Source organism: Streptomyces sp. NPDC041814 (assembly GCF_055590565.1).
In genome coordinates, this window is record NZ_JBVJAM010000009.1 from 217,387 (window position 1) to 267,304 (window position 49,918).

The window sequence follows — 49,918 nt, forward strand, 5'->3', positions numbered from 1 at the left end:
GACCCGTCCGCCCACGCCTCGCAGTCGCCCGCCCGGACCGGCACCGACGGCATACCCGGCGCCGACGACCCCTCACCGGACGGCACCCCCGCGCACGAGGACGCGAACGTGCTCACCGACCAGCTCAACGGCATCACGCTGCCCATCCCGGACGGCTGGGAGCGGCCGGAGCGGACCTCGGGCCAGCTCCTCACGATGCGCACCAAGGACTCGTACGACTGCCCCGGCGCGTCCTCCTCGTACTGCTACCCCGGCACCGTCACCACCCGGACCCCTGGCGGCACCGACGCCACCACACCCGAGGCCCTCGCCAAGGAGGACATCGCCGAGGCCGCCGACCGCGCCTACGAGGAGGACCTCGTCGGACGGCGCACCCACGGCGGCATCACCGCGCACCGGCAGACCGCCGCGGGCGAGGTCACCGTCGCCGGCCGCACCGGTTACTACATCCGCTGGAAGGTCACCACCGCCGAGGGCCCCGGCGGCTACGTGCAGTCGCTCGCCTTCCCGTCACCTGTCGGCAGCGAGTCACCCGTCATCGTCCGGTACGCCTTCGACGCGGGACCCGACGGGCCGCCCCTGGCCCTCATGGACACCCTCACGAAGGGCATCCGCCCCATCGGAGGCACGGCCACGGACGGCGGCGTCGGCAGCTCCGTCGAACACACGCCCTAGAGGAACGTACGGCCCTCACCCCGGTACGTCGGAACCGTCGCCGTCACCCGGTCGCCCTCGATCAGGTGCAGCGCGTCGAACCGCTCGCACAGCTCACCGGCCTTCGCGTGCCGGAACCACACCTTGTCACCGATCAGCAGGTCATCGGCCGGTGCGCCCAGCAGCGGGGTCTGCACCTCGCCGGGGCCCTCCTGCGGGTCGTAGCGCAGCCCCTCCGGGAGATACGGGACCGGCAGCCGGTCCGCCCCGGCCGCGCCCGACGCCGGATAGCCGCCGCCGAGCACCGTCACCACGCCGACACCCGGCCGCCGGACCACGGGCTGCGCGAACAGGGCCGCCGGGCGGGCCGTGAACGAGGTGTAGTTGTCGAACAGGCGCGGCACGTACAGCCCCGAACCGGCGGCGATCTCCGTCACCGCGGCCTCCGCCGCCGTGTGCTGCACGCTGCCCGTGCCGCCGCCGTTCACGAACTCCAGGTCCGGCGCCACCGCCCGGACCGCCCGCACCACCTCGGCCCGCCGGGCCGCCAGCTCCTTGCGGGCCGTGGCCTGCATCAGCCGGACCGCCCGGGACCGCAGCGGACGCCCCGCCACCGAGTCCCCGACGCCCGCGATGTGCCCCTCGTACGCCATCAGCCCGGTCAGCCGGAAACCGGGGCGCCGCACCACCGACCTGGCCAGGTCGGCCAGCTGGGCGGGGGAGCGCAGCGGCGAGCGCAGGGCCCCGATCCGGACCCGGCCGCCGAGCATCCGCAGCGAGGTGTCCAGCTCCAGGCAGACCCGGATCTCCTGGGTGCCGCCCGCCCGCGCCGCGTCGATCAGGTCCAGCTGGGCGTGGTCGTCCACCATCACCGTGACGGCGGCGGCCAGCTTCGGATCGGCGGCCAGTTCCGCGTAGGCCGGGCGGTCGGCGGAGGGGTACGCCAGCAGCACGTCGTCGAACCCGGCGCGGGCCAGCCACAGCGACTCGGCGAGCGTGAACGACATGATCCCGGCGAACCCGGGCCGCGCCAGCACCCGCTCCAGCAGGGCCCGGCAGCGTACCGACTTGCTCGCCACCCGGACCGGCTTGCCCGCCGCCCGGCGGACGAGATCGTCCGCGTTGGCGTCGAACGCTTCCAGATCCACGACGGCCAGCGGAGCGTCGAGATGGGCGGTGGCCCGGTCGTAACGGGCCCGGTCAGTGGCTCGGGCAGTCATGGCCGCAGCTTGCCAGACGGTTCTACCGCTGGGTAGGGGGAAGATCCGTGCAGATCCGCCGGTGCGCGGACCGCCCGCTCCCGCCCGGGTCACCCCAGCCCGTAGAGTGACGCCCACGCGGCGAACGGGGTCCCGCCCACGCGGGCGGAGGGACGCGCGGTACGGAACGGACCAGGGGGGCGGATGAGCACCGAAGCACGGCGCGCCCCCGTCCCGCCCCGCCCGACGACACCGCCCCACCCCGCCGCACCGGCGTACGAACCCGCACCGCCCCCCGCCGACCGGCCGCCCCCCGGTCCACCGGCCCGACCCCGCCGCGCCGTGGCCGCCGGAGTCTGCGGAGTCCTGGGGCTCGGACTGATCATCGGGGCCGCCGCCGGCAGCCGGCTCGCCGACGGGCCCGACGACGACCCCGCCGCCCGCAGCGCCTACACCGTGGGCCGGGAAGCCTGGCACAGCATCCCCGTGGACACCCTCTTCCCCCGCACCCTTAAGGGCGACGGCACCGGGCCCGGCGGCGCCGACCGGGTCTGGACCAGGCTCGCCGTGGCCCCCGACAGCGGCTGCGCCGACACCCTCGACCCGCTGCTCGCCAAGACGCTGCGCACGGTCGGCTGCGCCCACGTGCTGCGCGCCACCTACGCCGACGCGACCGCCAGCAGCGTCACCACCGTCGGGCTCGCCTTCACCGAGGCCGACACCGACGCGATGCGGGCCCTCGGAGCCCGGTTCGCCGACCAGCACCTCGACCGCCGCACGGACCTGCTGCCCCGCACCTACCCCGTGAAGGACAGCCCCGCCGCCTCCTTCGGCGCCCGGCAGCGCGCCAGCTGGTCCGTCCACGTACTGACCGAGATCCCGGTCGTCGCCTTCGCCGTGACCGGATTCGCCGACGGACGGGTGAGCACCCCGCCCCAGCCCGCCGACCGGGCCATGGCCAACGGCGCCACGACCCCCGCCGCGCAGGCCGGACTCGGCCACGAGGCCAAGGGCCTGTCCGACGGAGTCGAGCGCGCGCTGCGCACCCACGTGGCCGACCTCACGGAGCAGCCGCGATGAAACACCCCCTGGCCGCCCTCTGCGCGGCCACCGCCCTCGTCCTGCTCCCCGCGACCCCCGCCGGGGCCGACACCATCCGGGCCCAGCAGTGGGGCCTGGCCGCACTGCACACCGACCGGGCCTGGGAGACCACGCGCGGCAAGGGCGTCACCGTCGCCGTGGTCGACACCGGCGTCGACGGCAGCCTGCCCGACCTCACTGGCCAGGTCCTGCCCGGCAAGGACCTCATCGGCTTCGGCGCCGGGCGCGGCGACAAGGCATGGGCCAGGCACGGCACCGCCATGGCCGGGATCATCGCGGGCCGGGGCCACGGCAGCGGACGCGCCGACGGCGTCCTCGGCATCGCGCCCGAGGCCAGGATCCTCCCGGTCCGCGTCATCCTCGAAGCGAGCGACCCGGACCGCGCCGAGGCCCGCAGGACCCGGGGCACCGCCCTCGCCGACGGCATCCGCTGGGCCGCCGACCACGGCGCCGACGTCATCAACCTCTCCCTCGGCGACGACAGCGAGTCCGCGCACCCCGAGCCCGGCGAGGACGCCGCCGTCCAGTACGCGCTGAAGAAGGGCGCCGTCGTCGTCGCCTCGGCCGGCAACGGAGGCGAGAAGGGCGACCACATCTCGTACCCCGCCGCCTACCCCGGGGTGATCGCCGTCGCGGCCGTGGACCGGTACGGCACCCACGCCTCGTTCTCCACCCGCCGCTGGTACGCCACCGTGAGCGCCCCCGGCGACGACATCGTCGTACCGGCGCCCGACCACAAGTACTACGTGGAGTGGGGCACGTCCGCCGCCGCCGCGTTCGTCTCCGGCGCGGTGGCCCTCGTGAAGTCCGCGCACCCCGGGCTCACACCCGCGCAGATCAGGAAGCTGCTCACCGACACCGCGCGCGACGCCCCCGCAGGCGGCCGCGACGACGCACGCGGCCACGGGATCGTCGACCCGGCGGCGGCCATCGAGGCGGGCGACGGCCTGCGCTCCGCCGACGCGCGCGGCGGCTCCGCCCCGGCGGGCTACCGCAAGCGGTACTTCGGCGCCGGGCCCACGCCCGAGCCCGAGGAAGACGGACCTGCCGGATGGCTCGCCCCGGCGGCCGGGGGCCTCGGCGTGCTCCTGCTGGCGGCGGGCGTGCTGCTGTGGCGCGGCCGGTCCCCGTTCACCCGGAACCGCTGACCGGGCGCCACCGGCCAGGCACTACGCTCGCCCTGTGGCGCAGAAGAACATCCCGGACCCCGGTTTCTCCGACGACGACGGCACCGCCGACCCCGCCCTGGCCTCGGCGCTCGCCGCCTGGGCCGCGGACCGGACCGCGGTCGCGCCGGTCCTCGAAGCGCTGAAGGGCGCCCGGCTCCTGGTCCCCGTCGTGGCCGTGCTCGGCGAGGTGGAGGAGGACGAGCGGGGGCTCCGGCGCGAGAAGACGAGCGACATGGCGGTGCCCACCCTGCAGGCCGGTGACCGCCGCGCCCTGCCCGCCTTCACCTCCACCGCGTCACTGGCCCGCTGGGATCCGCAGGCCCGCCCCGTCGCCGTCCCCCTGCACCAGGCGCTGCAGGCCGCCGCGCACGAGAAGGCGGACACGGTGGTGCTCGACCTCGCGGGGCCGGTGGCCTTCGAGCTGACCGGGGCCGCTCTGCGCGCCCTCGCCGAGGGCCGTACCAGCGCGGATCCGCTGGACGACCCCGCGGTCACCGCCGCCGTCCGCGCCGCGGTCGCCGCCGAGCCCGCCGTGCTCCGCGCCCACCTCGGCCCCGGCAGCGCCGACGGCACCCTCGCCCTGGTCCTCGCCCCTGAGGCCGACCCGGCCGAGGCGGCGGGCCGGGTGGCCCGTGCGCTCGCGGCCGACGAGGTCCTGCGCGCGCGGCTGGTCCGGGGCCTGGACCTCGCACTGCTCCCGGCCGGGGCGCATACGCCGGGTGAGCCGCTGTTCACGCGCTGAGCGCCCGTACGGCTCACCGCGCGCGGAGCCGCACCTCGTCGGAGAATTGCGAAGAAACGGGACGATCTTCGCGAGGTGGTTGTATGCAGACGCGGACAGCCGTGTCGGAGTTCCTCGGCACCCTGCTGCTGGTCTTCTTCGGCGTCGGCTCGGCGGTGCTGTGCACCGAGTTCATCGGGATCGTGGGCATCGCCCTGTCCTTCGGCTTCGTGCTGCTCGCACTCGCCTACGCCCTCGGCCCGGTCTCCGGCTGTCACATCAACCCGGCGGTCACGCTGGGCATGCTGACCGCCCGGCGGATCGACGTGCGCACGGCCGTGACGTACTGGATCGCCCAGTTCGTCGGCGGCATCGCGGGTGCGGCGCTGCTGTTCCTGCTGGCCAAGCAGGTGCCTGGAGTGAAGACGAGCGGGCACTTCGGCAGCAACGGCTACGGCGACCGCTCCGACGTGCACATCAACATCGGCGGCGCCTTCCTCGCCGAGGTGGTGCTCACCTTCCTGCTGGTCTTCGTGGTCCTCGCGGTGACCCACAAGGTCGCGGTCGTCGGCTTCGACGGGCTGCCCATCGGCATCTCCCTCGCGGTGATCCACCTGGTCGGCATCCCGCTCACCGGCACCTCGGTCAACCCGGCGCGGAGCCTCGGCCCGGCCCTGTTCGCGGGCGGTGCGGCCCTCTCCCAGCTGTGGCTCTTTATCGTGGCCCCCCTGGCCGGCGGCATCCTCGCGGCGCTCGCCCACCGGCTGACCCACCCCTCCATGCGCGGCGGGGAGACGGCCGCGGAGGTCTGATCCGCGCCCGCGCAGCGAAGAGCCCCCGCCGGGAGGACCGGCGGGGGCTCGTGCACGTACGGGAACGGGGCGGCGGCTCAGCCGAAGACCGGGCCGGTGTACTTCTCGCCCGGGCCGTGGCCCGGCTCGTCCGGGACGACGGATGCCTCGCGGAAGGCCAGCTGGAGGGACTTCAGGCCGTCGCGCAGCGGGGCGGCGTGGAAGGAGCTGATCTCGGTGGTGCTCGCGTCCAGCAGGCCGGCCAGTGCGTGGACCAGCTTGCGGGCCTCGTCCAGGTCCTTGTGCGCGTCGCCGTCCTCGGTCAGGCCGAGCTTCACGGCGGCGGCGCTCATCAGGTTGACGGCGACCGTCACGATCACCTCGACGGCGGGTACCTCCGCGATGTCGCGGGCCATCTCGTCGAAGCCGGGGGAATCACTGCTGGGGGTCGCGTCACTCATGCGCCTTACGATAGGCCCACGGCATCGGCCCCCGTTCTGCGGGAGCCGATGAGACACGTGGTTAGCGCACCACTCGGCGAGATGCTAACCTTGTGTAACGACCGGTCGGACAGCTATGTGCCCGGCCCACAAGTGGAGGCTCCGTTCTCCCACCTGGCCACCCTCAGGGTGGCGGGTCACCGGTCAGGCGGTCCCCATCGTTCCGTACGGACGATGGAACCGCCCGATGCGCCCCGCGGTTCACCGTGGCGGTGTTCCGGTTTTCCAGGAGCCCCGCCTGTGTCCCGTCCGGGGCATTTTTGTTGCTCCGATGCGGTTGGTCTGTCTGAAACAGACGTTACGCGGCTGTCCGCCAGGCGGTCGCGTGGTGCTACCGAGGAGGATCCATCAGCGCCGAGCCCCGCATCAACGACCGGATTCGCGTGCCCGAGGTGCGACTTGTCGGTCCCAGCGGCGAGCAGGTCGGAATTGTGCCGCTTGCCAAGGCCCTGGAACTCGCACAGGAGTACGACCTCGACCTGGTCGAGGTGGCGGCAACCGCCCGTCCGCCCGTGTGCAAGCTCATGGACTACGGGAAGTTCAAGTACGAGTCGGCCATGAAGGCCCGTGAGGCGCGCAAGAACCAGGCGCACACGGTCATCAAGGAGATGAAGCTCCGGCCGAAGATCGACCCGCACGACTATGACACCAAGAAGGGTCACGTCGTCCGGTTCCTCAAGCAGGGCGACAAGGTCAAGATCACGATCATGTTCCGCGGTCGTGAGCAGTCCCGCCCCGAGCTGGGCTTCCGACTGCTCCAGCGGCTCGCTTCGGACGTGGAGGAACTCGGCTTCATCGAGTCCAACCCGAAGCAGGACGGCCGGAACATGATCATGGTTCTGGGCCCGCACAAGAAGAAGACCGAAGCCATGGCCGAGGCCCGCGAGGCCCAGGCCGCCCGCAAGGCGGAGCGTCAGGGGAACAACTCCGGCGCCGAGTCCGCGGAGAAGGCCCCCGAGGCTCCGGCCGAGGCGGCGCCCGAGGCCGAGGCAGAGACACCTTCCGAGGCGTGACCGCAGGGGGTGCCACCCAGGCACCCCCGGGTCCCCCCGGAACCCCCATCAAGATCTGACGCCCCTGCAGTCCGGTGCCCGCACCGAGAGGGGCGCCACTGACGAGGAGAGAACGGCGCGATGCCGAAGAACAAGACGCACAGCGGTGCCAGCAAGCGCTTCAAGATCACCGGCTCCGGCAAGGTGCTGCGCGAGAGGGCCGGCAAGCGCCACCTGCTCGAGCACAAGTCGTCCAAGAAGACCCGCTCGCTGACCGGCACGGTCGTCGTGGCTCCGGCCGACGCCAAGAAGATCAAGAAGCTTCTCGGCAAGTGAGGCCGTAGTCCCCGGTGAGCCCGGGGACGCGCCCTCGATCCGACCGGGACCAATTCGTTTCCGGGCCGTGTGAGTACGACCACGGCCCCGCTACAAGGAGTTAACAAGTGGCACGCGTCAAGCGGGCAGTAAACGCCCACAAGAAGCGCCGGGCGATCCTCGAGCAGGCCAGCGGTTACCGCGGTCAGCGTTCGCGCCTGTACCGCAAGGCCAAGGAGCAGGTCACCCACTCCCTGGTCTACAACTACAACGACCGCAAGAAGCGCAAGGGCGACTTCCGTCAGCTCTGGATCCAGCGCATCAACGCGGCTGCCCGCCAGAACGGCATGACGTACAACCGCCTCATCCAGGGTCTGAAGGCCGCCAACATCGAGGTGGACCGCAAGATCCTGGCCGAGCTCGCGGTCAACGACGCCAACGCGTTCGCCGCCCTCGTCGAGGCCGCGCAGAAGGCCCTCCCGAGCGACGTCAACGCCCCGAAGGCCGCCTGACCCAGGCCGCACTTCCTGGTTTGAGCCGGACCCGCAGGCGCTCGCCGTCTGCGGGTCCGGTGCGTTGCACCCCCGTCTCCACCTGTCACGACCCGCACCTTCGTACGCAGAGAGGCTCGCCGCCGATCATGGGCATCCCCGAACTGATCTCCCCGCGTTCGCCGCGGGTCGCCGCCGCCCGGCGGCTGGCCAGGCGCAACTTCCGCGGCAAGGAGCGCAGGTTCATCGCCGAGGGGCCGCAGGCCGTGCGCGAGGCCGCCGAGCACCGGGGCGACGACGGCGAACCCACCCTGGTCGAGCTCTTCGCCACCGTCGAGGCCGCCGACCGCTACGCCGCCATCATCGACGCCGCCCACGCGGCCGGCGCCCGCGTCCACCTCGCCGGCGCCGACGTGCTGGCCGACGTTTCCCAGACCGTGACGCCGCAGGGCCTCATCGGGGTCTGCCGCTTCCTCGACTCGCCCTTCGACGCGATCCTCGCGGCCCGGCCCAGGCTGGTCGCCGTCCTGGCCCACGTCCGCGACCCCGGCAACGCCGGCACGGTGCTGCGCTGCGCCGACGCGGCGGGTGCCGACGCGGTCGTCCTGACCGACGCCTCCGTCGACCTGTACAACCCCAAGTCGGTGCGCGCCTCGGTCGGTTCGCTCTTCCACCTGCCCGTCGCCGTGGGCGTCCCCGTCGAACAGGCCGTACGCGGACTGCGCGAGGCGGGCGTCCGGATCCTGGCCGCCGACGGCGCGGGCGCGGACGACCTGGACGACGAGCTGGACGCCGGCACCATGGGCGGACCCACCGCCTGGGTCTTCGGCAACGAGGCATGGGGCCTGCCGGAGGAGACCCGCGCCCTGGCCGACGCCGTGGTGCGGGTGCCGATCCACGGCAAGGCGGAGAGCCTCAACCTCGCGACCGCCGCAGCCGTCTGCCTGTACGCCTCCGCGCGCGCCCAGCGCCCCCGCCGCGCCACCGGCTGACCCCGCCGGGCGCCCCCGCTTCGACGGAGAGCCGCCACAGGGTGTCGCTCCGTCACCGACGACTAGTAGGGTGACGGACTCGGGGACCCACTGCACCGGTTCGAGAGGTGGGGTACGGCAATGGCTGTCGGCATGAGCGGACCGCGCGCGGCACACGCGGCCGTCGTGCGCGCCGCCGGTGGACCGGACGGCCCCGCCGTCGCGGACGCCGCGGCGGGCGGCCTCGGGCTGGACCCCGACGACCTGCCCGACGGGCTCGTCGTCGCGGACGGGTCGGGCCGGATCGTCTGCTTCAACGCCGCCGCCGTCCGCATTACCGACGTGCCGGAGTCCGCCGCCCTCGGCCGCCCGGTGGAGCAGGTGCTGCCGCTGGAGGACCTCAAGGGCCGCCGCTGGTGGGAGCTGACCGACCCCTACGGCGGCCTCGCCACCCGGACCGGCCAGCCCGAGCGCAACCTGCTGCTGCCCGGCGGGCGCGAGGTCCTGGTCTCCGCCCGCTATGTGCGCGAGACCCCCACCGGACCCGTCCGCCGCCTGGTCGTCAGCCTGCGCGGCACGGAGGCCCGCCGCCGCACCGAGCGCAGCAACGCCGAACTCATCGCGACCGTCGCCCACGAACTGCGCTCGCCGCTGACCTCGGTCAAGGGCTTCACGGCGACGCTCCTGGCCAAGTGGGAGCGGTTCACCGACGACCAGAAGCGCCTGATGCTGGAGACGGTGTACGCGGACGCCAACCGGGTCACCCGCCTCATCACCGAGCTCTTGGACATCTCCCGGATCGACTCCGGCCGCCTGGAGCTGCGCCGCCAGCCCGTCGACCTGTCCGCCGCCGTCGAGCGCCACGTCCAGGCCCACACCGCGGCGGGCCAGGACCCCGGCCGCTTCCTCGTCCGCACCCTGCAGCCGCTGCCCGCGGTGTGGGCCGACCCGGACAAGGTCGACCAGGTGCTCGGCAACCTGCTGGAAAACGCGGTGCGCCACGGCGAGGGAACTGTCACCATCGATGTGGCACCCGCACCGGCGAAGAGCGACGAGAGGGGAGCGGCCGTCACCGTGAGCGACGAAGGTCCCGGCATCCCCGAGGAGTCGATGAGCCGCGTCTTCACCCGCTTCTGGCGGGGCAGCAAGCGCGGGGGCACGGGCCTGGGCCTCTACATCGTCAAGGGCATCGTCGAGGCCCACGGCGGCACCATCACGGTCGGCCGCGGCCCCGGAGGCGGCGCGGAGTTCCGATTTATGCTGCCCGTGAGCACGCCGGCCTATCTCAGTTAAGGCCCCGAGCGGCCCACGGGCGCCCCACCCGCCCCGCGACCCTTAGACTCGACCCTTGGCACCTTTGCGTCCTCCGGTCTTCGAGCGAGGTCACGGGGGTCCGGGAGTATCCCCCGGTAAGCGCAGCACTCAGCCAATCGGAAGTACGGGAAGAGATGTCGGCACCGAACAAGTCGTACGACCCAGTCGAGGTCGAGGCACTGAAACCGGAAGAGATCGAGCGCATCCGGGACGAGGCGCTCGCCGCCTTCGCCGCCGCGGGTGACCTCGAAGCGCTCGCCCAGGCGAAGACGGCGCACACCGGTGGCACCTCGCCCCTGTCGCTCGCCAACCGCGAGATCGGCGCACTGCCCCCGCAGGCCAAGGCCGAGGCCGGCAAGCGCGTCGGCCAGGCCCGTGCCGCCGTGGGCCGCGCCCTCGCGGCCCGCCAGGCGGAGCTGGAGGCCGAGCGTGACGCCCGCGTCCTGGTCGAGGAGGCGGTGGACGTCACCCTGCCCTACGACCGCACCCCGGCCGGCGCCCGCCACCCGCTGACGACCTTCATGGAGCGCGTCGCCGACGTCTTCGTGGCCATGGGCTACGAGATCGCCGAGGGTCCCGAGGCCGAGGCCGAGTGGTTCAACTTCGACGCCCTCAACTTCGTGCCCGACCACCCGGCCCGGCAGATGCAGGACACCTTCTTCGTCCAGGGCCCCGACGGCGCGAAGAACGACGAGTCCGGCGTTGTGCTGCGTACGCACACCTCCCCGGTCCAGGCCCGCACCCTGCTCGACCGCGAGCCCCCCGTCTACGTCGTCTGCCCCGGCCGCGTCTACCGCACCGACGAGCTCGACGCCACGCACACCCCGGTCTTCCACCAGATCGAGCTGCTCGCCGTGGACGAGGGCCTGACCATGGCCGACCTGAAGGGCACCCTCGACCACATGGTCCAGGCGCTCTTCGGCCCGGACATGAAGACCCGGCTGCGGCCGAACTTCTTCCCGTTCACCGAGCCGTCCGCCGAGATGGACATGGTCTGCTACGTCTGCCGCGGCGCCTCCGTCGGCAACCCGGACCGCCCCTGCCGCACCTGCGGCAGCGAGGGCTGGATCGAGCTCGGCGGCTGCGGCATGGTCAACCCCAAGGTGCTCACGGCCTGCGGCGTCGACCCCCGGAAGTACAGCGGATTCGCCTTCGGGTTCGGCATCGAACGGATGCTGATGTTCCGCCACAACGTCGAAGACATGCGAGACATGGTCGAAGGTGACGTCCGGTTCACCCGGCCCTTCGGGATGGAGATCTGATGCGCGTCCCGCTTTCCTGGCTGCGGGAATACGTCGACCTGCCGGCCACCGAGACCGGCCGTGACGTGCAGGCCAAGCTGGTCGCCGTCGGCCTGGAGGTCGAGACGGTCGAGCAGACCGGCGCCGGCCTCACCGGCCCGCTGGTGGTCGGACAGGTGCTGACCATCGAGGAGCTGGAGGGCTTCAAGAAGCCGATCCGCTTCTGCACGGTCGACGTCGGCACCGCCAACGGCACCGGTGAGCCGCAGGAGATCGTCTGCGGTGCCCGTAACTTCGCCGTCGGCGACAAGGTCGTCGTGGTCCTGCCCGGCGCCGTGCTCCCCGGCGACTTCGCGATCGCCGCCCGCAAGACGTACGGCAAGACGTCGCACGGCATGATCTGCTCCGCCGACGAGCTCGGCATGGGCGACGACGGCACCCACGGCATCATCGTGCTCCCGCCCGAGTACGAGGTGGGCACCGACGCGATCGAGCTCCTGGAGCTCCGCGACGAGGTCCTGGACATCGCCGTCACGCCCGACCGCGGCTACTGCCTGTCCATGCGCGGCGTCGCCCGCGAGGCCGCCATCGCCTACGGCCTGCCGCTGCGCGACCCGGCGCTCCTGGACGTGCCCGCGCCCAACGCGTACGGCTACCCGGTCAAGGTCTCCGACCCGGTCGGCTGCTCCCGCTTCACCGCGCGCACCGTCACCGGACTCCAGCCGGAGGCCCGCACCCCGATCTGGATGCAGCGCCGGCTGCAGAAGGCGGGCATGCGGCCGATCTCGCTCGCCGTCGACATCACCAACTACGTGATGCTCGAACTCGGCCAGCCGCTGCACGCCTACGACCGGACCCGCATCGACGGACCGATCGGCGTCCGCCGCGCCGAGCAGGGCGAGAAGCTCACCACGCTCGACGGTGCGGTCCGCGTGCTGGACTCCGGCGACCTCGTCATCACCGACAACCGCGGCCCCATCGGCCTCGCGGGCGTCATGGGCGGCGCCGACACGGAGATCGCCGACGCCGCCGAGGGCGCGCACACCGCCGAGGTCGTCATCGAGGCCGCGCACTTCGACGCGATCTCGATCGCCCGCACCGCGCGCCGCCACAAGCTGCCGTCCGAGGCGTCCAAGCGCTTCGAGCGCGGCGTCGACCCGCAGGCCGCCGCCGCTGCCGCGCAGCGCACCGTCGACCTGCTGGTCCTCCTCGCCGGCGGCACCGCCGAGGCGGGCGTCACCGAGGTCACCGCCCCGTCCGCGCCCCGCACCATCACCATGCCGGCCGACCATCCCGACAAGGTCGCCGGTGTCGCCTACGGCCGCGAGACCGTCGTCCGCCGCCTCCAGGAAGTCGGCTGCGACGTCTACGGGCAGGACGAGCTGCTGGTCACCACGCCGTCCTGGCGCCCCGACCTCACCGAGCCGAACGACCTGGCCGAAGAGGTCATCCGGCTGGAGGGCTACGAGAACCTGCCCTCCACCCTCCCGACGCCGCCCTCCGGCCGCGGCCTCACCGAGCGCCAGCGGCTGCACCGCCGCGTCGGCCGGGCCCTCGCGGGCGCGGGCTACGTCGAGGCGCTCAACTACCCGTTCATCGGCGAGGCGGTCCTCGACCAGCTCGGTCTGGAGGCGGACGACGCCCGCCGCCGCACCGTCAAGCTCGTCAACCCGCTCTCCGACGAGGAGCCCTCGCTGCGCACCACGCTGCTGCCGGGCCTCCTCGGCGCACTGCGGCGCAACGACGGACGCGGCAGCCACGACCTCGCGCTCTTCGAGACCGGCCTCGTCTTCAGGCCGACCGGCGACGAGACCAAGCCCGTCCGGCTGCCCGTCGACCGGCGCCCGTCGGAGCAGGACATCGCGTCGCTCAACGCCGCGCTGCCGCACCAGCCGCGCCGCGCCGCCGTCGTCCTCGCGGGCGCCCGCGAGCAGGCCGGCTGGTGGGGCGCGGGCCGCCCGGCCGACTGGGCGGACTCCGTCGAGGCCGCGCGTACCCTCGCCCGCGAGGCGGGGGTCGAGGTCACCGTCCGCGCCGACCGGCACGCCCCCTGGCACCCGGGCCGCTGCGCCGCGCTGTACGTGACCGTGGCCGGCGAGGAGACCCTGTTCGGGCACGCGGGCGAGCTGCACCCGCGCGTCATCAAGGAGCTCCACCTGCCCGAGCGCACCTGCGCCATGGAGGTCGACCTCGACATCCTGGAGCAGGCCGTCGACGGCGTCCTGCGGGCCCCGCGGATCTCCACCTTCCCGGTGGCGACCCAGGACGTCGCGCTGGTCGTCGGCCAGGACGTGCCCGCCGCCGACGTGGAGCGCGCGCTCCGCGAGGGCGCGGGCGAACTCCTGGAGTCGCTGCGCCTGTTCGACGTGTTCACGGGCGAGCAGATCGGCGAGGGAAGCAAGTCCCTGGCGTACGCGCTGCGCTTCCGCGCCGCCGACCGCACCCTGACGGTCGACGAGGCGAGCGCCGCGCGCGACGCGGCGGTGGCCCTGGCCGCCGAGCGTACGGGCGCGGTGCTGCGCGGAGCGTAGGACCACCCCGCTGTACGGAGGAGGGGCGCATCCGGCCACCGGATGCGCCCCTCCTGTGTGCTCGCCGTCCGTCCCCGCCGTGGAGTGTCGGGCAGGCCGGCGGAGTGGACTGCGCGGATGCGGGCCGCCCTGCTGTACGAGGGGGAGCAGACGGCCCGTCCGCGCCCTGCGAGGGGAATCATTCAAGCGAGCCCGTGCCCGGCGCGGCAGCGTGCGCGGCGGGACGGTTCGGGCATTCCGTTCACACCCCGTGTGAATCGTGCTCCACTGGGGCGACACGTCATGGCGTGCCGAACCACCGGAGGGGGACATGGGGCCAAGGGAGCCCAACACCGCGCTGGAGGCCCTGATCGAGGAGGCCGGCGTCTCCCGGGCGGGACTGGCCGCCCATGTGAACCGGGCCGGCCGTGCGCGAGGTCTCGGACTGCGGTACGAACACACCGCCGTCGCCCGCTGGCTGAAGGGCCAGCGCCCGCGCGGCCAGGTGCCCGACCTGATCTGCGAGGTGCTGGGAAACCGCCTGCACCGGGCCGTGTCGCTGGACGACATCGGCATGGCGGCCCCTGACGGAGGCCACTCGCCCGTCCAGGGCTCCTCGCTCACCGGCTTCGTGGAACGGGCCACCGCGGTGTGGCGCTGCGACGCCCAGCAGCGCCCGCACGTAGTCGCCGCCCCGGCCGTCAGCGGGACCGGCGCCGTGATGCCCGTCTGGGAGTGGGAGAACCCGCCGGAGGACGCCGATGTGTCGCGGGCCGGGCCGTCCGGGGTCGGTGCGGCCGACCTGGCAACCCTGCGGGCCGCCCGTGACCACTACGAACTGATGTACCGAAAGGCGGGCGGGATCGCGACGCGGGCGCGCGTCGTCGGCTTCCTCAACGCCGGGGCCGCACCGCTGCTGCGCGGCGGCTACAGCGATGCGACGGGCCGTCAGCTGCACCGTGCGACGGGCGCGCTGGTGGCCGTCGCGGGCATCTGCGCCTACGACTCCGACGCGCACGGCCTGGCCCAGCGCTACTTCCACCAGGCGCTGCGACTGGCCAAGGCGAGCGGGGACCGGGCGCTCGGCGGATATGTGATCGCGCTGCTGGTCAACCAGTCCCTCTTCCTCGCCGAGTTCCGCCAGTCAGTGGCCTTCGCCGAGGCGGCCCTGCGCGCGGCCGGGAGCGAGATCACGCCCGCGCTCGCCGCCGACCTGCACGCGATGCAGGCCAAGGCGTACGCCCGGCTCGGGGACCGGAGCAGCGTGCTGGCCTGCATCCGCCGCGCCGAGTCCGAGGCCGCCCGCATCCGGCCGGGCCGGGAACCGGACGAGACCGGCTACGTGCAGCCGGGGCTGGTCGATGTCCAGGTGGCGGAGGCGCTGCTGGGCCTCGGGGACCTGCCGGCGGCCCGGGAGCACGCGGTGGCGGCGGTCCGGACGCCCGCGCACGACAGGGGCCGGGTCCACCGCCTGGCCATGCTCACCACGGTCGAGCTGCGCCGGGGCGAGGCGGACCGGGCGGCGGCCACGGCGGTCGAGATGGCGGACCTGGCCCGGGGCATGGAGTCGCAGCGGCTGCGCGACCGGCTGCGGGCGGTCCGGGCGGACCTGGCCACGAGCGGGAGCGCCGACGCGGAACGGGCCGCCGAACGTGTGGAGGGGGCGCTCCGCGTACCGCTGTGAGCCGAAGTCTGCTGCGATACCGCCACCAGCGATCGAAAGGCGGCAGAACCGTGCAGTGGACGAACCTGAACGAGCAACCCGTGTACGAGAACCCTTGGTTCCGGGTCAACCTGGCCGATGTCGAGCTCCCCGACGGCGGCCGTCTCGACCACTTCGTGATCCGGCTGCGCCCGGTGGCGGCGGCCACCGTAGTCAACGCGGCGAACGAGGTGCTGCTGCTCTGGCGCCACCGCTTCATCACCGACAGCTGGGGCTGGGAGCTGGCGGCGGGCGTGGTCGAGAACGGCGAGTCCCTGCCGGAGGCGGCGGCCCGCGAAATGGAGGAGGAGACCGGCTGGCGCCCCGGCCCCCTCCACCCCCTTCTGACCGTGGAACCGTCCAACGGCCTCACCGACGCCCGGCACCACTTCTACTGGGGCGAGGAGGCGCACTGGACGGGCGAGCCGCACGACGCCTTCGAATCCTCACGCCGCGAGTGGATCCCCCTGAAGCTGATCCCGGACCTGATAGCCCACGGCGAGGTCCCGGCAGCGGGCATGGCGGCGGCCCTGCTGATGCTGCACCACTTACGGCTGGGGTGAGCCGCGCCCCGTGCGTGCGGGGGCCTCCGCGGTCCCCGCACGCACGGGAAACGGTGGGTCTACTTCGGCGGCCATGTGCATTTCTGCGAGACGTCGCACGTGTTCGAGAGGATCCGATCCATGAAGTCCGACCTGGTGGGTCCATACTCCTCGGACATTCCCATTTCGAGTACGCCGACGCTTCCGCCGGGGCCCGGGAAGGCGAGGACCCCGATGAGCTGGTTCCGGGTGCCGTACTCGACTTCCCCCTTGACGAAGAACGCGTTCCTTTTTGCCACCTTCGCCGATCCTGCTGCGATCTCCTCGTACTGTCCCGCCGGGAAATCCTCATGGAGGCGTGACCGGATAGTCTTCCGTGCCACCTCCGAAAGGGGACCTCGATCCGGTGCCGTCATGGTCCGGATGCTCCCCGTGGGGCAAATGAACCCGTTGCAGTTGTACTCGGTTTCGGTGACCCATTCGAGTGCGTCTCCGTCGGACTCAGCTTTTTTCCAGGTGTCCGGAATCGGAAGGTCGAGCCCGGTCTTCTCGTCCGAGACGTAGGTGATTTCTACGGCTCGCGGCGATGGTTCGCCGCTCGATGCCTGAGGGGAGAACGAGGGGAGTCCGAACTTGGCCATGGAAACCACGAAGAAGAGTGCGACCATCGCGCCAATGATCATTGCGCCGACTGCGACAGCGCCCGGGCCGCCACTGCTCGCCGGCTGCCTGATCCCAGACTTTCGTCTTTCGTGTTCTTTGAGGGCACTTTCCACCGCCCATTGGACATCCAGCTCGTCCAGTGGGCGAGGTTTCCTTGGCATGCGCGCATTCCTCCTGGGTCCCTGGCGATTCGAGTGCTGCTTTCGTGCGCCGATGTCGCGTGTCAGCCGAGGAGCGAGGGGCCCACGCCGCCCTTCTTCTCCCGGAGCATCATGCGGACGGCATCCGCAACCGCCTGGAAGTCGGGGTCCTCGCCCTGGTAGACCACTCCGTCCTCGCCGGAATTCCGGAAGTCCGTGGTCTCGCGGTGGGTCAGTCCGGTCACCATGCGGAGCGTCACGCCGCCGGAGACGATGAGCTCGAAGCAGCGCTCGGTCCCCCGGGGGAAAAGGTGCTTCTGCGACTCGCGTGTTTCGATCTCGATACGGTTGCCGGGATCGGGATCGGAGTACGTACGGACGGATACGACGTCCTGGTAGTGCATTTCCATCGTGCTCTCGTGGTTGAGCTGCCCGGTGAAGAAGTCGAGGACGCAGCGGTAGACCGCGATGTGGTAGCGGGTCGTGCAGATGACCATGACCGAGTAGCGGCCGTAGCGCCGTCGGCCGTCCTTGCCGACGGCCGACGAGACCTTCAGGCCCTCGCCGAAGGCCGGACCGTAGACGACGAGGGGCTTCTGCGGATCGCTGGAGTTGAAGGGCGACCAGTCGAGGTCGTCGGGCGCTCCGGTGCGGGCCGGCCTGACGAGGTCGCCGGAGTCCAGTGAGAGGCTGCGCATCGCGCGCTCCCGTACCGCCTCGACGTCCTGTTCCAGCATCCGGTCCATCGCTTCGTCGCTGGGCTTGGGTTCGGCAAGGTCGTACAGGCGTTGGTACTCACGGATGGCTGCCTCGGCTTCGCTCCTTCTCCACTCGGCCTCGGCGATGGCGCCTCGGATCGCTTCCCCCGCCTTCGCCGCGTGCTGACGCGGCGAGACGAAGGCTCGTACCGCAAAGACGAAGGCTCCGATCGCCGAGAAGAAGCCGAGCCAGTACGTGGTGCTGAGAACGCACAGGAGGAGTACGGCCACGCACACGCCCGAACCGATGAGCCGGTGGTCACGAAGCCTGCGGCACTCGACCTCTACATGCGTTCTGTCGAGTGCCTTCGTCAGTGAGGCACTGGCCTCGGCCAGTCTTCCCTGGGCTGCGACCAGGGCCTCGGGATCCGGAGAGTCGATGAAGTACTTGCGCACCGATCCCGCGCGCAGTCGGGGCTGGCTCATGGGCGATTCCTCTTTCTGGGCGGCCTGGGCGAACGGCGGCCCGGTGCAGTGGCAGTTGGGGCGCCGGGTCTCTCACCGACGGCGATCCGGGCCAGCTCCTGCCACAGAACGCTCTCCTGGGCGGGCACATGCGTGAGCAGCATCGCCGCCGATTCGCGCTCCATCCGGCGGAGCAGCCGACGGTCCTCCTGCGTGGGCCGACGACGCTGGGTGTTCCAGCGGAACAACTGGACGTCGCGGAGGAGAAGGAAGGCGAGACGGGGGCCAGGAAGGTGGGGCGCCAGACGCTGCGCCACCCGAAGATGGGCGTTGACCTGCTCCAGGGTCCGCGCATCACAACGGCAGGGATGACGTCCCTGCAGGAGACAGAGCGCCAGGGCAAGGCGTATATCCGCGTCGTCCGGCTGCTTGACGAGCAATGCGCTGAATACGGTGAAGGCCGCCTCGTACTGAGCATTTTCCAGAGCCACGAAGCCCTCACGCCGGCTCGGTGCCGGGCGGTGCTCGATGTAGGTGATGTTCTGTGTGCCTGACACCTGCACCGGCGAATGGCCGAACGTGCCGGTGATCGAGGGGGTTTCGTTCGACTTGCTCATCGCTCCGGTCCGCCGATGGACCCGGATCCGTAGTTGATGGTCTGCGTTCCGCTGCCTTGCACGGGTGATTGGTGAAACGTCCCGGATGCCACGCTCGCGGCACCCTTGAGTGCCGGTGCGCCGAAGTCCTCGACGAACGAACGCAACCCGGAGAGCAGTTCAGGGTCTGCGGCAAGGGCGCGACGCAGGGCGAGCCGCCACTCGCCCTCGACGGCGGTCAGTGTCTCGACGTCCTGTTCGGCGTGTGCGGTGACGACCTCCCGCCGGGCCGTGTCCAGGCGTTCGAGGACGCTCTCGTCGTCACCGGCGCCGCGGCTGATCAGGCGGGCGAATCTCTCACGGGCGTGGGTCCATGCGTCGGTGGCCATGAGATTGACCAGGGTGAGCGCACCACCCTGCAGGAGGACGACGGTCTCGGGGGTCATCAGCGATCGCTTTCCTGGTGGGAGATGAGGACCCCGAGCATCAGGGTTGACGAACTTTGGTCACCACTCCGGAGGCTTGGCCATAATCAACTAATCAACCCCACTCACCCGGAGGTAGAACCAGTTGGCAGGCAGGCCGGGGCGTCGGGAGCGGCCGCTCGATCCGGAGGCGGGCCCACTGGAACGCTTCGCGCTGGGGCTGCGGGCTCTGCGCGAGAGTGCGGCACTCACCTATTCGGAGATGGCCGGGGCTTCCCATTTCTCCGCCAGCGCGCTGTCCCAGGCCGCTGCCGGGCACCGGCTTCCCACCCGGGACGTCGTACTCGCCTACGTGAGCGCTTGTGGGGGCGAAACCCGCGACTGGGCGAGGCGCTGGGAGCGTCTGCGACGTGAGATCCGCGTGGCGGGGGAGCCCGGGGCGGCCGTCAGGGCCCTCCCGTACGGTTTCGGCGCAACGGAGTCCACCAGCTTCGTCGGCCGCGAAGCCGAACTGGCAGCCGCCGAGGATCTTTTGGGCAGGTATCGAGTGGTTACCCTGGCCGGGGTCGGCGGGGTGGGCAAGACCCGTCTGGCCGGGCGGCTCGTCCGTCAGGTGCGGGAGCGGTTCGCGGACGGGGTGCATGGCGCCGAACTGGCGGACCTCGTGGAGCAGCACGCGGTCGCCGAGGCGATCGCCTCGGCCGTGGGCGTTCCGGTCGCCTCCGGTCAGGACCCGATCGCCGCGGTGTCCGAGGCGCTGCGCGGACGCGAGGTCCTGCTGCTCCTCGACAACTGCGAGCACGTGCTGACCGGATGCGCCCGCACGGTGAGCGACCTGCTCGCGCGACTGCCGCAACTGCGCGTCCTCGCCACCAGCCGACAGCCGCTCGACATCGGCCCCGAATACGTCCTGCAGGTCCAGCCGCTGGACCTGCAGGTGCCGGCGACGGCCCGTCCGGGCGCCGCACCCGCAGGGGACCATGACTTCGCGACATCGCCTGCCATGGTGCTCTTCTCCGACCGGGCGGAGGCGGCCTCTCCGGGCTTTCGCATCACCGAAGCGAATGGGCACGTCGTCGCCCGTGTGTGCCAGAAGCTGGACGGTCTGCCCCTCGCCCTGGAGATCGCCGCTCGGCGGCTTCGCACCCTCACGCCGGACGAGTTACTGGAGCGCCTCGATCACCGGTTCCGACTGCTCGGGCCCGGTGGCTCCGAGCGCACCGCACATCCCCGGCACCAGGCACTGCGCGCGCTGTTCGACTGGAGCTACGAATTGTGCACCGACGACGAGCGAAGGGCCTGGCAGCAACTGTCGCTCTGCTCCGGTGGGGTGCTGCTGACGGACGCCGAGCACCTGTGCGGATCATCCGATCGAGATGCTTCAGGGACGACTGCCGCGGACGATGCCTTCGAGGCTCTGGCCGGATTGGTGGACAAGTCACTGCTCACCCGAGTCGTCAAGGGCAACCAGACCCGCTTTCACATGCTTGAGACCGTGCGCGCCTACGGGCAGGAGCGCCTCTCGGAAAGCGGCCGGGCCCAGCAAGCGCAGCGCCGGCACCGCGGGTGGTACCTCCACCTTGCCGCGCAGGCCGGGGCCGCGTACGGATCATCGCGAGAGGCGTGCTGGCTGCGTCGCCTACGCGTCGAACACGCCAACCTGCGCCAGATCGTCACCGCGCCGCCGCCGGCCGACGAGCCCCCGGAGACCGTGCTGCGCGCGTCCCTCGGCTTCTGGCTCCACTGCCTCACCTCGGCGAACGTGGGGGAGGGAGCGGGGTGGATGCGGAAGATCCTTGAGCGCTACCCCCTCCCTCCGTCCGCCGAAGCCACCGTTGCCTGGTGCCGAGCGGCCTGGGTGGCCTGTTTCCTGCTGCTCCTCCACGGAGACCACAGGGGTGCCCTGGGTGTGCTCCGGCGCGGAGAACGAGTGCTGGCGGACCTGCCGCCCGGCGACGCCGGGCCCGCGGGGGAAAGCGTGGACCGGGACCAGGTCTCCGCGGCCTTCCTGCAGATGCGCAGTCTGGTGGCCCTGGTCACCGGAGACACGGAGACCGCGACGAAATTCGCCCACCTCGCCCTGGCGGGCGAGCACTTCTCCGACTCGTTGCTGACCGAGGCACAGTGCGTGGCCCAACTCGGATTCGCCGCAGTGATCCAGGGCGACCGAAGCACCTCCACCCGTTTCCTTGAGCAGGCGCTGGAGATGTCGGAAGCCCGCGGTGACACCTGGCACCGGTGCTACCTGCTGTGGGCCCTGGCAGTGGACCACGGGGAAGCGGAACGGCCGGAGATCGCCCTGCGGCTCCTCCGCCGTGCGCTCCGGAGCATGAGGGAAATCGAGGAGAGCATGGGGGAAGCGGCACTCGGCGAGACTCTGGCCTGGGTGCTCACCCTGCGCGGTGATTCCCGGGCGGCCGCCGTTCTGCTGGGTGCGGTGGACAGCGCCTGGCATCCGGCAGGCGCCCCCCGCCTCTTCGGCTTCGCCCTGCTGACCGCACACCGGGAGCGCTGCATCGAGCACGCCGACCGAGTGCTCGGAGCAGCCGAGTTCACGCGCGAGTATCACGAAGGCCAGCGACTCGGTCTTCGCGAGGCTCTGGAGCGAGCGTTCCACGGATGAACGGGACCGCCCGCTCCAGGGTGGTACCGGATTCGGGGCGTACGCCGCGGCCGTCGACGGGCCCGGCGGTATCGGCGCCGGACCCGCCGGGACGTGTCACGCGTACGGGTAGAACCCCGACCCCGACTTCCGGCCCAGGCGGCCCGCGTCGACCATGCGCTGGAGCAGCGGGGGAGCGGCGTACAGCGGCTCCTTGTACTCGGCGTACATCGAGTCGGCGACCGAGGCGACCGTGTCCAGGCCGATGAGGTCCGCGAGCTTGAGCGGGCCCATCGGGTGGGCGCAGCCCATCTCCATGCCGTTGTCGATGTCCTCGCGGCTGGCGATGCCCGACTCGAACATCCGGATCGCCGAGAGGAGGTACGGGATCAGCAGGGCGTTGACGACGAAGCCGGAGCGGTCCTGGGCGCGGATCGGGTGCTTGCCCAGAATGTCCTGGACCACGGCCTCCGAGCGCTTGATCGTCTCGTCCGACGTGGTCAGCGCGGGGATCAGCTCCACGAGCTTCTGCACCGGCGCCGGGTTGAAGAAGTGGATGCCGATGACCTGGTCCGGGCGGGAGGTCGCGACGGCCAGCTTCACCAGCGGGATCGAGGAGGTGTTGGAGGCCAGGATCGCGTCCGGGCGGGTCACCACCTGGTCGAGCACCTGGAAGATCTCGGTCTTGACCTGCTCGTTCTCCACGACGGCCTCGATGACGAGGTCGCGGTCGGCGAACTCGCCGAGGTCCGTGGTGAAGCTGAGCCGGCCCAGGGTCTCGTCGCGCTCCTCCGCCGTGATCTTGCCGCGCTCGGCGGCCTTCGACAGGGAGTTGTGGAGCCGGGTCCGGCCGATCTCCAGCGCCTCGCCGGTCGTCTCGGCCACCTTGACGTCGAGGCCGCTGCGCGCGCACACCTCCGCGATGCCCGCGCCCATCTGGCCGCAGCCCACCACTCCGACGCGTGCAATGTCGGCCATAGAGTCCGTCACCTCGTGCCTTTCGCTGTTCCCGTTCGGCGGCTTCCGTCTGGTTCCGGGCTCCACCACGACTCCCCGACGTTACTCCGCGCCTTACCAGGGATAGCAGGCCGGGGCGTGCATGCTCGGCCCTGGACACTCCCTGTGCCCGGAATGCAGGGATACGGCAGGGCTTCGACGTGTACGGAGAGAGAGCGGGTGCGACGCGATGCGAGGAATGGGCCGGAGAGGGTTCGTGACGGGTGCGGCCGGGGCGGTCGCAGGGGTGGCGGGAGCGGCGGCGGTGGCCGGTGACGCGGTCGCACGGCCCGGGCGGGCGCGGCCCCTGCCCGGTCCGGCCGCCGGACGCGACGTGGTGCGGCGCGAGCTGCGCGGCGTATGGGTGGCGACCGTCGCCAACACGGACTGGCCGTCGAAGCCGGGCCTGTCCGCCGCCGCGCAGCGGGACGAGCTGGCCGCCCTCCTCGACCGGGCGGTGGCGCGGAACCTCAACGCGGTGATCCTCCAGGTCCGCCCGACCGCCGACGCGCTGTGGCCCTCCGCGTACGAACCGTGGGCCGAGTGCCTGACCGGGACGCAGGGCAAGGACCCCGGCTGGGACCCGCTGGGCACGGCCGTGCGGGAGGCCCACGACCGGGGCCTGGAACTGCACGCGTGGTTCAACCCGTACCGGGTCGCCAACCACACCGACCCGTCCCGCCTGACCGCCGCGCATCCGGCGCGCCGCAATCCCGGCTGGGTCCTCCCGTACGGCGGCAAGCTCTACTACAACCCGGGCCTGCCCGAGGTCCGGGCCTTCGTCCAGGACGCGATGCTCGACGCGGTCCGCCGCTACGACGTCGACGCCGTGCACTGGGACGACTATTTCTACCCGTATCCGGTGGCCGGCCAGAGCTTCGCGGACGGCGCCGCCTACGAGAAGTACGGCGCCGGCTTTCCCGACCGGGCGGCCTGGCGCCGCGACAACACGGACCGGCTGGTGCGCGAGATGTCCGAGCGCCTCAAGGCGCTGAAGCCGGACGTCCGCTTCGGGATCAGCCCCTTCGGCGTCTGGCGCAACGCGGACACCGACCCTGCGGGCTCACGGACGGGGGCGGGGGTGCAGACCTACGACGACCTGTACGCGGACACGCGCGGCTGGATCAGGAAGGGCTGGCTGGACTACGTCGTCCCGCAGCTGTACTGGCACATCGGCAACAGCGCCGCCGACTACGCCGAACTCGTGCCGTGGTGGTCCGACACGGTGCGCGGGACGGGCGTCGACCTGTTCATCGGCGAGGCGCTGTACAAGTGCGGCGACCCGGCCCAGCCCGCCGCCTGGCAGGACCCGGCGGAGCTGTCCCGCCACATCGGCCTCGCCGCCCGGTACGACCAGGTCCGCGGCCACGCGTACTTCTCGGCGAAGAGCGTGGCGGCGGACAGGATCGGCGCGATGGACCGGGTGGTCGCGGACCACTACCGGACCCGCACCAGGCCGCCGCGCTGACCTGGGCGCGGACCGCGCCGGTCTACGTGATGTCCGCGTCCCGGCCCGACGCGCAGCCCGTGTGCTGCACGACGGTGTCGGGGCCCGGTGCGAGCAGATGCTCGTGTCCGTCGTCGAAACGGACGCGGTACGGGGGAGTGCCCCGGTCTCCGAGCACTTCCACGATCTCCGCGACCCGGTCCTGCTGCCCCACGGTCCTGCCGTGCGTCAGCAGCCGGTCGCCCTTGTGTGCCTCCATCGGGAGTGACCTCCTCGCGGGTGGCGTTCCGTGCCGTACTGCTGACCAGTCTAGGGCCGGGTGCGCGTGGCGCGCTGGGTGAGCGCGATGCAGACCAGGACCGCGACGGCTGCCACCGGGGCCGCCGCCGCGACCTCCTCGCCGAGCAGGAAGAAGGACCAGAACAGCGTCAGCAGCGGCTGCGCGAGCTGGAGCTGGCTGGCCCGGGCGACCCCGATCTCCGCCATGCCCCGGTACCAGACGTACAGCCCGAGGAACGTGGAGCCGGCCGCCACCCAGACCAGCCCGACGACCCCGTGCACGCCGAGCCGCACCGGCTCGTACGCCAGCGCGACGGCGGCGCCCGCGAGGCTGAGCGGCAGCGTGAGGATCAGCGCCCAGCCGGTCACCTGCCAGCCCGGCATCACCTTCGCCAGCCTGCCGCCCTCCGTGTACCCGGCCGCGCACACCAGCAGCGCGCCGAACAGGAAGAGGTCCCCGGCCGACAGCGCCCCGCCGCTCTGCGCCGCGGTGAAGGCGATCACCACGGCCGCCCCGGCCACCGCCGCCGCCCAGAAGGCGCGGGGCGGGCGCGTCCCGGTACGCAGCGAGGCGAAGACCGCCGTGGTCAGCGGGAGCAGCCCCACGACCACCGCGGCGTGCGAGGTGGTGGACGTCCGCAGCGCCAGCGTCGTCAGCAGGGGGAAGCCGACCACCACCCCGCCGGCCACGACGGCGAGCCCCGCCCAGTGCTCCCGGGCCGGTATCCGGACCCGGGCCGCGAGGAGGAAGCCGCCCGACAGCACCGCCGCGAGCACGCTGCGCAGCGCGACGAGGGACCAGGGGCCGAAGCTCTCCAGACCCCAGGCGGTGGAGGGGAAGGTCAGCGAGAACGTCACCACGCCCAGCAGTGCGAGCAGGGTGCCCCGACGGGCCGGGGCGGAAGCCGGGACGGGCGGGTGCGGGCGGCCGTCGGCGGCGGTGACCGCTATCGTGTTCGGTGCAGTAGCGCTACTCTCTGCTCTCATGCATGAGCGTAGCAGTGTGGCAGAATTGGTGACAGCCCTGCGATCCGAGCTGGACCGCTACTCCCCGGGTGAGAAGCTGCCATCCAGCCGGGCCCTGGTCGAGCGCTTCCGGGCGAGCCCCGTGACCGTCTCGCGGGCCGTCGCCCAGCTTGCCGCCGATGGGCTCGTCGTGACCCGCCCCGGTTCCGGCGCCTATCGTGCCGAGCCCGCCGCCCGTCCTGCGCCGCCGGCCGGTGACACCTCCTGGCAGGAGGTCTCGCTCAGCGGCGACGGCTCCCCGGAGGCCGTCCCCCGCAGCGTCGACGCGTCCGGCCTCCTGGTCAGCCTCGTCCCGCCGCCGACCGGGGTCATCGAGCTCAACGGCGGCTATCTGCACGCCTCGCTCCAGCCCGAACGGGCCCTGGCCGCCGCCTTGGCCCGGGCCGGCCGCCGCCCGGGAGCGTGGAGCCGTCCGCCGGTCGACGGGCTGACCGAGCTGCGCGCCTGGTTCGCCCGCGACATCGGGCCCTCGCTCGGCGCCGCCGACGTGCTGATCACCGCGGGCGGACAGAGCGCCCTGGCCACCGCGCTGCGGGCCCTCGCCCCGCCCGGCGCGCCGGTGCTGGTGGAGTCGCCGACGTACCCCGGCATGCTGGCGGCCGCCCGCGCGGCCGGGCTGCGGCCGGTCCCGGTCCCGGTGGACGCCGAGGGTGTCCGGCCCGACCTGCTCGCCGCCGCGTTCCGGGCGACCGGAGCCCGCGTCTTCGTCTGCCAGCCCCTGTTCCAGAACCCGACGGGCACGGTGCTCTCCCGCGCGCGGCGCCCCGAGGTCGTCCGGATCGCCCGGGAGGCGGGGGCCTTCGTCATCGAGGACGACTTCGCCCGCCTCCTGGCGCACGACGACGCGGGCCCGCTGCCGGGGCCGCTCGCCGCCGACGACCCGGACGGCGTCGTCGTCCACACCCGCTCGCTCACCAAGGCCGCCTCGCCCAGCCTGCGGGTGGGCGCGCTGGCCGCCCGGGGTCCGGCCCTGGAGCGGCTGCGCTCCATCCAGGTCGTCGACAGCTTCTTCGTTCCCCGGCCGCTCCAGGAGGCCGCGCTCGAACTGGTCGGATCGCCCGCCTGGGCCCGCCATCTGCGCGCGGTGTCCGCCGAGCTCGGCGCCCGCCGGACGGCGATGACGGCGGCGCTGCGGACGGCCCTGCCGGGCCTCGGCCTGCCGCACGTCCCGTCCGGCGGCGGCTACCTCTGGCTGACCCTGCCCGGCTCCGAGGCGGGCGCGGACGAGTCCGCGATGGTCCAGGCGGCCCTGCGCGCGGGCGTGGCCGTCGCCCCGGGGCGCCCGTACTTCTCCGCCGAACCCCCGGCCCCGCACATCCGCCTGAGCTTCGCCTCGGTCGCCGGGCCTCCGGAGATCACGGAGGGCGTGCGCCGACTGCGCACGGCCTGGGAAGGCACCCCGGCCGCTCGCCCCTGACCTACCCGGGCGTAGGTCTGCGCGAACGACCCCTTGACCCGCGCCGCGATCCGCCCCACGATCGCGGCCATGAGTGTTCGGGTCACGCTCCTCGCCGCGGCGCGCGGCTCCGCACTGCTCGGCGAGCGCTTCGATGACGACCGGCCGCTCGACGAGGCCGGCTGGCACGCGGTGCGGTTCGCCGCCCCGGCCCTGGCGCCCCTGGGCTCCGCCGAGCTGCGCTACTGCTCGCCGACCCCGCGCAGCCGTGCGACCGGTGAGGCGCTGGGGTTCCACCCGCTCGTGCAGCCCGCCCTGCGCGACTGCGACATGGGGCGCTGGCGGGGCCGTACGCTCGCCGAGGTCACCGCCCGGGAACCGGCCGGCGTGGACGCCTGGCTGGCGGACCCGCGCTCCGCGCCGCACGGCGGTGAGCCGCTGCTCGCCTTCATCTCGCGGATAGGCGGCTGGCTGGACACCCGCCCCGCCTGTGACGGAGCGATCGTCGCCGTCGCCGAACCCGCCGTGGTCCGGGCCGCCCTCGTCTACGCGCTGAAGGCGCCGCCGGCCACGTACTGGAACGTCGACGTCGGCCCGCTCTCCACCGTCACGCTCACCGGCCGCTCACGCCGCTGGAGCCTGCGCCTGGAGTAGGAGGCCGTGCTCCGTGTCGATGTGCGGCAGCACCCGGTCCGGCCACCTCGGCGACGGTGGCGGGACCGGGGCGCGGTCGATCGGAGGTCACTCCTTCCGGCCGGGCGCCTGCTCGCCCGCCGAAAGGATCGCGAGCGCCTCGGCGATGTCCCGTTCGGCGGCCGCCTTGTCGATGCCGAGGCCGCTGAGCACGCCGGAACCATCCTCGTGCTCCAGCAGAGCGAGCAGGATGTGCTCGGTGCCGATGTAGTTGTGCCCCATCCGCAGGGCCTCGCGGAAGGTGAGCTCCAGCGCCTTGCGTGCGTCGCCGTTGTACGGGATCAGCTCGGGGATCTCGCCCTCGGTGGCCGTGGGCAGCGCCTCGGTGGCCGCCTGCCGGACGGTGTCGAGGACCACGCCCTGGGCCTTGATGAACGCGGCCGCGAGTGCTTCGGGCTCGCTGAGCAGGCCGAGGACGAGGTGCTCGGTGCCGATCTCGGCGTTGCCCGCGGCCCGGGCCTCGTTCTGGGCCGCCATCACCACGTTCTTGGCGCGCTGGGTGAAGCGGCCGAAGCCCTGGCTCGGGTCGAGGGTGGAGCCCTCGCCGGGGTCCTTGGCGACGAAGCGCTTCTGGGCGGCCTGCCGGGTCACGCCCATGCTCTTGCCGATGTCGGTCCAGGAGGCGCCGGAGCGGCGCGCCTGGTCCACGAAGTGGCCGATCAGGTGGTCGGCGACGTCGCCGAGGTGGTCGGCGGCGATGACGGCGTCCTGAAGCTGGTCCAGGGCGTCGGAGTGCACCTTCTTGATGGCCGCGATCAGGTCGTCGAGACGGACGGGCTGCGAGGGGACTACTGGATTCGTCATGTGTCAACCGTAAGTTGACAGTCGGCGACTGTCAACCGGTGGTTGACAGTGAACGCGTTTCCGAATGCAGAAACGCGCCGCCCGGCGGGAAACGCCGGGCGGCGCGCTCGGTGCGCCGGGGGGCCGGGATCAGAGGATGCCGGAGTCCGCGATGGTGACCTTCGCCTGGGTGCGGCCGCTCTGCGAGCCGAGACCCTCGATGCGCTTGACCAGGACCATGCTGTCCTCGTCGGCGACCTCACCGAAGACGACGTGCTTGCCGTCCAGCCAGGACGTCACGATCGTGGTGATGAAGAACTGCGAGCCGTTCGAGTTCGGGCCGGCGTTGGCCATCGAGAGCAGGCCCGGCTTGGTGTGCTTCAGCTCGAAGTTCTCGTCGGCGAACTTGTTGCCGTAGATGCTCTTGCCGCCCGTGCCGTCGCCGCGCGTGAAGTCGCCGCCCTGGAGCATGAACTGCGGGATGACCCGGTGGAAGGAGGAGCCCTTGTAACCGAAGCCGTTCTGGCCGGTCGCCAGCTGGCGGAAGTTCTCGGCGGTCTTGGGAACGATGTCGTCGAACAGATTGAACACGATCCGCCCGGCGGGCTCGTCGTTGATGGTGATGTCGAAGAAAACCTGGCTCGTCATACGACCATCCTGACATCCGCCCGAATGGCCCCGACGCCCGGGCCGTCGGACACAGTGCTCCCGCCGGACCGCCACGGCCTCCTCGACGCCGCCAGGGGCGTCCGGCAACGGCCCGGTCACGGCCTCCGGCGGGGCTTGCCGCGCTTGGCCGCGGCGCCGCGAGCGCCCTTGCCGGCCCTGGTGCCACCGGAGCCCCCCGAGCCGCCCCGGGAGCCCTTCCCCGACCCCGCACCGGTGGCGCGCTTCGGCTTGGCCTTGTCCTTCGCCTTCGGCTGGGCGGCGGGCGCCGCCCCGGCCCGGCCGCGCGAGCTGTTCACCGTACGACCGCGGACGATGCCGATGAAGTCCTCCACCTGGTCGGTGGTCTTCTCCTGCGGCCAGGCCAGCGCGACGCGCGACTCCGGCGCGTCCGTCAGCGGCCGGTACGTCAGGTCCTTGCGGTGGTGCAGCCGGGCCAGCGACTGGGGGACCACGAGGACCCCGATCCCCGCCGCGACCAGCTCGATCGCGTCCCCCGTGGTCGCCGGCCGCTCCAGCGCCGGGCGGCCGGGCAGCTGCTCCCAGGGCAGGGCGTCGTCCACCGGGTGGAGCACGATCTCGTCGGCCAGCTCCGCGACGGACAGCTCGTCCACCGCCGCGATCAGGTGGTCCTTCGGGACCACGACGACCGTGGTCTCCGTGTACAGCGGGATCGCGCTGAGATCCGTGCCCTCCACCGGCAGCCGGAGGAACGCCGCGTCGGCGTCACCGGCACGCAGCAGCTCCTGGGCGCCGTGCGCGGGGACCTGGACGAGGGTCAGGGGGATGTCCGGCAGGCGCTCGTTCCAGATCCGCACCCATTTGGCGGGGGTCACTCCGGGGACGTACGCCAGCCGGAACGAGGGGGTTGCTTCGGGGCCTGTCACCCCGCCAGGTTACCGGCCGTGGTCGAGGGCGCCGCACGCGCTGGATACCCTTGACCTCATGAAGTCCCACCAGACCGCCCAGACGATGAAGCCCGCGACCGCGGCGAAGAAGCTGGGTGTGTACCTCGACGCCACCCCCGCCGAATTCCAGGAGGGTGTCGTCTCGCGCGCCGAGCTGGCGGCCCTCCAGGCCGATCCGCCCCAGTGGCTGCGCGACCTGCGGAACAACGGCCCGCACCCCCGCCCGGTCGTCGCCTCCAAGCTGGGCGTCTCCATCTCGGGCCTGGCCCGCGGCGGGGTCACCGAGGCGCTGACCACCGAGGAGATCGACGCACTGAAGCAGGACAACCCCGAGTGGCTGCAGAAGGAGCGCGCCACCCAGGCGGACGTCCGCAAGGAGAACATCCGCATCAAGGAGCGGAACGCCGAGCGCGAGGCGAAGGGGCGCGAGGAGCGCGCCTGACGCCTGAGCACATGCGCAGGGGCCCCTTCCGCGACGGCGGAAGGGGCCCCTGCGTACGTCAGCCGTTGAGGCTGGGTCCGTTGTCGCCGGCCAGGTTCTGGCCGAACCCGGACCTCTTCGCAAGGAGCCCCAGGTCGACCGGGTTGAACGCGAGGGCGCCGGTCGTCGTCAGCCCCGTCGAGGTGCCGCGCAGCGACCACACCGCACCGCCGTCCGCGACCGCCTCCAGGTCCTCGCCGGGGGCGCCGGCCGTCAGGTCGGCCTTCCCGTCCTTGTTGACGTCCAGCAGCCGCACCGAACCGCCGAAGTGGTCGCCCGCCTCCGCCACCCCGGGCATGCCCGCCGTGTCCTGGTGGAACGACTTGGCACCGGTGCCGCTCAGCCCACCGGGCCCGCCCTTCAGCAGGACCACCGCGCCCGCGCCCGCCTTCGACCCCAGGGCCTCGAACGGCACGCCCACCGCCAGGTCGTCGTAGCCGTCGCCGTTGACATCGCCCGCGCTCATCCGGGCGCCGAACTGGTCCCCCTTCTCGCTGACCCCGGGCACGCCCGCCGTGTCCTGCGTGATGATCCGAGACCGGGTGGTGCTCGGACCGGTCGCGGAGCCGTAGAGGATGCGGATGGTGCCCGGGTCGGTGGGGTAGTCCTCCTCGTTGCCGTTCGGGACCAGCCGGAGGGCCAGGTCGTCCTTGCCGTCGTTGTCGAAGTCGCCGACCGCCGGGACCTGGCCGCTGGGCAGCCGGGTGTAGGTCGTGGACAGGCCCTGAGGGGTGCCGAGCCACAGCCGGGTGTCCTCGACGTTCCCCTCCCACCCGTAGAAGGTGATCAGGTCGTCGATGCCGTCACCGTTGAAGTCGCCCTTGGCGGGCTGGCCCATGCGGCTGTCCGACGAAAACATGGGCACGAACTGTTCGCGCGACGGCTCCCCGGAGCGGTTGAACGGCCCGTAGAGCACGCTCCGCTGTTCGAAGTACTCGTCCTGCGAGCCGTGCGCCATCATCAGGTCCGCGTTGCCGTCGCCGTTGAAGTCGCCGGCGATCAGGTTGTTTCCCATCTCGCCGCTCTCGGGACCGGGAATGCGCACCGAGCCCTCACCCGTCATGCCGCTGGTGCGGCCCCACAGGATGATCACGGAGCCGTAGTTGTTCAGCTCCGGCAGCGATTCGTTGGAGTACAGCGCGAGGTCGGTCAGCCCGTCGTGGTCCAGGTCGGCCGGGTACATCTGGAAGCCGAGGCTGTGGCCCTCCCCGGCTTTGCCCGGCACGCCCGGGGTGTTCTGGTCGATGGTCGTCGTGCGGGCGGGGCTGAGGCCCTGGGCGGAGCCGTAGGCGATGGTGATGTAACCGGCGTAGAGCTGCCCGTCCACCGTCGCGTGGGGGGACCCGACGGCGACGTCCTGGTACCCGTCGCCGTTGAAGTCCTCGCGGACGGTGGTGGTCGCCGTCTTCTCCTCGGCCGTTCTCCCGGGCGCTGCGACGGCCACACCGCCGGTCAGCGCCGTGGCGGCACACACGGCCACCGTCAACATGGTGCGAATGCCCACAAAATTCTCCTTGCTCGCGTACGTGGAGCCAATGGCGTACGAGGTGTGAGGGCTCGCATAGGAGACACGTACGACGCGGAGAAGGTTGCACGGCGAACGGAAGGTGAACTCGGCGCGTGGCCAAGGCAGTCGGGGGCGGCCGGTGGCCGCCCCCGTGCCAGGCGCCCTAGCGGCCGGCCAGCAGGGTGAGCGTGTCGATCACCCGGTTGGAGAAGCCCCACTCGTTGTCGTACCAGGCGGACACCTTGATGTGGCGCCCGTCGACCCGGGTGAGCTCCGAGTCGAAGATGGAGGACGCGGGGTTGCCGGTGATGTCGGCCGACACCAGCGGGTCCTCGGAGTATTCGAGTACGCCCGCCAGCGGGCCCTCGGCCGCGGTCCGGTACGCCTCCAGCACCTGATCGCGCGTCACGTCCCGGGCCACGGTGGTGTTCAGCTCCACGATGGAACCGACCGGGACCGGCACCCGGATGGAGTCGCCCGACAGCTTGCCGTCGAGCCGGGGCAGCACGAGCCCGATCGCCTTCGCGGCACCGGTCGTGGTCGGCACGATGTTGACGCCGGCCGCGCGGGCGCGGCGGGCGTCGCGGTGCGGGCCGTCCTGGAGGTTCTGCTCCTGGGTGTAGGCGTGCACGGTCGTCATGAAGCCGTGCTCGATGCCGGCGAGGTCGTCCAGGACCTTGGCCAGCGGCGCGAGCGCGTTGGTGGTGCAGGAGGCGTTCGACACGATCGTGTGCAGCTCGGGGTCGTACGCGTCGCTGTTGACGCCGTACGCGAGCGTCACGTCCGCCCCGTCCGAGGGCGCGGCGACCAGCACCCGCTTCGCTCCGGCGTCGAGGTGGGCGCGGGCGGCCTTCGCCGAGGTGAAGCGGCCGGTGGCCTCCACGGCGATGTCGACACCCAGCTCCGCCCAGGGCAGCCGTGCGGGCTCCCGCTCGGCGAGCACCTTGATGCGGCGGCCGTCCACGACGAGGGTGTCCCCGTCCACGGTGACCGGGCGGCCCAGCCGGCCCGCGGTGGTGTCGAACGCCAGCAGCCGGGCGAGCGTTGCGGGCTCCGAGAGGTCGTTGACGGCGACCAGGTCGAGGTCGCTGTCGCGTTCGAGCAGCGCGCGCAGCACGTTGCGTCCGATGCGGCCGAATCCGTTGATGGCGATGCGAGTCACGTGAGATGTCCCTTCTCTCTTCGCCCTCCACGATCGCGCGCGCCGCACGCCCCGGACAGCGGCGTGATCGCCACGGTCCGCAAGGATCCCGCCAGCCGCGCCGGGCGGCGGTATGCCCGGTACGCCCCGGCGGTATGCCCTATTCGCCCCGGGCGAAGGTGCGCCGGTACTCGCTCGGCGTGGTGCCCAGGATGCGCTGGAAGTGCAGTCGCAGATTCGCGCCGGTCCCGAGCCCCACGTCGGCGGCGATCTGCTCGACGGCCCGCTCCGAGCGTTCGAGGAGTTCGCGGGCCATGTCGATACGGGCGCGCATCACCCACTGCATGGGGGTGTACCCGGTGTCCTCGGCGAACCGCCGCGAGAACGTGCGGGGCGACACCGCCGCGTGCCGGGCCAGCGCGTCGAGCGTGAGGGGTTCGCCGAGCCGGTGCAGCGCCCATTCACGGGTGGCCGCGAACCGCTCGCCCAGCGGCTCGGGCACGCTGCGCGGCACGTACTGCGCCTGCCCGCCGCTGCGGTACGGAGCCGCGACGAGCCGCCGCGCCGCGTGGTTGGACGCGGCGATGCCCAGATCGCCGCGCAGGACGTGCAGGCACAGGTCGATCCCGGACGCGGCGCCCGCCGAGGTGAGGACGCTGCCCTCGTCCACAAACAGCACGTTCTCGTCCACCCGGACCCGCGGGTACTTCGCGGCGAGCGCCCGTGTGTAGTGCCAGTGCGTGGTGGCCCGGCGGCCGTCGAGCAGCCCGGTCGCGGCGAGCGCGAACGCCCCGGTCGAGATGGCGGCGAGCCGCGCCCCCCGGTCGTGCGCGGCGACCAGCGCCTCGATCACGGCCCGGGGCGGATCCTCCCGGTCCGGCTGCCGGTATCCCGGTACGAAGACGATGTCCGCCCAGGCCAGCGCGGAGAGCCCGTGCGTGACGTGGTACGCGAGACCGTCACCCCCGGTCACCGGCCCCGGGGCCGCCCCGCACACCCGTACCTCGTACGGCATGCTCGCCCGGGTCGTGAACACCTGGGCCGGGATGCCCACGTCGAGCGGTTTCGCCCCGTCGAGCACGAGGACGGCGACGCGGTGCAGACGGGGGGCGGGGGACGGGGCGGGCATGGGCGTGAGCGTACGTGCCGGGGTGCCCGCCGCGAGTGAGCCCTCGGTCAGTCGAGGCAGAACTCGTTGCCCTCGACGTCCTGCATGTTGAGGCAGGACTCGTTCTCCTCGTCGGCGAGCAGCAGCTTCCCGCGCACCGCGCCGAGCGGGAGGAGCCGCGCGCACTCGGCCTCAAGGACGGCCAGCCGCTCCTCGCCCCTCAGCCCGGTCCCCACCCGGACATCGAGGTGCACCCGGTTCTTGGCGACCTTGCCCTCGGGGACCTTCTGGAAGTACATGCGCGGACCGGCGCCGGTGGGGTCGGAGGCCGCGAACCACGTGTTCCGCTCCGCCGCCGGCAGTGAGGCGTTGTACGCGTCCCAGGAGTCGAAACCCTCCGGCGGCTCCGGCGCGACGTACCCCAGCACCTCGCACCAGAAGCGCCCCACGCGCTCGGGGTCCGCACAGTCGAAGGTCACCTGGAAGTGCTTGATCGTTGCCATGGGGGCACCCTAGAGCCCGCGTGCGGCGCCGCTCCAGAGGAATTCTTTGCATAAAAGTGCATCACTGCGTATAGTCATGCCATCGATGAGGAGGCTTTCCATGGCGGTACGCGCAGCAGTGGCAGGAGCGAGCGGTTACGCGGGCGGAGAACTGCTCCGTCTGCTGCTCGCCCACCCCGAGGTGGAGATCGGCGCACTCACCGCCAATTCCAACGCGGGCCAGCCCCTCGGCGCGCTCCAACCTCACCTGCGCCCCCTGGCCGGCCGCATCCTCCAGCCCACCACCGCCGAGGTGCTCGCCGGGCACGACGTCGTCTTCCTGGCCCTGCCGCACGGGCAGTCCGCCGCCGTGGCCGAACAGCTCGGCGACGAGGTCCTGGTGGTGGACATGGGCGCCGACTTCCGCCTCCGGGACGCCGCCGACTGGGAGAAATTCTACGGCTCGCCGCACGCCGGCACCTGGCCCTACGGCCTGCCCGAGCTGCCCGGCGGCCGCGCCGCCCTCGCCGGGACCAAGCGGATCGCGGTGCCCGGGTGCTACCCGACCGCCGTGTCCCTCGCGCTCTACCCGGCGTACGCGGCACAGCTCGCCGAGCCCGAGGCCGTGATCGTCGCCGCTTCCGGGACCTCCGGCGCCGGCAAGGCGGCCAAGCCGCACCTGCTGGGCTCCGAGGTGATGGGCAACATGTCGCCGTACGGCGTCGGCGGCGTCCACCGCCACACGCCGGAGATGATCCAGAACCTCAGCGCCGCCGCCGGTGAGCCGGTCACCGTCTCGTTCACGCCGACCCTCGCGCCCATGCCCCGCGGCATCCTCGCCACGTGCAGCGCGAAGGCGAAGCCCGGGGCGAGCGCCGAGAGCGTACGCGCCGCCTACGAGAAGGCGTACGCGGACGAGCCGTTCGTGGACCTGCTGCCCGAGGGGCAGTGGCCCGCCACCGCCGCCGTGTACGGCTCCAACGCCGTGCAGATCCAGGTCGCGTACGACGAGGCGGCCGGGCGGATCATCGTGATCAGCGCCATCGACAACCTCGCCAAGGGCACCGCGGGCGGAGCCCTCCAGTCCATGAACATCGCCCTCGGCCTGGCCGAGGACACAGGTCTTTCCACGATCGGAGTCGCACCGTGAGCGTCACGGCAGCACAAGGATTCTCGGCGGCGGGCATCGCCGCCGGAATCAAGGAGAACGGCAACCCGGACCTGGCCCTCGTGGTCAACAACGGTCCGCGCCGCGCCGCCGCGGGCGTCTTCACCTCCAACCGCGTCAAGGCCGCGCCCGTCCTCTGGTCGGAGCAGGTCCTCAAGGGCGGCGAGGTCTCCGCGGTCGTCCTCAACTCCGGCGGCGCCAACGCCTGTACGGGCCCGAAGGGCTTCCAGGACACCCACGCCACCGCCGAGAAGGCCGCCGAGGTCCTGAAGGGCCACAGCGCGGGCGAGATCGCCGTCGCCTCCACCGGGCTCATCGGCATCCTGCTCCCCATGGACAAGCTGCTCCCCGGCATCGAGAAGGCCGCGGCGGCCCTCAGCGAGCACGGCGGCGAGAAGGCCGCCATCGCCATCAAGACCACCGACACCGTGCACAAGACCGCCGTCGCGGGCGGCGAGGGCTGGACTGTCGGCGGCATGGCCAAGGGCGCCGGCATGCTCGCCCCGGGCCTGGCCACCATGCTCGTCGTGCTCACCACCGACGCCGACGTGGACGCCGCCGGACTCGACGCCGCCCTGCGCGACGCGACCCGCACCACCTTCGACCGGGTCGACTCCGACGGCTGCATGTCCACCAACGACACCGTGCTGCTGCTCGCCTCCGGCGCCAGCGGGATCGCCCCGGAGCCGAAGGAGTTCGCCGAGGCCGTCCGGGCCGTCTGCGACGACCTGGCCCGGCAGCTGATCGGGGACGCAGAGGGCGCCTCCAAGGACATCCGGATCGAGGTCGTCAACGCCGCGACCGAGGACGACGCCGTCGAGGTGGGCCGCTCCATCGCCCGCAACAACCTGCTCAAGTGCGCCATCCACGGCGAGGACCCCAACTGGGGCCGGGTGCTCTCCGCCATCGGCACCACGAAGGCCGCCTTCGAACCGGACGCGCTCAACGTCGCCATCAACGACGTCTGGGTCTGCCGGGGCGGCTCGGTCGGCGAGGACCGCGACCTGGTGGACATGCGCTTCCGGGAGGTCCGGATCACCGCCGACCTCGCCGCGGGCACCGAGTCCGCCGTCATCTGGGCCAACGACCTCACCGCGGACTACGTCCACGAGAACAGCGCGTACAGCTCATGACGACGGCGCGGAAGCACACCGCACTCCCGAAGGCGCAGATCCTCATCGAAGCGCTGCCCTGGCTGACCCGGCACAACGGCAAGACGGTCGTCATCAAGTTCGGCGGCAACGCCATGATCGACGAGGAGCTGAAGGCGGCCTTCGCCCAGGACGTGGTCTTCCTGCGCCACGCCGGACTCAAGCCCGTCGTCGTGCACGGCGGCGGCCCCCAGATCAGCGCCCAGCTCGACAAGCAGGGCCTGGTCAGCGAGTTCAAGGCGGGCCTGCGCGTCACCACGCCCGAGGCGATGGACGTCGTACGCATGGTGCTCGCGGGCCAGGTCCAGCGTGAGCTGGTCGGCCTGCTCAACCAGCACGGGCCGCTCGCCGTCGGCATGACCGGCGAGGACGCCCACACCATCACCGCCATACAGCACCGGCCCACCATCGACGGCGAGCTGGTCGACATCGGCCGGGTCGGCGAGATCACCGCCATCGACACCGGCGCCATCCAGGCACTGCTGGACGACGGCCGCATCCCGGTCATCTCCTCCATCGCCCGGTCCGCCGACGACAACCACGTCTACAACGTCAACGCCGACACCGCGGCCGCCGCACTCGCCGCCGCGCTGAACGCCGAGACGCTGATGGTCCTGACCGACGTCGAGGGCCTGTACGAGGACTGGCCCAACAGCGACGACGTGATCAGCCGGCTCACCGCCACCGAGCTGGAGAAGCTGCTGCCCGACCTGTCCAGCGGCATGGTGCCCAAGATGCAGGGCTGCCTGCACGCCGTACGGAACGGGGTGGAGACCGCCCGCGTCATCGACGGCCGGGTCCAGCACTCGATCCTGCTGGAGATCTTCACCGACGAGGGAATCGGCACGATGGTCGTGCCCGACGCACAGGGGGAGTCATGAGCAACGCCGAGCTTTCGCAGCGCTGGCAGCACGCACTGATGGACAACTACGGCACGCCGAAGCTGTCCCTCGTGCGCGGCGAGGGCGCGCGCGTGTGGGACGCGGACGGCACCGAGTACCTCGACTTCGTCGGCGGCATCGCGGTCAACGCCCTGGGCCACGCCCACCCGGCCGTCGTGGCGGCGGTCACCGCCCAGATCTCGACCCTCGGGCACGTGTCCAACCTGTTCATCGCCGAGCCGCCCGTCGCGCTCGCCGAACGGCTCCTCTCGCTCTTCGGCCGCACCGGCAGGGTCTACTTCTGCAACTCGGGCGCCGAGGCCAACGAGGCCGCCTTCAAGATCGGCCGGCTGACCGGACGCACCCACATGGTCGCCACGGACGGCGGCTTCCACGGCCGGACCATGGGCGCGCTCGCGCTCACCGGCCAGCCCAAGAAGCGCGAGGCGTTCACCCCGCTCCCCGGCGACGTCACCCATGTGCCGTACGGGGACGTGGAGGCCCTGCGGTCCGCCGTGACCACCGACACCGCGCTGGTGATCATCGAGCCCATGCAGGGCGAGAACGGCGTCGTCGTCCCGCCCAAGGGCTATCTGGAGGCCGCCCGGGAGATCACCCGGGCCACCGGCACCCTGCTCGTCCTGGACGAGGTCCAGACCGGCATCGGCCGGTGCGGCACGTGGTTCGAGCACCAGGCCCACCAGGGCGTCGAGCCCGACGTCGTCACCCTCGCCAAGGGGCTCGGCGGCGGACTCCCGATCGGCGCGGCGGTCGCCTTCGGGGCGGCGGCCGACCTGCTCGCTCCCGGCCACCACGGCACGACGTTCGGCGGCAACCCGGTCGCCTGCGCCGCCGGCCTCGCGGTCCTGGACACCCTCGCCGCCGACGGCGCCCTCGACCAGGTGAAGCGGCTGGGCGAGCGCATCCGGGAGGGCGTGGAAGGGCTGGGGCACCCCCTGGTCTCCCACGTCCGCGGCTCCGGGCTGCTGCTGGGTATCGTGCTCACCGAGCCCCTCGCGCCCCAGGCGCAACAGGCGGCTCAGGGTGCCGGCCTCCTGGTGAACGCGCCCGCGCCCGACGTCCTGCGGCTGATGCCGCCGCTGACCATCGGTGACGCGGAGGTGGACGCGTTCCTCCGGGCGCTGCCGGGCGCCCTCGACGCGGCATACGGGGACGGACGATCCGGAGAGAAGCGCTCCGGAGAATGAGGCGACGACGATGACCGAGGCGCAGGAATCCGAGTTCGGCGGGCCTTCGGTGCCGCAGACCCGCACGGCGCGCCACCGCCGGATCGTGGACATCCTCAACCGGCAGCCGGTGCGCTCGCAGAGCCAGCTGGCCAAGCTCCTCAGCGACGACGGGCTGAGCGTCACTCAGGCGACGCTCTCCCGGGACCTGGACGAGCTGGGCGCGGTGAAGATCCGCAACACCGGGGGCGAGCTGATCTACGCGGTGCCGAGCGAGGGCGGTTTCCGCACCCCGCAGGCGCCGCTGGGCGGCTCCGCCAAGGAGGAGCGGATGCGCCGGCTCTCCGCCGAGCTGCTGATCTCCGCGGAGGCCTCCGCCAACCTGGTGGTGCTGCGTACGCCGCCGGGCGCCGCGCAGTTCCTCGCCTCGGCCATCGACCAGGCCGAACTGCACGACATCCTCGGCACCATCGCGGGCGACGACACGCTCATGCTGATCAGCCGCGATCCGGCCGGCGGGCAGGCGCTCGCCGACCACCTGCTGCGGCTCGCGCAGAACGAGCGCTAGGTGTATTGACCCCGTGAGGGCGGGGACGCCGGGAGGCCGTCCGACATGTGCCGGACGGCCTCCCGATGTCGTGCGGTGGCCGGGCCGGGCGGCCCGGCGAAGGTGCCCCGCGGGTGTTCAGTCCGCGGTGAGACCGGCGAACGCTTCGGTCGTGAGCTCCTGCAGCTCCGCGAGCGGGACGTCACGGAGACGTTGAGTGAGCCCCCACCGGTGACCGAAGGGGTCGAGCAGCTGGCCTTCCCGCTCGCCCCAGAAGGCGTCGCCGAGCGGCCGGATCACGGTGGCCCCGGCGTCGACCGTCCGTTGCCAGGCCTCATCGACGGCGTCGACGTGCAGATAGAGGGCGCCATACGTGCCGCCGAAGTGCTGCGGACCGTAGGACTCCATCTCGGGGAACTCGTCGGCCAGCATCAGGGTGACCGGCCCGACTCGGACCTGGACGTGGATCAGCCGGCCCCCGGGGACCTCCAGCCGGGTGAGTTCCTCGGCTCCGAATGCCCGTTGGTACCAGGCGGACGCCTCGTGTGCGCCGCGCACGGTCAGGTGCAGGGTGAGGGAGTGGAACGACATCGGTGTGTCCTTTCCTGGAATCCGGATCCGTCCGGTCCGGGCGTCGGGTCACCGCGCGCCGGCGGTGCGGTTGTTCGACGTTTCCGCAGCGGCGATCGTCAGGTGCCATGCCGCCGGGAGCCTCACCTCCACGGCCGCAGCTTGTCCGGGTTGCGGATCGCCCAGAGGCGCAGGATGCGGGATTCCTCGATGTCGAACGCGTACACCGACAGCACCTGATCGCCGTCCATCGCGACGAGTCCGGGCTGCCCGTTCACGGTCCGCTCGCGGAGGTCCAGCCGGCCGGCGAGACCCGCCAGACGCACCAGGAACTCCGCGACCTGGAGATGGCCCCGGAGCGGCGTCGGCGAGGCGGTAGCGCGACCGCCCCCGTCGGCGACCGCGACGACCGACGGGTCGAGGAGCCGTACCAGGGCGTCCACGTCCTTGGCCTGCCACGCCTTCCGGAACTCGCCCACGACGACGGAACGCTGCCTGGCCCGTGCCCCGCCGGTGCGGGCGGCAGCCACCCGTCGACGCCCCGAGGAGGCGAGCTCGCGGCAGGCCCCCGGGGTGCGGCCGACGATCTCCGCGACCTCGTTGAACGGCACCCGGAACACGTCGTGCAGCATGAAGGCGACGCGTTCGGCCGGCGTCATCGCGTCGAGCACGACCAGGAACGCCATCTCGACGGACTCGTCCAGCGTGATGTGGTCGGCGGGATCCCCCGCCGTGGATCCGTGGGACATGCCGGGCCACTCGGCCCGCGCCGGCACCGGCTCCGGAATCCACTCACCGACGTACCGCTCCCGGCGCCGCCGCGCCGAACGGAGCTGGTCCATGCAGATGCGGCTCACCACGGTGGTCAGCCAGGCCGCGGGTCTCGCGACAGCGGCCCGGCGCTCCGCGGACTGTGCGAACCAACGGGCGTACGCCTCCTGCACGGCGTCCTCCGCCTCCGTCAGCGAGCCGAGCAGGCGGTACGCGAGATTCGCGAGGTTGCGCCGTTCCGAGAGAAGCGGCTCGCCGCCGGGGCCCGCCGGGGCATCCTCGTTCCCGTCCGTGATCTCCATGGGGTCAGCGCCTTCCAGTCGTCACGTGAGCATCCTCCGTGGGAGACGACGGACCAGCCCCCGCGGATGTCAGGCGGCCACCCCGGGCCCGCCCGGCTCCTGACGATCGGGGCCCCTGCCGCGTCGGTGCGGGTACGGGCACGGCGGCGACCGCCTGCCCGTGCCCCACGCAGGAATCGCGACAGGAGGACACGGCATGACCAGGATCGGCATCGTCATCGGCAGCACCCGTCCGGGACGGCTCGGCCCGCAGGTGGCGGGGTGGGTGCACGAGGTCTCGGCGCGGAGGACCGACGCGGCGTTCGAGCTCGTCGATCTCGCCGAGTTCCGCCTGCCCCTCTTCGACCAGGCCGTTCCCCCGGCCATGGGAGGAACCGGGGGGCCCGGGGCCCAGGCATGGGTGCGCACGGTCGAGTCGTTCGACGGGTTCGTGTTCGTCACGCCTGAGTACAACAGCCAGCTGCCCGCCGCGCTCAAGAACGCCATCGACTTCGTCCACGCCGGCTGGGCGGACAAGGCCGCCGGGATCGTCGCCTACGGGGTCGCCGGCGGCACGGGCTCCACGGCCCAGTTGCGGCAGCTGTGCGGTCTGCTCGGGCTCGCCGACGTACCGGCCCAGGTCTCTCTTCACCTGGCCACGGACTTCGAGGACTTCAGGGTGTTCGCGCCGGCGGCGTCCCGGAAGCGCTCGCTGGAGGACCTGCTCGACCGCTTGGTCGGCTGGACCACGGCACTGGAGCCCCTGCGCAGGGCCCGCGCGTCCACCCTCGGCTGAGCCGCCTCCCCCGACCGGTACAGAAGGAGACGAACGAGCATGCCCCATCTCACCGTCCACGCTTACGAGTCGCAGATCGCCGGCCGCGAGAGCGACCTCATCGCCCGGCTCACCGGAGCGGTCACCTCCGTCTACGGGGAGCGGGCCCGCGACCCCGTGGTCGTGCGACTCGTCGGACTCGCGGTCGGCCGCTGGGCCGTCGGCGGTGTGGCCGGCCAGGAGATGGCGCCGACCGTGACGTTCGCCGTCGGGGAGGACGCGTTCACCCGGACGGACGGGCCGCGGACCACGGCCCGGCTCGTCGCCGCGGTGACGGACGCGGTCGCGAGGACGCTGGGAGAACACCACCGCGACGGGACAGTCGTCGACCTCGTCGCCACCCGCGCCGACCGGACCGCGGTCGGCGGCCGTCTCGTGAGCGAGGGCGGCGAGGCGGACGAGTGGCGGGACCGCGTCGAGATCGAGGCGCTCCGCGCGGAGTTCACGGACGCGGCGATGATGAACGACCACGACCGGCTCGCCTCCCTCTTCGTGCCGGACGGCGTCGTCCGCATCCCTGACGCGGGGATCGAGGCCGTCGGCCGCGAGGGCATCCGACAGCTCGGGCGGCGGCGGGAGGCGGGCTTCGACGTATTCGTCCAGACGGCCCACTCCGGCGTCGTCACCGTCTCGGGGGACACCGCGACCGGGCGGGCCCGCCTCTCCGAGATCATCCGGCTGCGTGACGGCGCCTCACACCTCAACCACGCGATCTACCACGACCGTTACCGGCGCATGCCGGAGGGCTGGCGCTTCGTCGAGCGTGCCTACGAGATCCGCTACCTGGACTCCACGCCGCTCGCCGGGGGGCCGGTCGGATCCGCGGTGGATCACGGACAACCGCCCCCGCCGCCCTCCCCTCAGCCGTCGTAGTGGGGGCCGGGCGGCAAGGCCGTCCGCTCGCGGGGAGCCGTCAGTAGTTGGTGATCGCGGTCGCGCCCGCGACGGTGCCGATCGCGATGTGCGGGCTGCGCGCCGGGTCGGCCCAGGCGAGGATGCGGTCCATCGAGTCCGCCGGCACGGAGACGCAGCCGGCGGTCGCGCCGGACCCGTTGACGTGCAGGAAGATCCCGGCGCCCCGGCCGCGCACCGGCTGGTCGTAGTTGAAGCCGATGACGAGCGCCCGGGCGTACTGCGTGGGGTACGCGGTGATCTGCTCGGACTCCGAGGCCCGGCAGTCCGAGGGCAGCGGCTCGACCCAGCGGTTGTAGTCGCGGGCCTCGTTGTCCTCGCACCACCAGGACTTGGTGGTGGCCTGCCGGTACGAGTAGCGCGTTCCGGCGGGAGCGGCCTTGACCCCGAAGGCGTACGGCAGGTCGTACAGCCCGGTCGGCGTCGTGTACGTGCTCTGCTGACGGGTGCTGCCCTCGGTGAGGCCCTTCGAGCCGAACCGGGCGGCGGCGGTCCCGGCGGCGACCCACTTCCCGTCGCGCAGGTCCCACCAGGTGAGGGTGCCGGTGGTGGACGAGGTGGAGTCCGCCATGGCGGTGATCAGCTGGGTGCCGCCGCCCGTGTCGGCGAGCCGGGTCGGCAGCGGGGCGGTGGCCAGCGGGGGCCGGCCGGCCCCGACGACGGTGCCGAGGGCGAGCAGGACGGCGGCGGTTGTCACAAGTCTTCGCATGCCACGGACTCTAGGCCGCGTCCTCCTCCGCCGCCCGGGGAACGGACCACCCGCTGACGCGGGATCAGCCCGGCGGGCGGGAGCACCCCGCCGCCCGCAGCAGCCGTTGCGCCGCAACCCGCACCGGACGGGGCGACTCCGGGGCGTCCCGCTCGCGCAGCCACGCCACCGGGAACTCGGCGGCGTGCGGGAGCAGGGCCCCGGTGGCCGCCCGGACAACGGCAGGTGACGGGTCGTCGAGCAAGGATGTCAGCCCCTCCCGTGTCACCGCGTCCAGCGCCCGCAGCCCGGTCACCGCCTGGGCGCGCACGGCCGGGTCCTGGTGGCGGACCAGGGCCCACAGCGTGCCCGCGTCCGCCTTCCGGTCGCCGCACTCGCCGAGCCCGGCGGCGGCGCCCGGCACGACGGACCCGCCGGTGCACAGCGCCCGGTAGAGCGGCAGCGGATCGGTCCCTCCCTGGCGCACCACATACCGGGCGCAGGCCCGCACCGTGGTCGAACGGTCGGCCAGGTACCCCCGCGCCTCCTCGTACCGCCCGGCGCGCCGCAGTGCGGTGACTCCGGCGGCCCGGACGCGCCCGGAGCGGGCCGTCAGCAGGATGCCGAGGACGTCGTCGCCGGTCTCCCGCTCCCGCACCGCGGCGATCGCCGCCTCCGCGCACAGGTCCTGGAGGACGACGTCCCCCGAGCGCGCGGCGATCCGGGCCAGCCGGAGCGGGGGGAGCAGTCCGCGCCCGACGGCGATGCGGTGGGCGAACCGGAGCGTCGCCCGGTCGGCGCTCTCCAGCAGCGGGTGCAGGGCCTCGGCGGGGCCCTCGCGAAGGACCCGGCCGAGCAGTTCCACGGCGGACCCGCCCCGCTCGCGGCGGCCGAGGAGCAGGATCAGCTCCGCCTGCGCGACGAGGGCGGTGGCCTCCACCGATGCCAGCAGGGCCTGGGCCCGGTCGCGTACCGGAGCCGCCCAGTCCGCGCACCGCACGATGAGGAGGGGCAGCAGGCCCGGGTATCGGCACACCCGGTCGAGCGCCGCCTCCCGGACCCGGCCGTCCGGGTGGCACAGGGCGATGGCGGTAGCCGGTTCCGTCTCCGCCGCGCGCGCCCGGGCCCGCCGGAAGGTGGGCAGCGGTGCGTTCCAGTCCCAGCGCAGCGACCGCCCGTCCGGGGGCGCGTACACGGGGAGGTCGTCCGGCGGGAGCCATCGCACCGCCAGGTCGAGCGCCACCCAGCGCTCCGCCGAGTGCCGCCCGCCGATCGCTTCGCGCAGCGGCGCGCCGTCGGCCAGCTGCCGCGCCGCCGTCCAGGCGTCGTCCATGATCCCCCCAGGTGTCCGGAGGGCGACCGTACCGGCGGCCCGACCGCCCCGGCACCTGCTTTGACAAAGCATGCAGAGCTCTGCATAGTTATGCCTGTCAGTGATCGTGGCACTTCCGAGGAGCACGTAGTGAGCAACGGCAACGGCAACGGCGACGTACGGCTCTGGGGCGCCCGCTTCGCCGACGGACCGGCCGAGGCGCTGGCCCGGCTCTCCGCGTCCGTCCAATTCGACTGGCGCCTCGCGCCGTACGACATCGCCGGATCCCGTGCCCACGCCCGTGTCCTCAACAAGGCAGGCCTGCTCACCCAGGACGAGCTGAACCGGATGATCGCCGGGCTCGACCAGCTCGAAGCGGACGTGGCCGACGGCTCCTTCACCGGCACCATCGCCGACGAGGACGTCCACACCGCCCTGGAGCGCGGCCTGCTGGAGCGGCTGGGCCCCGACCTCGGCGGCAAGCTCCGCGCGGGCCGGTCCCGCAACGACCAGATCGCCACGCTCTTCCGGATGTACCTGCGCGACCACGCCCGCATCATCGGCGGCCTGGTCGCCGACCTCCAGGACGCCCTGGTCGGCCTCGCCGAGGCGCACCCGGACGTCGCCATGCCCGGCCGTACGCACCTCCAGCACGCCCAGCCGGTGCTCTTCGCCCACCACGTCCTGGCCCATGTGCAGTCCCTGTCCCGGGACGCGGAGCGGCTGCGGCAGTGGGACGAGCGGACCGCCGTCTCGCCGTACGGCTCCGGCGCGCTGGCCGGGTCCTCGCTGGGACTCGACCCGGAGGCGGTCGCGGCCGACCTCGGCTTCGAGCGGGGCTCGGTGGGCAACTCGATCGACGGCACTGCGTCCCGGGACTTCGTCGCCGAGTTCGCGTTCGTCACCGCGATGATCGGCGTCAACCTCTCCCGGATCGCCGAGGAGGTCATCATCTGGAACACGAAGGAGTTCTCCTTCGTCACCCTGCACGACGCCTTCTCGACCGGCTCCTCGATCATGCCGCAGAAGAAGAACCCGGACATCGCCGAGCTCGCCCGGGGCAAGTCGGGGCGGCTCATCGGCAATCTCACGGGCCTGATGGCCACGCTGAAGGCCCTGCCGCTCGCGTACAACCGCGACCTCCAGGAAGACAAGGAGCCGGTCTTCGACTCCTGCGACCAGCTGGAGGTCCTGCTCCCCGCCTTCACCGGCATGATGGCGACGCTCACCGTGAACCGGGAGCGCATGGAGGAGCTGGCCCCGGCCGGTTTCTCGCTCGCCACCGACATCGCGGAGTGGCTGGTCAAGAAGGGCGTGCCGTTCCGTGTCGCCCACGAGGTGGCCGGTGAGTGCGTCAAGGAGTGCGAGCACCACGGCATCGAGCTGGACGAGCTGACGGACGAGCAGTTCGCGAAGATCTCCGAGCACCTGACGCCGGAGGTCCGCACCGTGCTCAACGTGGCCGGTGCGCTCGCCTCCCGCAGCGGGCGCGGCGGAACCGCCCCCTCGGCCGTCGCCACCCAGCTGGCCGAGGTCAAGGCCGACCTCGCCACGCAGCACGCCTGGGCGGACGCGCGCAAGTAGCCGTCGACGCATCGCGGGCTACGTTGAGGGTAGGCGCGTCCTGCCCGACGACGAGGAGCCCGCGATGCCGTTCGCCCGACTGTCCGAAGCGACCACCCCCACCGCCCACATCGGGCTCGGCCTGGCCGCCGTCGGCAGGCCCGGCTACATCAACCTCCACCGCGACCGCGACCTGCCCCAGGACCGCTCGCCCGACGCGCTGCGCGACCGTACGCACGAACTCCTCGACGCCGCCTACGCGCAGGGCGTCCGCTACTTCGACGCCGCCCGCTCCTACGGGCGTGCCGAGGAGTTCCTGGCCGGCTGGCTGGCCGCCCACCCGGAGGCGGACGACGTCGTCATCGGCAGCAAATGGGGCTACACCTACACCGCCGACTGGGGCCTCGACGCGGACGTGCACGAGGTCAAGGACCACGGCCTCGCCGCTTTCGAACGGCAGCGCGCCGAGACCGCGGCGCTGCTCGGCGACCGGCTCGACCTCTACCAGATCCACTCGGTCACCCCGGACAGCCCGGCTCTCGCCGACAAGGAACTGCACGCCCGCCTCGCCGAACTGGCCTCCCAGGGCGTCAGTGTCGGCATTTCCACCAGCGGCCCCGCCCAGGCCGAGGCGATCCTTGCCGCCCTCGCCGTCACGGTCGACGGCGCCCCGCTCTTCCGCACGGTCCAGGCCACCTACAACGCCCTGGAGACCTCGGCGGCGCCCGCGCTCGCCGAGGCGCACGCCGCCGGGCTCACGGTCATCGTCAAGGAGGGCATGGCCAACGGCCGGCTCGCCGGGGACCAGGCGCCCGCCGTCGTGCGGGAGATCGCGGACGAGGAGGGGCTCGGGAGCGACGCGGTCGCCCTGGCCCTGGTGCTCCACCAGCCGTGGGCCGGCGTCGTGCTCTCCGGCGCGGCCACCGTCGCCCAGCTCTCCGGCAACCTCCACGCGGCCGTCCCCGTCCTCGACGAGGAACGGCGGGCCAGGCTGGAGGCCCTGGTCGAGGAGCCGGAGGCGTACTGGCGGCACCGAGCCGCGCTGCCCTGGAGCTGATGGAGGAGGCACAGGCAGGCGAATGAGACGATGCTGTCTCATTCAGGTTAGTGTTGTCCCATGACTCTTGATCGTGAGCAGGTGCTGCGCAGTGCCGCAGCCCTGCTGAGCCGTAAATCCACCGCCACCATGGACGAGGTCGCCAAGGCGGCCGGGATCGGGCGCGCCACCCTGCACCGGCACTTCGCGGGACGGGACGCCCTGGTCAGGGCCCTGGAGGAGCTGGGCATCCGGGAGTTCGAGGCCGCACTCGACGCCGCCGCGATGGACGAGGGCACGAGCGAGGAAGCGCTGCGCCGGTTCGTCGTCGCCGTCGAACCGGGCGCCGGACTGCTCTCGTTCCTCGTGACCGAGAACCAGCTCTTCGAGGGTGACGGCCAGAACGCCGGCTGGGACCGGCTGGACGCCCGCGTCGCCGCGTTCTTCCGGCGCGGCCAGGAGCGCGGCGAATTCCGCATCGACCTGACCCCGGCCTGGCTGACCGAGGCGCTGTACGGGCTCATCGGCAGCGGGGCGTGGGCCGTTCAGGCGGGCCGGGTGGCCGCACGGGACTTCCCGTACATGATCGCCGAGTTGCTGCTCGGCGGCGCACGCCGGAGCGTGGAGCAATGAGCAGCGTCGAAGAGCACCCGGAGCCCCCCGTCGATCCGTACCGCCCCGGGCGGTGGATCGCGCTGGCCGTCCTCGTCCTCGCCGTGCTGCTCGTGGCCGTCGACGCGACCGTGCTCGGCCTGGCGACCCCCTTCCTCAGCGAGGACCTGGAGCCGACCGGCACCCAGCTCCTCTGGATCGGTGACGTCTACTCCTTCGTCATCGCCGGGCTCCTGGTCTCCATGGGCAGCCTCGGCGACCGCATCGGCCGCAAGAAGCTGCTGCTCTGCGGTGCCACCGCGTTCGGCGCGGTCTCGGTGCTCAACGCCTACGCGCAAACGCCCGAGATGATGATCCTGGCCCGGGCCCTGCTCGGCGTCGCCGGCGCCACCCTGATGCCGTCCACCCTCGCCCTGATCCGCAACCTCTTCCACGACCCCCGCGAGCGCAGCCTCGCCATCGGCATCTGGGGCGCGATGGCCTCGGCCGGTGCCGCCGTCGGGCCCGTCGTCGGCGGGTTCCTCCTCGAACACTTCTGGTGGGGCTCGGTCTTCCTGATCAACCTGCCCGTCATGGCGGTGCTCGTGGCGGTCGGCATCAAGATGATCCCCGAGTCGAAGAACCCGGCACCCGGGCCGTGGGACCTGCCGAGCGTGGGCCTCTCGCTGGTCGGCATGATCGGGGTCGTCTACGCCATCAAGGAGATGGCCGCGCACGGCACGAGCTGGACCTCCGCCCTGGTGGGCGTCGCCGGGCTGCTGGCGCTGATCTGGTTCGTACGCCGTCAGTTCCGGCTCACCGCGCCGCTGCTGGACATGCGGCTCTTCCATCACCGCGGCTTCTCCGGTGCGGTCCTCGCCGACCTGCTGACCATCCTCGGCCTGTCCGGGATCGTCTTCTTCCTGTCCCAGTTCCTCCAGCTGGTCCAGGGCCGCGGACCGCTGGAGGCCGGGCTCGCCGAACTGCCCGCCGCCGTCGGCGCCGTCACCGCGGGCCTGCTGGCGGGCACGGTCGCCCGGCGGTTCACCGTACGGGTCGTGGTGTCCGGCGGGCTTGGCGCGATCGGCCTGGCCCTGGCCGCGGTCGCCGCCGTCCACCGGGACACGGCCTACCCGCTCATCGGCGCGCTGCTCCTGATCGTCGGCGTGGGCGCGGGCTTCGCGTTCACCGTGACGTCCGACGTCATCCTCTCCAGCGTCCCCAAGGAGCACGCGGGCGCCGCCTCCGCGGTCTCCGAGACGGCGTACGAACTGGGCGCGGCGCTGGGCATCGCGCTGCTCGGCTCCATCGTCACCGGCGCCTACAAGGACTTCACCGCCCCGCCCGGCACCCCGCCCGCCGTCTCGGACGCCGCGCACGAATCGCTGGGCGGCGCCGTGGAGTCCTCGCACCTGCTGCCGCCGCACGAGGCCGCCGAGATGGTCACCGCCGCCCAGGACGCCTTCGTGGGCGGGCTGCACCTCGCCTCGGTCATCGGGTCCGTCGTCCTCGTGGCGACGGCGGTCGTCGCCTGGTTCCTGCTGCGCGGTCAGGAACTGGAGGAGGGGATCGTGCACGAGTAGGACGCGTACGAGAGGGGCCGCGTACCCCCCGCCGGGGGGAGCGGGGCCCCACGTACGTTGAGCCGGGTCAGGGGGCCGGAGGCCTGGTGGCGTACAATTGCACCTAAAACATGGCCGGCACCCCCCT

General features: G+C 72.5%; 50 protein-coding genes (1 of these 50 cut by a window edge). 30 read left to right on the plus strand and 20 right to left on the minus strand.

Going from position 1 to position 49,918, the window contains the following annotated elements; all coding sequences use genetic code 11:
- A protein-coding gene (locus ACZ6C6_RS23340; RefSeq protein ID WP_469205199.1) for a DUF2510 domain-containing protein crosses the window boundary here: on the plus strand, positions 1 to 675 show its 3' portion. 270 nt of this gene lie to the left of the window's left edge; only the last 675 of its 945 coding nucleotides appear in the window; its start codon lies beyond the left edge, outside the window; the stop codon is at positions 673 to 675.
- Here ACZ6C6_RS23340 and ACZ6C6_RS23345 read toward each other — a convergent pair.
- Positions 672 to 1,874 carry an amino acid deaminase/aldolase gene (locus ACZ6C6_RS23345; RefSeq protein ID WP_469205200.1) on the minus strand — a complete coding sequence of 401 codons (1,203 nt, stop codon included), beginning with the start codon at positions 1,872 to 1,874 and terminating at the stop codon, positions 672 to 674. The two genes, ACZ6C6_RS23340 and ACZ6C6_RS23345, sit on opposite strands and share 4 nt — an antisense overlap.
- 321 nt (positions 1,875 to 2,195) lie before the next feature.
- Here ACZ6C6_RS23345 and ACZ6C6_RS23350 point away from each other — a divergent pair, with 321 nt between their 5' ends.
- The 4 genes from ACZ6C6_RS23350 (at position 2,196) to ACZ6C6_RS23365 (ending at position 5,656) form a co-directional block, all read left to right on the plus strand.
- A complete protein-coding gene (locus ACZ6C6_RS23350) occupies positions 2,196 to 2,933 on the plus strand; it encodes a hypothetical protein (protein ID WP_469205331.1) in 738 nt (245 codons plus the stop codon).
- Entirely contained in the window at positions 2,930 to 4,102 is a 1,173-nt protein-coding gene (gene mycP, locus ACZ6C6_RS23355; RefSeq protein WP_469205201.1) for a type VII secretion-associated serine protease mycosin, read from the plus strand. Before ACZ6C6_RS23350 ends, mycP begins: the two co-directional genes overlap by 4 nt.
- A 34-nt stretch (positions 4,103 to 4,136) precedes the next feature.
- Complete coding sequence (locus ACZ6C6_RS23360) at positions 4,137 to 4,865, plus strand: SseB family protein (RefSeq protein ID WP_469205202.1); 729 nt, start codon at positions 4,137 to 4,139, stop codon at positions 4,863 to 4,865.
- A gap of 83 nt (positions 4,866 to 4,948) precedes the next feature.
- Positions 4,949 to 5,656: an MIP family channel protein gene (locus ACZ6C6_RS23365; protein ID WP_469205203.1), complete on the plus strand. Its 708-nt coding sequence runs from the start codon at positions 4,949 to 4,951 to the stop codon at positions 5,654 to 5,656.
- Positions 5,657 to 5,733: 77 nt separating this feature from the next.
- On the opposite strand, the gene ACZ6C6_RS23370 is transcribed toward ACZ6C6_RS23365, so the two are convergent.
- Positions 5,734 to 6,096: a DUF1844 domain-containing protein gene (locus ACZ6C6_RS23370; protein ID WP_469205204.1), complete on the minus strand. Its 363-nt coding sequence runs from the start codon at positions 6,094 to 6,096 to the stop codon at positions 5,734 to 5,736.
- A 386-nt stretch (positions 6,097 to 6,482) separates the two neighbouring features.
- Here ACZ6C6_RS23370 and infC point away from each other — a divergent pair, with 386 nt between their 5' ends.
- From infC to ACZ6C6_RS23415, 9 genes are all read left to right on the plus strand, one after another.
- Complete coding sequence (gene infC, locus ACZ6C6_RS23375) at positions 6,483 to 7,148, plus strand: translation initiation factor IF-3 (RefSeq protein WP_469205332.1); 666 nt, start codon at positions 6,483 to 6,485, stop codon at positions 7,146 to 7,148.
- Positions 7,149 to 7,268: 120 nt separating this feature from the next.
- Positions 7,269 to 7,463 (plus strand): 50S ribosomal protein L35, encoded by a 195-nt coding sequence (gene rpmI, locus ACZ6C6_RS23380; protein WP_003970213.1) that lies wholly within the window; start codon positions 7,269 to 7,271, stop codon positions 7,461 to 7,463.
- A 107-nt stretch (positions 7,464 to 7,570) separates the two neighbouring features.
- Positions 7,571 to 7,954 (plus strand): 50S ribosomal protein L20, encoded by a 384-nt coding sequence (rplT, locus tag ACZ6C6_RS23385; RefSeq protein ID WP_111333655.1) that lies wholly within the window; start codon positions 7,571 to 7,573, stop codon positions 7,952 to 7,954.
- Positions 7,955 to 8,082: 128 nt separating this feature from the next.
- Positions 8,083 to 8,925 (plus strand): TrmH family RNA methyltransferase, encoded by an 843-nt coding sequence (locus ACZ6C6_RS23390; protein ID WP_469205205.1) that lies wholly within the window; start codon positions 8,083 to 8,085, stop codon positions 8,923 to 8,925.
- 120 nt (positions 8,926 to 9,045) lie between these two features.
- Positions 9,046 to 10,197 (plus strand): sensor histidine kinase, encoded by a 1,152-nt coding sequence (locus tag ACZ6C6_RS23395; RefSeq protein ID WP_469205206.1) that lies wholly within the window; start codon positions 9,046 to 9,048, stop codon positions 10,195 to 10,197.
- A 155-nt stretch (positions 10,198 to 10,352) separates the two neighbouring features.
- The gene (pheS, locus tag ACZ6C6_RS23400; RefSeq protein WP_469205207.1) at positions 10,353 to 11,480 is read left to right on the plus strand and encodes a phenylalanine--tRNA ligase subunit alpha; all 1,128 of its coding nucleotides are present in this window, start codon (positions 10,353 to 10,355) and stop codon (positions 11,478 to 11,480) included.
- Positions 11,480 to 13,990: a phenylalanine--tRNA ligase subunit beta gene (gene pheT, locus ACZ6C6_RS23405; RefSeq protein ID WP_469205208.1), complete on the plus strand. Its 2,511-nt coding sequence runs from the start codon at positions 11,480 to 11,482 to the stop codon at positions 13,988 to 13,990. The genes pheS and pheT overlap by 1 nt, the downstream gene beginning before the upstream one ends.
- Before the next feature lie 310 nt (positions 13,991 to 14,300).
- On the plus strand, positions 14,301 to 15,653 hold the full coding sequence (locus ACZ6C6_RS23410; protein WP_469205209.1) for a transcriptional regulator: 1,353 nt from the start codon (positions 14,301 to 14,303) through the stop codon (positions 15,651 to 15,653).
- A 50-nt stretch (positions 15,654 to 15,703) separates the two neighbouring features.
- Positions 15,704 to 16,234: an NUDIX domain-containing protein gene (locus tag ACZ6C6_RS23415; protein WP_469205210.1), complete on the plus strand. Its 531-nt coding sequence runs from the start codon at positions 15,704 to 15,706 to the stop codon at positions 16,232 to 16,234.
- Positions 16,235 to 16,293: 59 nt separating this feature from the next.
- Here the strand turns inward: ACZ6C6_RS23415 and ACZ6C6_RS23420 are convergent, their stop codons facing one another.
- From ACZ6C6_RS23420 to ACZ6C6_RS23435, 4 genes are all read right to left on the minus strand, one after another.
- A complete protein-coding gene (locus tag ACZ6C6_RS23420; protein ID WP_469205211.1) occupies positions 16,294 to 16,881 on the minus strand; it encodes a hypothetical protein in 588 nt (195 codons plus the stop codon).
- A 218-nt stretch (positions 16,882 to 17,099) separates the two neighbouring features.
- Positions 17,100 to 18,200: a hypothetical protein gene (locus ACZ6C6_RS23425; protein WP_469205212.1), complete on the minus strand. Its 1,101-nt coding sequence runs from the start codon at positions 18,198 to 18,200 to the stop codon at positions 17,100 to 17,102.
- A complete protein-coding gene (locus tag ACZ6C6_RS23430; protein WP_469205213.1) occupies positions 18,197 to 18,796 on the minus strand; it encodes a hypothetical protein in 600 nt (199 codons plus the stop codon). The genes ACZ6C6_RS23425 and ACZ6C6_RS23430 overlap by 4 nt, the downstream gene beginning before the upstream one ends.
- The gene (locus ACZ6C6_RS23435; protein WP_469205214.1) at positions 18,793 to 19,221 is read right to left on the minus strand and encodes a hypothetical protein; all 429 of its coding nucleotides are present in this window, start codon (positions 19,219 to 19,221) and stop codon (positions 18,793 to 18,795) included. Before ACZ6C6_RS23435 ends, ACZ6C6_RS23430 begins: the two co-directional genes overlap by 4 nt.
- Before the next feature lie 124 nt (positions 19,222 to 19,345).
- On the opposite strand from ACZ6C6_RS23435, the gene ACZ6C6_RS23440 reads away from it, so the two are divergent.
- The gene (locus ACZ6C6_RS23440) at positions 19,346 to 21,823 is read left to right on the plus strand and encodes an ATP-binding protein (RefSeq protein WP_469205215.1); all 2,478 of its coding nucleotides are present in this window, start codon (positions 19,346 to 19,348) and stop codon (positions 21,821 to 21,823) included.
- A gap of 96 nt (positions 21,824 to 21,919) precedes the next feature.
- Here the strand turns inward: ACZ6C6_RS23440 and ACZ6C6_RS23445 are convergent, their stop codons facing one another.
- Positions 21,920 to 22,780 carry a 3-hydroxybutyryl-CoA dehydrogenase gene (locus tag ACZ6C6_RS23445; RefSeq protein ID WP_469205216.1) on the minus strand — a complete coding sequence of 287 codons (861 nt, stop codon included), beginning with the start codon at positions 22,778 to 22,780 and terminating at the stop codon, positions 21,920 to 21,922.
- A 208-nt stretch (positions 22,781 to 22,988) separates the two neighbouring features.
- Here ACZ6C6_RS23445 and ACZ6C6_RS23450 point away from each other — a divergent pair, with 208 nt between their 5' ends.
- Positions 22,989 to 24,266 (plus strand): glycoside hydrolase family 10-like protein, encoded by a 1,278-nt coding sequence (locus ACZ6C6_RS23450; RefSeq protein WP_469205217.1) that lies wholly within the window; start codon positions 22,989 to 22,991, stop codon positions 24,264 to 24,266.
- Positions 24,267 to 24,288: 22 nt separating this feature from the next.
- Here ACZ6C6_RS23450 and ACZ6C6_RS23455 read toward each other — a convergent pair whose 3' ends face one another.
- Complete coding sequence (locus ACZ6C6_RS23455) at positions 24,289 to 24,504, minus strand: DUF1918 domain-containing protein (protein WP_469205218.1); 216 nt, start codon at positions 24,502 to 24,504, stop codon at positions 24,289 to 24,291.
- Between the two features lie 50 nt (positions 24,505 to 24,554).
- Positions 24,555 to 25,511 (minus strand): DMT family transporter, encoded by a 957-nt coding sequence (locus ACZ6C6_RS23460; RefSeq protein WP_469205219.1) that lies wholly within the window; start codon positions 25,509 to 25,511, stop codon positions 24,555 to 24,557.
- Between ACZ6C6_RS23460 and ACZ6C6_RS23465 the strand changes: the two genes are divergently transcribed.
- Both ACZ6C6_RS23465 and ACZ6C6_RS23470 read left to right on the plus strand, forming a co-directional pair.
- Positions 25,510 to 26,967, plus strand: a complete 1,458-nt coding sequence (locus ACZ6C6_RS23465; protein ID WP_469205220.1) for an aminotransferase-like domain-containing protein — start codon at positions 25,510 to 25,512, stop codon at positions 26,965 to 26,967. The two genes, ACZ6C6_RS23460 and ACZ6C6_RS23465, sit on opposite strands and share 2 nt — an antisense overlap.
- Positions 26,968 to 27,036: 69 nt before the next feature.
- Positions 27,037 to 27,600 (plus strand): histidine phosphatase family protein, encoded by a 564-nt coding sequence (locus ACZ6C6_RS23470; protein WP_469205221.1) that lies wholly within the window; start codon positions 27,037 to 27,039, stop codon positions 27,598 to 27,600.
- An 87-nt stretch (positions 27,601 to 27,687) separates the two neighbouring features.
- Here ACZ6C6_RS23470 and ACZ6C6_RS23475 read toward each other — a convergent pair whose 3' ends face one another.
- The 3 genes from ACZ6C6_RS23475 to ACZ6C6_RS23485 all read right to left on the minus strand — a co-directional run bounded on the left by ACZ6C6_RS23475 (position 27,688) and on the right by ACZ6C6_RS23485 (position 29,975).
- Positions 27,688 to 28,443: a Clp protease N-terminal domain-containing protein gene (locus ACZ6C6_RS23475; protein WP_469205222.1), complete on the minus strand. Its 756-nt coding sequence runs from the start codon at positions 28,441 to 28,443 to the stop codon at positions 27,688 to 27,690.
- A gap of 129 nt (positions 28,444 to 28,572) precedes the next feature.
- Complete coding sequence (locus ACZ6C6_RS23480; protein ID WP_469205223.1) at positions 28,573 to 29,070, minus strand: peptidylprolyl isomerase; 498 nt, start codon at positions 29,068 to 29,070, stop codon at positions 28,573 to 28,575.
- Between the two features lie 116 nt (positions 29,071 to 29,186).
- On the minus strand, positions 29,187 to 29,975 hold the full coding sequence (locus ACZ6C6_RS23485) for a LysR family transcriptional regulator substrate-binding protein (RefSeq protein ID WP_469205224.1): 789 nt from the start codon (positions 29,973 to 29,975) through the stop codon (positions 29,187 to 29,189).
- A 58-nt stretch (positions 29,976 to 30,033) separates the two neighbouring features.
- Between ACZ6C6_RS23485 and ACZ6C6_RS23490 the strand changes: the two genes are divergently transcribed.
- Positions 30,034 to 30,438: a DUF5997 family protein gene (locus tag ACZ6C6_RS23490; RefSeq protein ID WP_469205225.1), complete on the plus strand. Its 405-nt coding sequence runs from the start codon at positions 30,034 to 30,036 to the stop codon at positions 30,436 to 30,438.
- Between the two features lie 58 nt (positions 30,439 to 30,496).
- Here the strand turns inward: ACZ6C6_RS23490 and ACZ6C6_RS23495 are convergent, their stop codons facing one another.
- The 4 genes from ACZ6C6_RS23495 to ACZ6C6_RS23510 form a co-directional block, all read right to left on the minus strand.
- Positions 30,497 to 31,981: an FG-GAP-like repeat-containing protein gene (locus ACZ6C6_RS23495; protein WP_469205226.1), complete on the minus strand. Its 1,485-nt coding sequence runs from the start codon at positions 31,979 to 31,981 to the stop codon at positions 30,497 to 30,499.
- Between the two features lie 166 nt (positions 31,982 to 32,147).
- Positions 32,148 to 33,146, minus strand: coding sequence for a type I glyceraldehyde-3-phosphate dehydrogenase (gene gap / locus ACZ6C6_RS23500; protein ID WP_469205227.1), 999 nt, complete (start codon positions 33,144 to 33,146; stop codon positions 32,148 to 32,150).
- A 139-nt stretch (positions 33,147 to 33,285) separates the two neighbouring features.
- Positions 33,286 to 34,254: a GlxA family transcriptional regulator gene (locus tag ACZ6C6_RS23505; protein WP_469205228.1), complete on the minus strand. Its 969-nt coding sequence runs from the start codon at positions 34,252 to 34,254 to the stop codon at positions 33,286 to 33,288.
- Positions 34,255 to 34,301: 47 nt separating this feature from the next.
- Positions 34,302 to 34,736, minus strand: coding sequence for a VOC family protein (locus ACZ6C6_RS23510; RefSeq protein WP_469205229.1), 435 nt, complete (start codon positions 34,734 to 34,736; stop codon positions 34,302 to 34,304).
- A 100-nt stretch (positions 34,737 to 34,836) separates the two neighbouring features.
- Between ACZ6C6_RS23510 and argC the strand changes: the two genes are divergently transcribed.
- Genes argC through ACZ6C6_RS23535 form a run of 5 tightly spaced genes read left to right on the plus strand, consistent with a single transcriptional unit; the run spans position 34,837 to position 39,670 of the window.
- On the plus strand, positions 34,837 to 35,865 hold the full coding sequence (gene argC, locus ACZ6C6_RS23515) for an N-acetyl-gamma-glutamyl-phosphate reductase (RefSeq protein ID WP_469205230.1): 1,029 nt from the start codon (positions 34,837 to 34,839) through the stop codon (positions 35,863 to 35,865).
- Positions 35,862 to 37,016, plus strand: coding sequence for a bifunctional glutamate N-acetyltransferase/amino-acid acetyltransferase ArgJ (gene argJ, locus ACZ6C6_RS23520; RefSeq protein WP_469205231.1), 1,155 nt, complete (start codon positions 35,862 to 35,864; stop codon positions 37,014 to 37,016). The genes argC and argJ overlap by 4 nt, the downstream gene beginning before the upstream one ends.
- Positions 37,013 to 37,915, plus strand: a complete 903-nt coding sequence (gene argB / locus ACZ6C6_RS23525) for an acetylglutamate kinase (protein WP_469205232.1) — start codon at positions 37,013 to 37,015, stop codon at positions 37,913 to 37,915. The genes argJ and argB overlap by 4 nt, the downstream gene beginning before the upstream one ends.
- On the plus strand, positions 37,912 to 39,123 hold the full coding sequence (locus ACZ6C6_RS23530; protein WP_469205233.1) for an acetylornithine transaminase: 1,212 nt from the start codon (positions 37,912 to 37,914) through the stop codon (positions 39,121 to 39,123). Before argB ends, ACZ6C6_RS23530 begins: the two co-directional genes overlap by 4 nt.
- 10 nt (positions 39,124 to 39,133) lie before the next feature.
- On the plus strand, positions 39,134 to 39,670 hold the full coding sequence (locus tag ACZ6C6_RS23535) for an arginine repressor (protein ID WP_018103822.1): 537 nt from the start codon (positions 39,134 to 39,136) through the stop codon (positions 39,668 to 39,670).
- 117 nt (positions 39,671 to 39,787) lie between these two features.
- Here the strand turns inward: ACZ6C6_RS23535 and ACZ6C6_RS23540 are convergent, their stop codons facing one another.
- Together ACZ6C6_RS23540 and sigJ are read right to left on the minus strand one after the other, a co-directional pair.
- Positions 39,788 to 40,240 (minus strand): VOC family protein, encoded by a 453-nt coding sequence (locus ACZ6C6_RS23540; protein WP_469205234.1) that lies wholly within the window; start codon positions 40,238 to 40,240, stop codon positions 39,788 to 39,790.
- Between the two features lie 122 nt (positions 40,241 to 40,362).
- Positions 40,363 to 41,292, minus strand: a complete 930-nt coding sequence (gene sigJ, locus ACZ6C6_RS23545; RefSeq protein ID WP_469205235.1) for an RNA polymerase sigma factor SigJ — start codon at positions 41,290 to 41,292, stop codon at positions 40,363 to 40,365.
- Positions 41,293 to 41,488: 196 nt separating this feature from the next.
- Between sigJ and ACZ6C6_RS23550 the strand changes: the two genes are divergently transcribed.
- Together ACZ6C6_RS23550 and ACZ6C6_RS23555 are read left to right on the plus strand one after the other, a co-directional pair.
- Positions 41,489 to 42,067, plus strand: coding sequence for an NADPH-dependent FMN reductase (locus ACZ6C6_RS23550; RefSeq protein ID WP_469205236.1), 579 nt, complete (start codon positions 41,489 to 41,491; stop codon positions 42,065 to 42,067).
- A 39-nt stretch (positions 42,068 to 42,106) separates the two neighbouring features.
- On the plus strand, positions 42,107 to 42,979 hold the full coding sequence (locus ACZ6C6_RS23555) for a nuclear transport factor 2 family protein (RefSeq protein WP_469205237.1): 873 nt from the start codon (positions 42,107 to 42,109) through the stop codon (positions 42,977 to 42,979).
- A gap of 40 nt (positions 42,980 to 43,019) precedes the next feature.
- Here ACZ6C6_RS23555 and ACZ6C6_RS23560 read toward each other — a convergent pair whose 3' ends face one another.
- Together ACZ6C6_RS23560 and ACZ6C6_RS23565 are read right to left on the minus strand one after the other, a co-directional pair.
- Positions 43,020 to 43,727 carry a L,D-transpeptidase family protein gene (locus tag ACZ6C6_RS23560; protein ID WP_469205238.1) on the minus strand — a complete coding sequence of 236 codons (708 nt, stop codon included), beginning with the start codon at positions 43,725 to 43,727 and terminating at the stop codon, positions 43,020 to 43,022.
- Positions 43,728 to 43,791: 64 nt separating this feature from the next.
- On the minus strand, positions 43,792 to 45,039 hold the full coding sequence (locus ACZ6C6_RS23565) for a hypothetical protein (RefSeq protein ID WP_469205239.1): 1,248 nt from the start codon (positions 45,037 to 45,039) through the stop codon (positions 43,792 to 43,794).
- A gap of 90 nt (positions 45,040 to 45,129) precedes the next feature.
- Here ACZ6C6_RS23565 and argH point away from each other — a divergent pair, with 90 nt between their 5' ends.
- The 4 genes from argH (at position 45,130) to ACZ6C6_RS23585 (ending at position 49,791) form a co-directional block, all read left to right on the plus strand.
- Positions 45,130 to 46,602 carry an argininosuccinate lyase gene (gene argH, locus ACZ6C6_RS23570; protein WP_469205240.1) on the plus strand — a complete coding sequence of 491 codons (1,473 nt, stop codon included), beginning with the start codon at positions 45,130 to 45,132 and terminating at the stop codon, positions 46,600 to 46,602.
- A 64-nt stretch (positions 46,603 to 46,666) separates the two neighbouring features.
- Positions 46,667 to 47,638, plus strand: coding sequence for an aldo/keto reductase (locus ACZ6C6_RS23575; RefSeq protein WP_469205241.1), 972 nt, complete (start codon positions 46,667 to 46,669; stop codon positions 47,636 to 47,638).
- A gap of 60 nt (positions 47,639 to 47,698) precedes the next feature.
- Positions 47,699 to 48,250, plus strand: a complete 552-nt coding sequence (locus tag ACZ6C6_RS23580) for a TetR/AcrR family transcriptional regulator (RefSeq protein ID WP_469205242.1) — start codon at positions 47,699 to 47,701, stop codon at positions 48,248 to 48,250.
- Positions 48,247 to 49,791 carry an MFS transporter gene (locus tag ACZ6C6_RS23585; protein ID WP_469205243.1) on the plus strand — a complete coding sequence of 515 codons (1,545 nt, stop codon included), beginning with the start codon at positions 48,247 to 48,249 and terminating at the stop codon, positions 49,789 to 49,791. Before ACZ6C6_RS23580 ends, ACZ6C6_RS23585 begins: the two co-directional genes overlap by 4 nt.
- Positions 49,792 to 49,918 lie beyond the last annotated feature (127 nt).

Bases quoted from the DNA above. Each gene is read 5' to 3' on its own strand.
- ACZ6C6_RS23430 (WP_469205213.1), bottom strand. From the start codon at position 18,796: ATGAGCAAGTCGAACGAAACCCCCTCGATCACCGGCACGTTCGGCCAT.
- ACZ6C6_RS23585 (WP_469205243.1), top strand. From the start codon at position 48,247: ATGAGCAGCGTCGAAGAGCACCCGGAGCCCCCCGTCGATCCGTACCGC.
- argB (WP_469205232.1), top strand. From the start codon at position 37,013: ATGACGACGGCGCGGAAGCACACCGCACTCCCGAAGGCGCAGATCCTC.
- ACZ6C6_RS23550 (WP_469205236.1), top strand. From the start codon at position 41,489: ATGACCAGGATCGGCATCGTCATCGGCAGCACCCGTCCGGGACGGCTC.
- ACZ6C6_RS23480 (WP_469205223.1), bottom strand. From the start codon at position 29,070: ATGACGAGCCAGGTTTTCTTCGACATCACCATCAACGACGAGCCCGCC.
- ACZ6C6_RS23575 (WP_469205241.1), top strand. From the start codon at position 46,667: ATGCCGTTCGCCCGACTGTCCGAAGCGACCACCCCCACCGCCCACATC.
- ACZ6C6_RS23530 (WP_469205233.1), top strand. From the start codon at position 37,912: ATGAGCAACGCCGAGCTTTCGCAGCGCTGGCAGCACGCACTGATGGAC.
- argH (WP_469205240.1), top strand. From the start codon at position 45,130: ATGCCTGTCAGTGATCGTGGCACTTCCGAGGAGCACGTAGTGAGCAAC.
- pheS (WP_469205207.1), top strand. From the start codon at position 10,353: ATGTCGGCACCGAACAAGTCGTACGACCCAGTCGAGGTCGAGGCACTG.
- ACZ6C6_RS23410 (WP_469205209.1), top strand. From the start codon at position 14,301: ATGGGGCCAAGGGAGCCCAACACCGCGCTGGAGGCCCTGATCGAGGAG.
- ACZ6C6_RS23580 (WP_469205242.1), top strand. From the start codon at position 47,699: ATGACTCTTGATCGTGAGCAGGTGCTGCGCAGTGCCGCAGCCCTGCTG.
- rpmI (WP_003970213.1), top strand. From the start codon at position 7,269: ATGCCGAAGAACAAGACGCACAGCGGTGCCAGCAAGCGCTTCAAGATC.
- ACZ6C6_RS23555 (WP_469205237.1), top strand. From the start codon at position 42,107: ATGCCCCATCTCACCGTCCACGCTTACGAGTCGCAGATCGCCGGCCGC.
- ACZ6C6_RS23370 (WP_469205204.1), bottom strand. From the start codon at position 6,096: ATGAGTGACGCGACCCCCAGCAGTGATTCCCCCGGCTTCGACGAGATG.
- ACZ6C6_RS23445 (WP_469205216.1), bottom strand. From the start codon at position 22,780: ATGGCCGACATTGCACGCGTCGGAGTGGTGGGCTGCGGCCAGATGGGC.
- argC (WP_469205230.1), top strand. From the start codon at position 34,837: ATGGCGGTACGCGCAGCAGTGGCAGGAGCGAGCGGTTACGCGGGCGGA.
- ACZ6C6_RS23460 (WP_469205219.1), bottom strand. From the start codon at position 25,511: ATGAGAGCAGAGAGTAGCGCTACTGCACCGAACACGATAGCGGTCACC.
- ACZ6C6_RS23475 (WP_469205222.1), bottom strand. From the start codon at position 28,443: ATGACGAATCCAGTAGTCCCCTCGCAGCCCGTCCGTCTCGACGACCTG.
- ACZ6C6_RS23565 (WP_469205239.1), bottom strand. From the start codon at position 45,039: ATGGACGACGCCTGGACGGCGGCGCGGCAGCTGGCCGACGGCGCGCCG.
- ACZ6C6_RS23435 (WP_469205214.1), bottom strand. From the start codon at position 19,221: ATGACCCCCGAGACCGTCGTCCTCCTGCAGGGTGGTGCGCTCACCCTG.
- ACZ6C6_RS23365 (WP_469205203.1), top strand. From the start codon at position 4,949: ATGCAGACGCGGACAGCCGTGTCGGAGTTCCTCGGCACCCTGCTGCTG.
- ACZ6C6_RS23450 (WP_469205217.1), top strand. From the start codon at position 22,989: ATGCGAGGAATGGGCCGGAGAGGGTTCGTGACGGGTGCGGCCGGGGCG.
- ACZ6C6_RS23345 (WP_469205200.1), bottom strand. From the start codon at position 1,874: ATGACTGCCCGAGCCACTGACCGGGCCCGTTACGACCGGGCCACCGCC.
- ACZ6C6_RS23420 (WP_469205211.1), bottom strand. From the start codon at position 16,881: ATGGTCGCACTCTTCTTCGTGGTTTCCATGGCCAAGTTCGGACTCCCC.
- ACZ6C6_RS23455 (WP_469205218.1), bottom strand. From the start codon at position 24,504: ATGGAGGCACACAAGGGCGACCGGCTGCTGACGCACGGCAGGACCGTG.
- sigJ (WP_469205235.1), bottom strand. From the start codon at position 41,292: ATGGAGATCACGGACGGGAACGAGGATGCCCCGGCGGGCCCCGGCGGC.
- ACZ6C6_RS23505 (WP_469205228.1), bottom strand. From the start codon at position 34,254: ATGCCCGCCCCGTCCCCCGCCCCCCGTCTGCACCGCGTCGCCGTCCTC.
- ACZ6C6_RS23470 (WP_469205221.1), top strand. From the start codon at position 27,037: ATGAGTGTTCGGGTCACGCTCCTCGCCGCGGCGCGCGGCTCCGCACTG.
- ACZ6C6_RS23425 (WP_469205212.1), bottom strand. From the start codon at position 18,200: ATGAGCCAGCCCCGACTGCGCGCGGGATCGGTGCGCAAGTACTTCATC.
- ACZ6C6_RS23560 (WP_469205238.1), bottom strand. From the start codon at position 43,727: ATGCGAAGACTTGTGACAACCGCCGCCGTCCTGCTCGCCCTCGGCACC.
- ACZ6C6_RS23490 (WP_469205225.1), top strand. From the start codon at position 30,034: ATGAAGTCCCACCAGACCGCCCAGACGATGAAGCCCGCGACCGCGGCG.
- ACZ6C6_RS23540 (WP_469205234.1), bottom strand. From the start codon at position 40,240: ATGTCGTTCCACTCCCTCACCCTGCACCTGACCGTGCGCGGCGCACAC.
- ACZ6C6_RS23390 (WP_469205205.1), top strand. From the start codon at position 8,083: ATGGGCATCCCCGAACTGATCTCCCCGCGTTCGCCGCGGGTCGCCGCC.
- ACZ6C6_RS23395 (WP_469205206.1), top strand. From the start codon at position 9,046: ATGGCTGTCGGCATGAGCGGACCGCGCGCGGCACACGCGGCCGTCGTG.
- ACZ6C6_RS23510 (WP_469205229.1), bottom strand. From the start codon at position 34,736: ATGGCAACGATCAAGCACTTCCAGGTGACCTTCGACTGTGCGGACCCC.
- ACZ6C6_RS23535 (WP_018103822.1), top strand. From the start codon at position 39,134: ATGACCGAGGCGCAGGAATCCGAGTTCGGCGGGCCTTCGGTGCCGCAG.
- ACZ6C6_RS23465 (WP_469205220.1), top strand. From the start codon at position 25,510: ATGCATGAGCGTAGCAGTGTGGCAGAATTGGTGACAGCCCTGCGATCC.
- mycP (WP_469205201.1), top strand. From the start codon at position 2,930: ATGAAACACCCCCTGGCCGCCCTCTGCGCGGCCACCGCCCTCGTCCTG.
- pheT (WP_469205208.1), top strand. From the start codon at position 11,480: ATGCGCGTCCCGCTTTCCTGGCTGCGGGAATACGTCGACCTGCCGGCC.